Source organism: Pseudomonas sp. JC1203, from assembly GCF_056175065.1.
In genome coordinates this window covers 280,192-328,036 of sequence record NZ_JBWCAM010000005.1, presented here as the reverse complement: position 1 = coordinate 328,036, position 47,845 = coordinate 280,192, and the positions used below count along the sequence as shown (strand labels likewise).

Annotated in this window: 32 protein-coding genes (1 of these 32 cut by a window edge); 17 read left to right on the top strand and 15 right to left on the bottom strand. The window is 65.3% G+C overall.

Annotation, left to right across the window (positions count from 1 at the left end):
• The coding region (locus AC0SZ7_RS10670; RefSeq protein WP_475504378.1) for an IS3 family transposase at positions 1-98 on the top strand (98 nt) is incomplete at its 5' end.
• A 374-nt stretch (positions 99-472) separates the two neighbouring features.
• Positions 473-1,426: a GlxA family transcriptional regulator gene (locus AC0SZ7_RS10665; protein ID WP_475504369.1), complete on the top strand. Its 954-nt coding sequence runs from the start codon at positions 473-475 to the stop codon at positions 1,424-1,426.
• 2 nt (positions 1,427-1,428) lie between these two features.
• On the opposite strand, the gene AC0SZ7_RS10660 is transcribed toward AC0SZ7_RS10665, so the two are convergent.
• Entirely contained in the window at positions 1,429-2,352 is a 924-nt protein-coding gene (locus AC0SZ7_RS10660) for a LysR family transcriptional regulator (protein ID WP_475504368.1), read from the bottom strand.
• Positions 2,353-2,542: 190 nt separating this feature from the next.
• Between AC0SZ7_RS10660 and AC0SZ7_RS10655 the strand changes: the two genes are divergently transcribed.
• From AC0SZ7_RS10655 to AC0SZ7_RS10640, 4 genes are all read left to right on the top strand, one after another.
• Positions 2,543-3,979, top strand: a complete 1,437-nt coding sequence (locus tag AC0SZ7_RS10655) for an NAD-dependent succinate-semialdehyde dehydrogenase (protein WP_475504367.1) — start codon at positions 2,543-2,545, stop codon at positions 3,977-3,979.
• Between the two features lie 10 nt (positions 3,980-3,989).
• A complete protein-coding gene (locus tag AC0SZ7_RS10650; RefSeq protein ID WP_475504366.1) occupies positions 3,990-4,991 on the top strand; it encodes an NAD(P)H-quinone oxidoreductase in 1,002 nt (333 codons plus the stop codon).
• A gap of 306 nt (positions 4,992-5,297) precedes the next feature.
• Positions 5,298-6,203, top strand: a complete 906-nt coding sequence (locus AC0SZ7_RS10645; protein WP_475504365.1) for a glycosyltransferase family 2 protein — start codon at positions 5,298-5,300, stop codon at positions 6,201-6,203.
• Between the two features lie 21 nt (positions 6,204-6,224).
• Entirely contained in the window at positions 6,225-7,028 is an 804-nt protein-coding gene (locus tag AC0SZ7_RS10640) for a WbqC family protein (RefSeq protein WP_475504364.1), read from the top strand.
• Here the strand turns inward: AC0SZ7_RS10640 and AC0SZ7_RS10635 are convergent.
• From AC0SZ7_RS10635 to AC0SZ7_RS10615, 5 genes are all read right to left on the bottom strand, one after another.
• Complete coding sequence (locus tag AC0SZ7_RS10635) at positions 7,025-7,504, bottom strand: flavin reductase (RefSeq protein ID WP_475504377.1); 480 nt, start codon at positions 7,502-7,504, stop codon at positions 7,025-7,027. The two genes, AC0SZ7_RS10640 and AC0SZ7_RS10635, sit on opposite strands and share 4 nt — an antisense overlap.
• A gap of 25 nt (positions 7,505-7,529) precedes the next feature.
• The gene (locus AC0SZ7_RS10630) at positions 7,530-8,744 is read right to left on the bottom strand and encodes an MFS transporter (protein WP_475504363.1); all 1,215 of its coding nucleotides are present in this window, start codon (positions 8,742-8,744) and stop codon (positions 7,530-7,532) included.
• Positions 8,741-9,784 carry a zinc-binding dehydrogenase gene (locus tag AC0SZ7_RS10625; RefSeq protein ID WP_475504362.1) on the bottom strand — a complete coding sequence of 348 codons (1,044 nt, stop codon included), beginning with the start codon at positions 9,782-9,784 and terminating at the stop codon, positions 8,741-8,743. Before AC0SZ7_RS10625 ends, AC0SZ7_RS10630 begins: the two co-directional genes overlap by 4 nt.
• A 194-nt stretch (positions 9,785-9,978) precedes the next feature.
• Positions 9,979-11,208, bottom strand: coding sequence for an MFS transporter (locus tag AC0SZ7_RS10620; RefSeq protein ID WP_475504361.1), 1,230 nt, complete (start codon positions 11,206-11,208; stop codon positions 9,979-9,981).
• 9 nt (positions 11,209-11,217) lie between these two features.
• On the bottom strand, positions 11,218-13,242 hold the full coding sequence (locus AC0SZ7_RS10615) for a TonB-dependent receptor (RefSeq protein WP_475504360.1): 2,025 nt from the start codon (positions 13,240-13,242) through the stop codon (positions 11,218-11,220).
• Between the two features lie 157 nt (positions 13,243-13,399).
• Between AC0SZ7_RS10615 and AC0SZ7_RS10610 the strand changes: the two genes are divergently transcribed.
• On the top strand, positions 13,400-14,335 hold the full coding sequence (locus AC0SZ7_RS10610; protein WP_475504359.1) for a helix-turn-helix transcriptional regulator: 936 nt from the start codon (positions 13,400-13,402) through the stop codon (positions 14,333-14,335).
• A 337-nt stretch (positions 14,336-14,672) separates the two neighbouring features.
• Here the strand turns inward: AC0SZ7_RS10610 and dctA are convergent, their stop codons facing one another.
• Together dctA and AC0SZ7_RS10600 are read right to left on the bottom strand one after the other, a co-directional pair.
• On the bottom strand, positions 14,673-15,968 hold the full coding sequence (gene dctA, locus AC0SZ7_RS10605) for a C4-dicarboxylate transporter DctA (RefSeq protein ID WP_475504358.1): 1,296 nt from the start codon (positions 15,966-15,968) through the stop codon (positions 14,673-14,675).
• Positions 15,969-16,045: 77 nt separating this feature from the next.
• Complete coding sequence (locus tag AC0SZ7_RS10600; protein ID WP_475504357.1) at positions 16,046-17,215, bottom strand: mandelate racemase/muconate lactonizing enzyme family protein; 1,170 nt, start codon at positions 17,213-17,215, stop codon at positions 16,046-16,048.
• A gap of 123 nt (positions 17,216-17,338) precedes the next feature.
• Here AC0SZ7_RS10600 and AC0SZ7_RS10595 point away from each other — a divergent pair, with 123 nt between their 5' ends.
• Entirely contained in the window at positions 17,339-18,199 is an 861-nt protein-coding gene (locus AC0SZ7_RS10595; RefSeq protein WP_475504356.1) for a LysR family transcriptional regulator, read from the top strand.
• Positions 18,200-18,208: 9 nt separating this feature from the next.
• On the opposite strand, the gene AC0SZ7_RS10590 is transcribed toward AC0SZ7_RS10595, so the two are convergent.
• Both AC0SZ7_RS10590 and AC0SZ7_RS10585 read right to left on the bottom strand, forming a co-directional pair.
• Entirely contained in the window at positions 18,209-19,468 is a 1,260-nt protein-coding gene (locus AC0SZ7_RS10590; protein ID WP_475504355.1) for a type II toxin-antitoxin system HipA family toxin, read from the bottom strand.
• Positions 19,461-19,778 (bottom strand): helix-turn-helix domain-containing protein, encoded by a 318-nt coding sequence (locus AC0SZ7_RS10585; RefSeq protein WP_475504354.1) that lies wholly within the window; start codon positions 19,776-19,778, stop codon positions 19,461-19,463. Before AC0SZ7_RS10585 ends, AC0SZ7_RS10590 begins: the two co-directional genes overlap by 8 nt.
• A 270-nt stretch (positions 19,779-20,048) precedes the next feature.
• On the opposite strand from AC0SZ7_RS10585, the gene AC0SZ7_RS10580 reads away from it, so the two are divergent.
• From AC0SZ7_RS10580 to AC0SZ7_RS10565, 4 genes are all read left to right on the top strand, one after another.
• A complete protein-coding gene (locus AC0SZ7_RS10580) occupies positions 20,049-21,473 on the top strand; it encodes a sugar porter family MFS transporter (RefSeq protein WP_475504353.1) in 1,425 nt (474 codons plus the stop codon).
• A 438-nt stretch (positions 21,474-21,911) separates the two neighbouring features.
• A complete protein-coding gene (locus AC0SZ7_RS10575) occupies positions 21,912-22,166 on the top strand; it encodes a DUF3077 domain-containing protein (RefSeq protein ID WP_416424991.1) in 255 nt (84 codons plus the stop codon).
• Positions 22,167-22,372: 206 nt separating this feature from the next.
• Entirely contained in the window at positions 22,373-24,517 is a 2,145-nt protein-coding gene (locus tag AC0SZ7_RS10570) for a TonB-dependent siderophore receptor (protein WP_475504352.1), read from the top strand.
• Between the two features lie 800 nt (positions 24,518-25,317).
• Complete coding sequence (locus AC0SZ7_RS10565) at positions 25,318-27,516, top strand: sensor domain-containing protein (RefSeq protein ID WP_475504351.1); 2,199 nt, start codon at positions 25,318-25,320, stop codon at positions 27,514-27,516.
• 3 nt (positions 27,517-27,519) lie between these two features.
• On the opposite strand, the gene AC0SZ7_RS10560 is transcribed toward AC0SZ7_RS10565, so the two are convergent.
• From AC0SZ7_RS10560 to AC0SZ7_RS10550, 3 genes are all read right to left on the bottom strand, one after another.
• On the bottom strand, positions 27,520-31,371 hold the full coding sequence (locus tag AC0SZ7_RS10560; RefSeq protein ID WP_475504350.1) for a CheR family methyltransferase: 3,852 nt from the start codon (positions 31,369-31,371) through the stop codon (positions 27,520-27,522).
• A gap of 295 nt (positions 31,372-31,666) precedes the next feature.
• On the bottom strand, positions 31,667-34,006 hold the full coding sequence (locus AC0SZ7_RS10555) for a glycoside hydrolase family 31 protein (RefSeq protein WP_475504349.1): 2,340 nt from the start codon (positions 34,004-34,006) through the stop codon (positions 31,667-31,669).
• Complete coding sequence (locus AC0SZ7_RS10550; RefSeq protein ID WP_475504348.1) at positions 34,003-35,325, bottom strand: MFS transporter; 1,323 nt, start codon at positions 35,323-35,325, stop codon at positions 34,003-34,005. The genes AC0SZ7_RS10555 and AC0SZ7_RS10550 overlap by 4 nt, the downstream gene beginning before the upstream one ends.
• Positions 35,326-35,866: 541 nt before the next feature.
• Here AC0SZ7_RS10550 and AC0SZ7_RS10545 point away from each other — a divergent pair.
• The 5 genes from AC0SZ7_RS10545 to AC0SZ7_RS10525 all read left to right on the top strand — a co-directional run bounded on the left by AC0SZ7_RS10545 (position 35,867) and on the right by AC0SZ7_RS10525 (position 44,769).
• Positions 35,867-39,301 (top strand): Ig-like domain-containing protein, encoded by a 3,435-nt coding sequence (locus tag AC0SZ7_RS10545; protein WP_475504347.1) that lies wholly within the window; start codon positions 35,867-35,869, stop codon positions 39,299-39,301.
• A gap of 129 nt (positions 39,302-39,430) precedes the next feature.
• Positions 39,431-41,470, top strand: a complete 2,040-nt coding sequence (locus AC0SZ7_RS10540) for a TonB-dependent receptor (RefSeq protein WP_475504346.1) — start codon at positions 39,431-39,433, stop codon at positions 41,468-41,470.
• A gap of 70 nt (positions 41,471-41,540) precedes the next feature.
• Positions 41,541-42,152, top strand: coding sequence for a DUF1826 domain-containing protein (locus AC0SZ7_RS10535; protein ID WP_475504345.1), 612 nt, complete (start codon positions 41,541-41,543; stop codon positions 42,150-42,152).
• Between the two features lie 93 nt (positions 42,153-42,245).
• Positions 42,246-43,409, top strand: a complete 1,164-nt coding sequence (locus AC0SZ7_RS10530) for an acetyltransferase domain-containing protein (protein WP_475504344.1) — start codon at positions 42,246-42,248, stop codon at positions 43,407-43,409.
• A gap of 28 nt (positions 43,410-43,437) precedes the next feature.
• Positions 43,438-44,769: an OprD family porin gene (locus AC0SZ7_RS10525; RefSeq protein ID WP_475504343.1), complete on the top strand. Its 1,332-nt coding sequence runs from the start codon at positions 43,438-43,440 to the stop codon at positions 44,767-44,769.
• Between the two features lie 423 nt (positions 44,770-45,192).
• Here AC0SZ7_RS10525 and AC0SZ7_RS10520 read toward each other — a convergent pair whose 3' ends face one another.
• A complete protein-coding gene (locus tag AC0SZ7_RS10520; protein ID WP_475504342.1) occupies positions 45,193-47,637 on the bottom strand; it encodes a TonB-dependent siderophore receptor in 2,445 nt (814 codons plus the stop codon).
• Between the two features lie 101 nt (positions 47,638-47,738).
• A protein-coding gene (locus AC0SZ7_RS10515; protein ID WP_475504341.1) for a FecR domain-containing protein crosses the window boundary here: on the bottom strand, positions 47,739-47,845 show its final stretch. 862 nt of this gene lie beyond the right edge of the window; the window shows 107 of its 969 coding nt (coding positions 863-969); its start codon lies off the right edge, out of view; the stop codon is at positions 47,739-47,741.

Below are 47,845 nucleotides of genomic sequence, written 5' to 3'. Positions count from 1 at the left end.
TAGAGAGCTACATCGCCTACTACAACCAGGAACGCATAAGCCTCAGATTGAATGGCTTGAGTCCGGTACAATTTCGGACCCAAGCACGGAAACACTAACCCTTGTCCAACATTAGGGGGTCAGTTCAACGCCGACTCACTTTTTGTCAAACGCCACAAAAAGTAAGCAAAAAAGGCTTGCCCCTGCTTGGGCCCTCCGCTGCGCTACGGGTCCCCTCCTTCCGGCGCCGATCAACGGGCAGACGGCACCCGCTAACAAAGCGGGCGGGCTACCGTCTCTTCGGCCTGCGGCCTCGGCCCTTCGGGCAGCCCGTTGATCGACGCCTCCAGTCGGCCCGGGCGCTTTACGGGGCATACAATCAAGATCAAAAGCAAAATCAAAAGCCAGATCAAAAGCCAGATCAAAGGCCTCACGGAATCGAAGTCAAAAGCAGACGTGTGCGTTGGCACACTTATTTGGGACACCGCTCACCATGACCACCATCGCCCTCCTCATCTACCCCGGTTTCCAAATCCTCGGCCTCGCCGTCTCCACCGTCTTCGAAACCGCCAACGACCTCCACGGCCCGCACTACCACCTCACCCTGCTCTCCGAACACGGCGGCATCGTGCCCTCCTCCCTGGGCTTCGGCATCCAGACCGACACCTTCAAGGACACCCGCCACGACACCCTCATCGTCATCGGCAACAACCACGTCGACGACGCCCCACCCGCCCTGCTGGACTACCTGCGCACCGCGGCGCACCAGTCCCGGCGCATCACCGCCGTGTGCACCGGCGCCTTCGTGGTGGCTGCCGCCGGCCTGCTGCAGGGCCGCCGGGCCACCACTCATTGGGCCCACGCCCGGGCGTTCCGCAGTGCCTACCCCGGCGTGCAGATGGACGAGGACCGGATTTTCGTCATCGACGGCAATGTCTGGACCTCGGCTGGCATGACCGCCGGCCTCGACCTGGCCCTGGCCATTGTCGAGCAGGACCTGGGCACTGCGGTGGCCAGGCAGGTGGCGAAGAAGCTGGTGGTACACCACCGGCGCTCGGGCGGCCAGTCGCAGTTTTCCGCGCTGCTGGACATGGACCCCAAGACCGACCGTATCCAGGGCGCGCTGCTGTATGCCCGCGAACACCTGGCGACCGACCTGTCAGTCGACACCCTGGCCGACGTCGCGCACCTGAGCCCCCGGCAGTTCAGCCGGCTGTTCCGCGAAGAGACCGGCCAGTCGCCGGCCAAGGCCATCGAGCACCTGCGCGTGGAAGCCGCGCGCATCATGATGGAAGCGGGCCGCCATTCCCTCGACGTCATCGCCCGGGAATGCGGCTTTGGTGACCGCGAACGCATGCGCCGGGCGTTTCTGCGCGCCTTCGGGCAGTCGCCCCAGGCGATCAAGCGGGTGACCGAGACGCAGCTGGCGAGTTTTCCTCCGGCCTGAGGTCAGCCAAGACTGGTCGCGTGATGCTCCAGCGCCGCCCCCACCTGCTCTCTCAACACCTCGACAAAGCGCTTGATCTTGGCGTCCACGAACTGCCGCGAGGTGTACACCGCATACACCCCACGCTCATCGGTGCGGTAGCCTGGCAACACCCGCACCAGCCTTCCGGCCTGCAGGTCATCGAACGCCGCGAAGCCCGCCAGCAGGCCGATGCCGGCGCCGTCGCGCAGGGCCACGGCCATGGCTTCCATGTCATTCACGCTCAGGTGCGGGCCCATGGGGTTGAAGGTGGCGCTGCCAGCGGCACTGCGCAGCTGCCACTCATCCGGCGCGTAGTCCACGGTGCCCAGGCGTACGCAGGCGTGCTCGGCGAGGTCTTCGGGCACCTGCGGCGCGGGGTGGCGCGCCAGGTATTCGGGGGACGCAGCCAGCACGCAGTAACTGACGCCGATCTGCTGGCACACGTACGCTGAGTCCGGCAGGGTGCGGGCAATCACGATGGACAGGTCGAGCTGGTCTTCCAGCAGGTTGGGCATGCGCTGGGACAACAGCAGCTCCACGCTGGCCTCGGGGAACTGCGCGCGGTAGGCCAGCGCCGCGCGGGTCACCAGGTGGCGCGCAAGGCCCGGCACGCAATGCACGCGCAAGGTGCCGCGCGGCTCGTGAAGCCGGTCACGGGCTTCGGCTTCGGCGTTCTCCAGGTCGGCCAGGATTGCCGTGCAGCGCTCGTAGAAGCGCCGGCCGGCATCGGTCACGCTCAACCGCCGGGTGCTGCGGTGCAGCAGCTTGGTGTCCAGCGACTCTTCCAGCCCGGAAACCGCGCGCGAAACGTTGTTCACCGTGGTGTCGAGAAAGTTGGCCACCGCCGTGAAGCTGCCCATTTCCACTACTTTGCTGAACACGGCCATGTTGGCGAGCTTGTCCATTGCACCTACTCCGCTGGCTAGTGCTGCGCATCATCGGCCCGAACCGCGGCACGGGCAAGCCAGCCACGCACTTTCCCTCCGGGTGGAAGATTGATTCCCTTTTGCCCGGCTTAATCCGCCGGGCCCGCCTTCATAGACTTGCTTCCCATCAGCGCTGCACGGCGCTTTCCCAAGCGAACGAAGGTGATTCATGAACGCATCCTACCCCCCGCTCTACCTGTTCATCGACGGTCAATGGCTGAGCGCCGGCGACCGCGCCACTGCGCCAGTGGTCAACCCGGCCACCCTGGCGGAAATCGGCCGTGTGCCGCTGGCCACCGCCGCCGACCTGGACCACGCCCTGGCCGTGACCGCCAAGGCGTTCGAGGTGTGGCGGCACACCGTGCCGGCCGAACGCGCCCGGGTGCTCAAGCGCGCCGCCGAGCTGATCCGTGAGCGCGGCGAAAGCATCGCCACGCAGCTGACCCTGGAAGAAGGCAAGCCCCTGGCCGAAAGCCGCGACGAGGTGCTGCGCGCCGCCGATTACTTTGAGTGGTTCGGTGAAGGCGCCAAGCGTATCGACGGCCGCGTGGTACCGGCCAACCGCCCAGGGGTGCTGCAACTGGTGAAGCGCCAGGCCATCGGCCCGGTGGCAGCGTTCACGCCGTGGAATTTCCCCGCCATCACCCCCGCCCGCAAGCTGTCGGCGGCGCTGGCCGCAGGCTGCAGCGTGATCATCAAGCCGGGTGAGGAAAGCCCCGCCACCGCCCTGGCCCTGGCACGGGCGCTGGACGATGCAGGGTTGCCCAAGGGCGTGTTGCAGGTGGTGTTCGGGGTGCCGGACCAGGTGTCGCAACAGCTGATTGCCTCACCGCTGATTCGCAAGGTCACCTTCACCGGCTCCGTGCCCATTGGCCGGCTGCTGTCGGCGCGCGCGGCCGACGGCGTCAAGCCCATCACCCTGGAGTTGGGCGGCCACGGGCCGGTGCTGGTGTTCAACGATGCCGAGGTGGAAAAGGCTGCGGTGGAAGGCGCTGCCAATCGCTTCCGTGGCACCGGCCAGGTGTGTATTTCGTCCACCCGCTTCCTGGTTCAGCGCGAAGTGTACGAACACTTCGCTACCCACTTCGTCAACGCCACACGCGCACTGAAAGTCGGCGACGGCCTGCAGCCGGGGGTGCAGGTAGGCCCGCTGGCCAACGCCCGCCAGCTGGAAAAAATGCAGCTGTTGGTGGCCGATGCCGTGGCCTGCGGCGCACGGCTGCTTACCGGCGGAAAACGCCTGGAGGGCGACGGCTACTTCTTCGAACCCACGGTGCTGGCCGACGTGCCCATGAGCGCGCGCATCCTGCATGAAGAACCGTTCGGCCCCATCGCCGTGCTGATGCCCTTCGACACCCTGGCCGACGGCCTGGCGGAGGCCAACCGCCTGCCGTACGGGTTGTCCGCCTATGCCTTCACCAGCAACGCCCGCACCGCCATTGACGTGGCCGACGGCCTTGAGGCCGGCATGATCGGCATCAACCAGTACCGCATTGTCGCCACCGAACTGCCCTTCGGCGGCCTGAAGGAAAGCGGCCACGGTTCCGAAGGCGGCACCGAAGGCATCGAGCATTACCTGACCAACAAATTCATCAGCCAAATCTGAGGCCACATTCATGAAAGCCATCGAATTCGACGTGTTCGGCGACGCCGACGTACTCCACCTGTCCGACGTGCCTGCACCCCAGGTGCGCCCTACCGACCTGCTGGTGCGGGTGCGGGCCGCCGGCGTCAACCGGGCCGACCTTACCCACCGCAAGGGCGGCTATGGCCGGCCCAACTTCGGCGACTCTACCCTCATGGGCCTGGAAATAGCCGGCGAGGTGATCGAGACCGGCAGCCAGGTCCTCGGTTTCAAAACCGGCGACCGCGTCATGGGCGTGGTGGGGGGCGGCGCTTATGCCGAACTGGCGCGCATCGACTACCGCATGGCCATGCCAGTGCCGGCGCAGCTGGATTATGTGCACGCGGCGGCCATCCCCGAAGTGTTCGTCACCGCCCACGAAGCCCTCCTGCACCTGGGGCGCCTCAAGGCCGGCGACTCGGTGCTGGTTCATGCCGCCGCTGGTGGCGTGGGCTCGGCCGCCGTGCAACTGGCCCATGCCACCGGCGCCACCGTCTACGCCACCACCGAGGCTGGTAAACGGGCGCGGGTGGAGCAACTGGGCGCAGCAGTGGCCATTGACTACAAGGCCGAGGACTTCGCCACAGTCATCGCCAGCAAGACCGACGGGCGCGGCGTGGACGTGATCATTGACTTTATCGGCGCGCCTTATTTCACCCGCAACCTGGCGTCGCTGGCCAATGGCGGCCGGTTGGTGCAGGTGGGGATCCTGGGCGGTGGCGGTGCGGTGAGCGTCGAGCTTGAACAGATTCTGTACCGCCACCTGCAAATCATGGGCACGGTGATGAAGTCGCGCAGCCAGCCAGAGAAGCACGCCATGATCCAGCGCTTCAGCGCCCATTGGCTGGAGCGCTTCGCCGGCAGTGGCGGCCTGCAGCCGGTGGTCGACAGCACGTACCCGCTGGCCCGGGCCGCCGACGCCCACCGGCGCATGGAGTCATCGGCAAACGTTGGCAAGATCATCCTGACCCTGGCCACAAAGGACCTGATTTAAAACATTGCAGCCCCACGCCACTCACCGACCAAATAATCACGCCAATGATCGGGCGAGGTTTAAAGCGCCAGAACTTCAGCGTCGCCCGATCACGGTTTTTTTGACACTTTCCACCCACCAGCAAGTTGTAAGCATACTACCGATCGCCGCGTATCGTAAAAGTTACAAAACGCCGTTACATCCGGTTGACAGGCACACCCTCTTCGACGATACCTATACGCACACAACGCTGAACGAGGCCTGAACAATGGCAGGTCATATAATGCGAACGTCTTATCACTTCCCTGATATCCGAGCAGCCGAGCCATGAATAACAAGACCCCTGCCCCGCTCGTCAGTATTGTTTGCCCCACTTATAACCATGAAGCTTTTATTACCAGGACACTGGACAGCTTCCTCGTCCAAAACACCAACTTCCCCATTGAAGTACTGGTTCACGATGACGCCTCCACCGACGGCACTGCGCGCATACTGGCTGATTATGCCGCGCGCTACCCAGGCGTAATCCGGCCGTTCTACCAGACAGTGAACCAATTCCAGCAAGGCAAGGAATGCATCCCGGAAATATTCAAGGAAGCACGCGGCCGCTATATCGCCTACTGCGAAGGCGACGATTATTGGACCGACCCTGCGAAGCTGCAACTCCAGGCCGATTTCCTCGAAAGCCACCCCGATTACGTGCTCACCTACCACGACGCCATGGCCTTCGATAGCAACGGTGAGCGCGGCCTGCAGCTGCAGGGCAAGCTGCGTGCCGATGCCAGTGCCCTGGAACTGCAGAAGGGCCGCCAGCTCTCGACCCTCACTGTGTGCTTCCGCAATGTGTTCCATGAAATGCCGCGGGAACTGCTGGGCGCACCGCTTAGCGACATGTGCTGGTGGTCGTTGCTGGGGGCCCACGGCAAGGGCAAGTTCCTGGCGCAGATCAGGCCTGCCGCCTACCGCGTGCACCCCGGCGGCATTTTTTCCATGCGCTCGGAAAAGCGCAAGTTGCACATGAGCCTGCAAACCTGCCAGGCACTCGCCAACTATTACTTCCGCCTGGGCAACCAGGCGCTGTACGAACACTACTTGACCGAAGTCTTCACCCAGTCCCTCGCTGCCATTTCGCCGATGCAGAAACTTCAAGCATTGATGCTGCTCGGTCGCAATATTGGCATCAACCTATTCAAACGCATCTCTGCCCCCTCCACCCGCACAGCGAACATGTAACAAATTTATAAGGACTCGACAATGCTTACCACCATCGCCATGATGCAGCCTTACTTATTCCCTTATTTCGGCTACTTCCAATTAATTGCCGCAGCCGATGCATTCGTTCTGGGCGATGACTTGCAGTACATCAAGTCAGGTTGGGTCAACCGCAACAACATACTGGTCGGCGGTGAGCCGCGCTTGCTGACCTTTCCGCTGAAACGTGACAGCTTCGAACTGGCAATCAATCAGCGCCAGACGAGTGACAACTTCCCGGATGAAGCGCAACGGCTGCTGAACGTCATTCGCAGCAGTTACAGCAAGGCCCCCTGCTTCGCCCAGGTGATGCCGCTGCTGGAGGCCATGATTCGCAACCCGGAGCGCAACCTGGCGCGCTACATCGAACACACGCTCAAGGAGCTCTGTGCCTACCTGGGCATCCACACGCCGATTTTTCGCGCCTCGGACTTGCAGCTGACAGAGCCCCTGGACAAACAGGACAGGGTCATCCGCACCGCCAAGCAGTTTGGCGCCCAGCGCTGCATCAACCCCATGGGCGGCAGCGCGCTCTACGACCATCAATACTTCGCCGAGCATGGCCTGGAGTTGAAGTTCTTCAGCATGGACGCCATCACCTATCGCCAGTTCAAGGGCCCCTTCGTCGCCAACCTGTCGATCATTGATGTGCTGATGTTCAACAGCGTCGCCGAGCTGCAGGCGCTGCTGCCGCGCTACTCGCTGCACACCGCCGACCGCGCCGACCGGCGCGTGGCGGTGCTTGACTGGCAGCAGCAGGACCGGCGCACGCCTGCCCAGCTGCTGCAGGTTGCGCCTGGAGCCTAGCCTAGCCGGTGGTAGGCGCGGTTGAAGTACACCAGCCCCTGCCCCGCACCGCCTTGGCGGATACCGTGCAGGGTGCAGTAGAACACGCTGTGGGTGCCCACCTCATGCACCTGGGCAATGCGGCAGTCGAAACTCACCAGCGCTTCGTCCAACACCGGCGCACCGCTTTTCAGGGTGCTCCAGGCGGTGGCGGCGAAGCGTTGTTCCATGCTCAGGCGGCGGTCGGTAAAAGTGGCCGACAGCGCCTGGTGGGCGCCGGCCAGCACGTTCACGCACACCGCGCCGTTGGCCTTGAACGGCGCATTGGCCTGGGATGCGCGGTTCATGCACACCAGCAGCGTGGGTGGCGTGTCGGTGACGCTGCACACCGCCGACGCCGTGAAGCCATGGCGCCCCGCCGCGCCATCGGTGGTGATGACCGACACGGCGCCCCCCAGCATTGCCATTGCATCGCGAAAGCTGCTTGCATCCACCATGCTCATGCCTCCCTCGTTGGCGTGCTCAAACCTTGACGTCGCGGCCGGCCGGCAATGCCACCACCAGCTCAAGCAACAGAATGCCCGCCAGGATCAGCACCGGCAGGTTCCAGTCGCCGGTACGCTGGTAGAGCGCGCCGATCAACAACGGCCCTGCCACTGCAATCAGGTAACCCACGGTCTGCGCCATGGCGGAGATGCGCGTGGCGGTATCGATGCTGGCCGCCTTGCCGACGAACAGGAAGGTGCCCAGCGACAGCCCCGCGCCCTGGCCAAACCCCAACAGGCAGGCCCACAGCAGCACGCTGCCCACCGGCATGTACAGCAGCCCCAGGGTGCCGGCCAGGCACAGCAACACCGTGAGCACGATATGCGGCCGTTGATCCCGACTGCGCGCGGCCACCAATGGCGTGACGAAGCTCGCCACCATCAGGCAGACCTGGGACAGCGAGAACACCAGCGCTGCCTCGGCCAGCGTGGTGCCGCGGTCCTTGAGCAACGTGGGCATCCACGGCAGGAACACGAACAGGTTGAGCACCTGCAGGCCGAAGAACAAGGTGATCGCCCAGGCCGTGCGATCGCGGTAGACGTTGACCGGCGCGCTGGCGTGCACGCCATGGCCAGCAGCGGCTGCCTTGTGACGCAGCTGCGGCAGCCATACCAGCAGCGCCAGCAGCGCCGGCACTGCCCATAGCCCCAGGGATACAAAGGCCCCGGGCTGGCCTGCACCCAAGGCTTGCGACAGCGGCAGCGACACACTGGCCCCCAGCACCGCCCCGGCACCGAGCATCAGCGCATACACGCCCATGACCATGCCCATGCGCTGGGGGCCGAAGCGCTTGCGGGCCAGGGCCGGCATGATCACGTTCATTACCGCGATGCCGGCACTGCCCAGCACCGTGCCGGCGATCAGCGCCAGCTCGCCGAAACCGCGCAAGCCGCAGCCCAGCACCAACAAGGCCAGGGCGCCGAACAGGGCGCGTTCCTCGCCCAGCCAATGGCGCAGTTTGACCCCGGGTATGGAAAAAAGCCCCAGCAGCGCCAGTGGCAAGGTGGTCACCAGCAGCGTCGAGCTGAAGCCCAGCTGCAGGGTCTCCAGCAGCGGCCCGACGGTGGCGAAAATCAGCCGCAGGTTCAGCGACACCAGAATGAAGCCCGCCCACAGCAGCCATGACTGCGCCGCCGGTGCGGCAATGGCTGGCGCCGCGTTATCGGAAATACCCATGACTTTGCTGTTCATAGCGCTGCAAGCTCCACCATGACCAGCCCCTTGAGCCGCCCGGCACAGGCTTCCTGCAACGCCAGGGGGGCGTTGTCCAGGCCCTTTACCAAGGTATGCGCCAGCTGGATTCGGCCTTCGCGCTGCCACGCCTGCGCCTGCTGCAACCAGGCATCGAACAGCGTCGGCGCATGCTCGTCGGCGCTGAAACCACGCACGGTCACGCCCTTGAGAATCAGCTGGAAAGTGTCCACCTCCACCAATGCCTTCAGCGTCGCGTTGCGCGGGTTCAACTCCGCCGTCAACGCGCCCAGCAGCACGCAGCGCGCGCCGTGGCGGGTCTGTTCAATGGCCGCCGCCAGCTGCTCGCCGCCGACCATGTCGACGATCACGTCGATACCGTCCGGGGCGGCCACCGCCAGTTGCGTGCGGAAGTCGCCGCCGTCGCGGGTCACCACCGCGTCGTAGCCCAGTGCTTCGCGCATCCACTGGGCCTTCTGCTGGCCGCTGGTGGTGCCTATCACCCGGCCGGCGCCCAACAGGCGGGCAATCTGCCCGGCCATGGAGCCGATGGCGCCGGCGCCGCTGGTCACCAGCACGGTATCGCCGGGGCGCACCTGGGCGCACTCGCGCAGCGCAGCGAAGGCGGTCCAGCCGTGGCCCAGCCAGGCGGCCGGGTCGACGTCGGGGGTGTCGACCCGCTTGCACTGGCCAGCCGGCACCACGGCGTATTCACGCCAGCCCAGCGGGTGCATGACCAGGCTGCCCACGGCCAGGTCGCAGCCGGGGCCCGCCTGCACCACTTCGCCGATGGCGCCGTCGGCCAGGGTGTCACCGGGGTTGAGCGGCGGGAAGGGAATGCCCTTGACCTCCTCAGCGCCCTGCTCCGCCATCAGGCGGGTGGAAATGGACACGCGAAACCAGCGGTTGCGCACCAGCACCTCCCCGGGGCCCAGGGTGCGCGCGGTGGTCTCGACAATGGCAAAATGTTCGGCCTTGAGCTCACCGCTGGTGTGGTCTATCAAAATGACCTCGCGGGACAGGCGGGTGTGTTCAGACATCGGTAATTTCCTTGTTTCACTGGGTAAACGGCATCCGCCGCTGCGGCGCAGACCGCAACGGCAATGCGCCCGAACGCTTCGCGGCCATTATAAAATCCGCGCCCTGCCTGCTTTGGGCGCATGCTTAGGCGATTCGGATTAAGGTTTTGGCAAAACGCACAGGGGTCAGCGCGCCTCCAGGCCCAAGTCGAGGTTTATTCGGTGGGCCGGGCCTGGGGCACAGGCCGCAGTGGTTGGCCGCCGGCCAGCAGCCAGGTCAGCATCAGCGCCAGCCCGGCCAGCAGGCAGGCGAACAGGCCGGTGTAGCCCACGTGGTCGAGCAACACCCCCGCCAGCATCGGCAGCAGCGTGCGGCCAACCACGAACAGGCTGCTCTGGATGCCGTAGTCCAGGGCCGCCAGGCCAGGCCGGGCATGGTCCATCATCAGGCCGAACACCAGCCCGCCCGAGGCGCCCATCATCAGCGCCACCACCAGGGCCGCCACGGTGAGCGCCGTGGCACCCAGGGCCAGGCCGGTGACCAGGGCCATCAAGCCCAGCGCCAGCAAGTTGCAGGCGGCGAACAGCGGTAGCGCCACCTGCGTGCCGCACCGACGTGACACATAACCACCGGCCAGGCTGGCCAGCGCCGCCGCCACGCCACCGCCGACACCGACGATGCGGGCGATGTGCTCCGGTGCGAAACCCTGGTCCAGCATCAGCGGTTTGAGGAACACCCACACGGCGCCAATCAGCGGGTAATACAGCACCAGCAGCAGCGCCCACCGGCGCTGGCCCGGCATGGCGAACCACGCCAGCCACTGGCGGGCGCCAAGGTTGGAAGCCTGGGTAGCTGAGCCATCGAGGGCAGGCTCAGGCAGCCACGGCACCACCAGCACCCCCGACAGCACCACCAGCGCCAGCACTATCAACGGCCATGCCCAGCCCAGTTGGCTGTGCAGCATCAGCATCAGGCCACCGCCGACAATCGCCCCCACCGACACTGCCGCCGAGCGCACCGCGCCGGCCCGCAGGCGCTCGGCCTCTGGCAGCAGGCGGATGGCCAGGGCGTTGATAGGCAGGTCGGCGCAGGTGCCCAACAGGCTCACCAGCATGGCCAGGCCGAACAGCACGCCATAAGGCGTGCTGCCCAGGTCATTGGCCGCCAGCACCAGCAGGCTGGCGACGTAGCCCAGGCCCAGCAGCAGCGCCCAGTTGCGGTAGCTGGCGCGGCCCAGCGGCCAGCGCTCCAGCGGCGCCGCCAACTGGAACTTGGCCAGCGCCGGCAGGCCGGTAAGCTGCATCAGGCCGATCTGGGTGCCGCTCCAGCCGTGCTCGCGCATCACCAGCGGCAGGCCGATGAACAGGTAAACCAGCGGCGCGGTCAGCACCAGGTTGAGCCAGCCGAGCAGCAACTGCCGCGGCCACCACGAACGCATCTGCATGTTCACTCCTTATTTGCGCCAGGTCAGCCGCAGGCCGACTTCGCGTGGCGGGCTGTACACCGTGTAATAGCCGGCGTTGTAGCCGACCGCGTCGTAGCGTTTGTTGGCCACATTGTTGGCGTAGGTGGCCACCTCCCAGTCACCCTTGCGGTAGCCGGTCACCAGGTTTACCAGGCCGTAGCCGTTGCGCTCGTAGCGGTTGGCGGGGTCGAGGTAGATTTTGCTGGTGCCCACCACCCCGGCCTGGGCGTACCAGCCGTTGGGCGCGGTATAACGCACGTCGGCGTGACCGGTAAGCTTGGGGGCGAAGTTGTTGTAGTTGCCGGCGTAGCTGGCGGTGCCGTCCTGGAAGCTGTCGTAGGTGGTGCGGTTCCAGGCCAGGCCGCCCAGCAGCTGCCAGCCCTCGGCCAGCAGGTAGTCCAGGTCCAGCTCCACGCCCTTGGCAGTGGCACGTGCGGCGCTGGCGGTGTAGATCAAGCCCATTGCGGGCTGCACCTGCACCTGCATGTTGTCGATCTTCATCAGGTAGGTGTCGATGGTGTAGCGCAGGCGCTGGCCCAGCACCCAGCCCTTGAAGCCGGTTTCATAGCTCCAGATTTCCTCCGGCGCGTACGAGGGGTAGTCCAGGGTGGAGACGAAGACGTTGTAGCCACCCGCCCGCACGCCGCGGCCGGCGGTGATGTACCACTGGTTCTGCGGGTCGAACTGGTACTGCAGGGTGAGCTTGGGCGAGAAATACTCCCAGTCCTCGCTCTTGTGCGTGCCACCGGTGGGGCTGATGGCGGCGGTCATGCGTTCCACCCGGGCGCCGGCCGACAGCGTCCAGGCATCGGTGAGCGGCAGGTTCCAGTTGCTGAACAGCGCCACCGACGAGGTCTTCAGGTTCGCGCGGTAGTCGTAGAAGGCCGGGCTGCGCAGGGTGAAGTTGCGCAGGTCGTTGTCGCCCCGGTCGCCGTACAGCCCCACCAGCCAATCGGCGCGGCCCATCTGGCCTTCCACGCGGAACTCCTGGGACAGGGTGCGCATGTGGTTGTCGCGGCCGATGTACAGGGTCTGCGCCGGGCGGAAGTCGGTGTCCTGCAGCACGTCATCGTGGTAGTCGTTGTAGGCGGTGATAGAGCGCAGGCGCAGCCCCGAGTCCAGCTCGTGGGAGGCGTTGACCGAGAACGTCTGGCCCAGCGAATGGTTCCAGCTGGGCGTGCCCGACGCCACTTTCGCCCGGGGGTCACCGACGTTGCCCCAGCGCGTGGCGCCGTCGTCGTAGTCCTGGCGCACGTAGCGGGCGACTATGTCGGTAGCCTCCGAAGGCGTCCAGCGCAGGCCCATGTTCAGGTCCTGGTGGTCGCGGTCATCGTCCTTGCCGCCGGTGTAGGTGTTGCGGATAAAGCCATCCTGCTTCAGCACCGCGCCCGAAATGCTGCCGTACAAGGTGTCCGCCACCAGCGGCGCGCTGAGGGCGAAGCGCAGCTCGCGCTTGTCGCGGCTGCCGATGTCAGTGGACACCGTGGCGCGGCTTACCTCATCCATCGGCTGGCTGTGGATGGCGATCACCCCCGCCTCGGCGTTGCGGCCATACAGGGTGGATTGCGGGCCGCGCAGCACTTCCACACGGTCAACGTCCAGGAAGCTGTTGTCAAAACCCTGGGCCATCATGGTCGGCACATCGTCCACCAGCATCAGCATGGACGAGGCGTAGGAATGGATGCCGGCGGTGAGGCCGCGCATTACCGGGGCTTCCATGCCGGCCTGGCCGAAGGGCTGGAACGACAGGCCGGGAATGCGCCCTTCCAGTTGTTCGATGGTGGTGATACCGGACTGTTCAATGTCCTGGCCGTCGATGACCGCCACGCTGGCGGGGACTTTTTCCTGAGGCCGGTCAACCTTGTCGGCCGACACGGTCACTGCCGGCAGCACCGTCACAGGGCCGGCTGCGGCCGTGTCCTGGGTACTGCCGGCCAGCGCCGCGGCCGGGTGGGCCAACGCCGACAAGGCAAGGAAAAGGGAGCGGCGCAAGGCGCCGGAGTGGTAGTTCATGCAGTGACCCAAGGCAGTAAGGGGGGCTGATTTGTGTGGTGGCCACTATAGGAAATAAATACGAATACATCTCATTCGTTTCTTAGTCGATACGGATTCTCTGTTTGGCATTTCGGATCCGACACGCCATCATCAGCTGCATTGGAAAGGAGTCACCATGAGCTATCGCTTCACGGCCGCGGATCGGTCGGCGCCCACCCGCGTGGGCAACACCCCCTGGGTGCGCTCGCAGCTGCCCGCCGAGCTGGGCACCTGCTACACCGACCAGTTGCTGTTCGAGGACGGCCTGGCCGTGGTGTACGCCAACTACCACCCACGCCACGACCTGGTGGAAACCAGCACCCAGGAGCGCCAGCGCTCACTGACCGTGGCCGTGGCCCTGGACGGCCAGTCCAGCAGCACCGGGGCCAACGGCCAGCGCTTCGATTTCATTTCAGGGCAAAGCACCATCGCCGCCTACGGCTGCCTGCGCGGCGAGCGCCACTACCCGGCCAACCAGGCCATCCGCCAGGTGCGGCTGATTGCCCAGGAACCGCTGCTGCACAAATACGGCCTGATGGGCCTGCTGGACGGCAGCGGCCAGGGCAGAAACACCCACCACCTGTTCTGCGGCAAGCACGGCGCCGCCACCCAGCGCCTGGCCGAATCGCTGATCCACCTGCACGACCACGCCGGCAGCTTGCTGGACACGCACATCACCGCACTGGGGCTGCTGTCTGAACAGGTGCGGCCCTTCGTGCCGCAGGAAAAAGTGGCCAGCAAAGCCTGCGCGCACGACCAGGACATCATGCAGCGCGCACGCGGCATCCTCATGAGCCAGTACGACCGGCCGTTGACCGTGGGCTACCTGTGTGCGGCCGTGGGCACCAACGAGTTCAAGCTCAAGCAGGGCTTCCGAACGCTGTTCGGCACCAGCCCGCACCGCATGCTCACCGACATCCGCATGGCCAAGGCCTGGGAGTTGCTGGAGACCGGGCTGCAGGTGTCGACGGTGGCGTACAGGGTGGGGTTCGCACACCTGTCCAGCTTCAGCGCAGCGTTCGAGCGCTACTACGGCCGCACCCCAAAATCGGTGCGCCCCGCCACCCCGTAGCAGCGGCCGCAGGCCGCGTCCGGGGCCACGCGGTGCTCCGGCAAGACAGTTGCTGCTACGTCGTCGGGGTACACAGCACCTGTAGCACCAACTGTCTTTGTGGGAGCTGGCTTGCCAGCGAGTTTTTAGGGCCTCAACAGCTCGCTGGCAAGCCAGCTCCCACAACAACGTCGTAGCGGCCGAAGGCCGCGTCCTGGAGCAACCAGGACCGCCGCCGGACGCAGCCTGGCGGCAGCTGCTACGCGAGTGCGTGTACCGCTTAGACCGCGTCGATTGAGTCGCCGCCAAGGCCGGCTCCTGCCACGATGCAGGCAACCTGGTTTCAAGACAGTTGCTGCTACGGGGTTACCGGGGTCGGGACCGGTGGTTTGTTCATCTTGGCTATCTCCTGCTGTGCCTTGGCCAGGTCGAGCGCGCCTTCCCATTTGGCGATGGCCAGGGTGCCGATGCCGTTGCCCAGCAGGTTGGTGACTGCCCGCGCCTCGTTAAGGAAGCGGTCCACCCCCAACAACAGCACCAGGCCCACCAGCGGGATCTGCGGTATCACCGATAGCGTCGCGGCCAGGGTCACGAAACCTGCGCCCGCCACGCCCGCTGACCCCTTGGAGGTCAGCAGCAGCACCCCCAGCACCACCATCTGGTCCGCCAGGGTAAGCGGCGTGTTGGTAGCCTGGGCCACGAAGATCGCCGCCATAGTCAGGTAGATGCAGGTGCCATCGGAATTGAAGGTGTACCCCGTTGGCAGCACCATGCCGACCACCGATTTGCGGCAGCCCAATTTCTCCAGCTTGATCATCATGCGCGGCAGTACTGCTTCGGTAGAACAGGTGCCGAGGGTCACCAGGATTTCGTCCTTGAAGTAGCGCAAGAAGGTCAGCAGCGGTATGCCGGACCAGCGCGCAATGGCGCCCAGCACCACCACGATGAACAGCAGCGTGGTGAGGTACAGCGCCAGCATCAGGTGCCCCAGCGACAGCAACGTGCCGATGCCATATTTGCCGATGGTGAACGCCATGCCCGCCCCCGCACCGATGGGCGCCAGGCGCATGACCATGGCGACGATGCGAAACAGCCCCTGCAACAACAGGTCGATGACGTTGATCAACGGCTGGGCCGGTGCGCCAATCTGCACCAGGGCGATGCCCAGCAGCACCGAGATGAAAATCACCTGCAGCATCGCCCCCTTGGCGAACGCATCGACGAAGGTGGTTGGGATGATGTTCATGAAGAAATTGATCGCGCCGCCCTGCTCGTGGGCCGCCTGGGCATAGCCCTTGATGGCTTCGCCATTGAGCGCGCTGACGTCGATGTTCATGCCCACGCCGGGCTTCATGACGTTGACCACCACCAGGCCAATAACCAGGGCAATGGTGGACACCACCTCGAAATAAAGCAGCGCCTTGCCACCGATACGCCCCACTTCCTTGATGCTGCCCATCTTGGCGATGCCCACCACCACGGTGCCGAAAATGATCGGCGCCAGCAGCATCTTGATGAGTTTGATAAAACCGTCGGCCAGGGGTTGCAGCTTGGCGCCGAAGTCGGGGACCAGGTAACCGATCGCCCCGCCCAGCAGGATGCCGATCAGCACCTGCACGTACAACAGCTTGTACCAGCGCGTGGTCGTGTTCATGGTTGTACCTCAGTGTTGTTTTTGTAGTGAGGACAAGCACGGCCCCGTGCAGGGGCCGCCTTACGGCAAAACTCGAATCAGCCCTCGCCCAGCTCGCGCATCACCTGGTACAGCGCGGCCTTGGCCTCGAAGCCTACGCCCGGTATGTCCGGCAGGCCCACGTAGCTGTTCTCCACGCGGATGCCGTCGGCAAAGCCGCCGAAGGGCTGGAACACGTCCGGGTAGGATTCGTTGCCCCCCAGGTGCAGGCCGGCGGCGATGTTCAGCGACATCTGGTGGCCGCCGTGCGGCACCACGCGGCGCGACGACCAGCCCAACTCCTTCATCACCTCAAGAGTACGCATGTACTCCACCAGGCCATAGGACAACGCACAGTCAAACTGCAGGTAGTCGCGGTCCGGGCGCATGCCGCCGTGGCGCAGCAGGTTGCGCGCGTCCTGGTGCGAGAACAGGTTCTCGCCAGTGGCCATGGGCAACTCGTAATGGTTGGCCAGCTCGGCCTGCAGGGCGTAGTCCAGCGGGTCACCGATCTCTTCGTACCAGAACAGGTTGTACGGCTTGATCGCCTCGGCGTAGGCCAGGGCGGTGGGCAGGTCGAAGCGGCCGTTGGCGTCCACCGCCAGGCGGCGGCCGTCACCCACCACCTCCAGCACCGCCTCGATGCGGCGCAGGTCTTCGTCCAGGGGCGCGGCGCCGATTTTCATCTTCACCACGTCGTAGCCGCGGTCCAGGTAGCTCTGCATCTCGGCCTTGAGCTTGCCCTGGTCCTTGCCGGGGTAGTAGTAGCCGCCCGCGGCGTAGACCCACACCTTGTCGTCGGCCACGCCGTTGCGGTAACGGTCGGCCAGCAGGCGATAGAGCGGCTTGCCCTCGATTTTCGCCACCGCGTCCCACATGGCCATGTCCAGGGTGCCCACCGCCACCGAGCGCTCGCCGTGGCCGCCGGGCTTCTCGTTGGTCATCAGGGTTTTCCAGATGGCGAACGGGTCAAGGTTGTCGTTGGCCTGGTCCACCAGCGTGTCGGGGTCGGCCTCGGTGATGCGCGCCAGGAAGCGGTCGCGCATCAGCGCGCCCTGGCCGTAGCGGCCGTTGGAGTTGAAGCCGTAGCCGATTACCGGCTTGCCGTCGCGGATCACGTCGGTGATCACCGCGACCACCGAGCAGGTCATTTTGGAAAAGTCGATGTAGGCATTGGCAATGGGCGATGCGATGGAAACCGTCTTCTCGCGGATGTCGACGATGCGCATGGAAAGCGTCCTCTCTGATTGTTTTGCCTGGCAGGCCAGGGGGTGCGAGAGGACTCTACGGCTGGACGGGAAAAACGGGCCAATGCTATTAATGGGGAACCCTATGCGTACAAGGCATCGCTCATGGAATTGCTGTGGTTGGAAGACTTCAACGCCCTGGTTGAAAGTGAAAATTTCTCGCGGGCCGCGGAGTTGCGCCACGTCACCCAGCCGGCGTTCAGCCGCCGTATACGCGCGCTGGAAAGCTGGGTGGGGGTCGAGCTGTTCGAGCGCACGCCCCAGGGCGCGACGTTGACTGCGGCCGGGCGCAGCATGCTCGACAACGCCCGCGAGCTGACCCGGCGCCTCTACCAGATGCGCGCCGACGTGCAGCAGGTGGCCGGCAAGGCCAGCCGCACCCTGCACTTCGCGGCCACCCATTCGCTGTCGTTCACTTTCTTCCCCGCCTGGATCCGCGCCATGGAACAAGGCGCGCCGCTGGAGGGCATCAGCCTGCATTCGGACAACATGGCCGCCTGCGAACAACTGCTGCTGAGCGGCGAAGTACAGTTCCTGATTTGCCACCAGCACCCGGGCGTGCCGCCGCGGTTCGACAGCGGCCTGTTCGAGAGCAAGGTCATTGGCAGTGATGCGCTGCTGGCATTGCAGTCGCCGGAACTGGACACCACTGAGCGCCTGCCCTTCCTGGCCTACACCGCCGAGTCGGGGCTGGGCCGCATCGTCGCCTCGCACCTGCATGCCCACCCCGGCCACCCCCGGCTGGACACCGTGTTCAGCTCGCACCTGGCCGCGGTGCTGTTGTCGATGGCGTTGCAGGCCAAGGGCGTGGCGTGGCTGCCCGAGAGCCTGGCCGCCAGCGAGGTGGCGGCTGGACGATTGATTGCTACGGGCCACGGGCTGCAGGCCATCGCCACGCAGATCCGCGTGTTTCGGCCACGGATGCCGTTGGGGGAGCATGCGGAGCGGTTTTGGGCGGATGTGTAGGGGCAGGTATCAGCGAAGCAGGTCGACGTTGTCGTTGATACGACCCTGGATGGTCTGCAAGGTTTGCTCGGTAATAACCCCAGGGTACATCGTTTCGGCAATCACCCTGAAACGCCTAGCCACCTCGCAAAACCTGTCGATCAGGCGGCCAGCGGCATCGGCAGCCACCTCTGCCTCGTTCGCCAACTTGAGCAACGCCTGGCGGTCAATTTCGAGCGCCTCACCCAATACGTCCATCTGATGATAGCCACCTGGACCCTCGCAGAACGTCACGTCATAGGCGGGCGCCAAGCGCCAGTGCCCCGCCGCCGACATCACGTAGGCAAAGTTCTTGGGATGATCATCGCGGTTATTGAACGCCACATTGAACACCGCCCGTTCGAACGCCAGGGCTTTCTCGCGCACATCGTTGGTACACAGGTGCGTGGCACGAAGGAAGTTGACGTAGTCCAAAGCCCCAGGCGACCTGAAATCGGCGCCGGTGAAGGCTGCAAGGCTTTGCATGGGGACGCGCAGCCCGTCGTGGCGATCAAAGCGCTTACTGGCAAACGCCGCGAGACCATTGGGCAAACTGAAGTACCGAGTATCGGGCGTCGGTATGCCGCATAGGCGCAGGCACTCGGCATAGACCATTTCCACCGCGCACACTTCGGGATGCTCCTCCCTGGCAGGAAACTTGATCAGCCACGCCTCGAATCCCGGCTCGCCAGCGGTCGTGAACGCCCCACTCAGTGGGTCCCGGTAAACCAGCGCCTTGGGCCGAGCGCCTTGCGGGGAGCCGCCGACCAGCAACAAGCGCTGCAAAAATTCGCCACCTTCGCCACTGAGAACTTCCCGCACTTCAGCTGCCAGCAAGTCAATGGAGACAGGCGCCGTCGGCTCGCCTACCTCGGGCGCAACCGGCTCGAACGACATCGCACCCATGGCATTGCCGCCGATGTAGGCGAGGCGTTCAAGCGGGCCTATGCGTGCGGGGTTAAAACCGCGACGCTTGAACAGACGGTCCATGAGTAGCATGCCCCAGCCATCAGGCAAGGCATCATACACAGGGCCTGGCAGCCCCAGTTGATGCGGCGCGAAGCCTTTGCGCAACCTCTCCCCCGCCAGTGCCAGGGTGTAGGAGGACAACTCCAACCCCTTGCTCCTTGCCTCGTCGCTGTACTCAAACACCACTTGGGGCCGCCCAGTGACGGCTTTCGTCGAAACCAGCGTGCCCCACAACCAGTGCTCACCCCAGCCGTCGTAATAGACCTCCACTTTCTCAAGCATTGTCGGCTTTCCTTCTCGACCGTTGCCGCTGCGCGCTGTTCTCGTAGCGACGAATGTCATCGATGCTTTCCAGCTTGGGCAGGAACAGCCCCTCAAGCTCCTTGCCACGCCCAAGCACCATGGCCACGCGAACGAGCGCTTCGAACCCCACGTTGCGCCCTGCCTCCAGATTTGACACGGTATTGGTTGCAACTCCGGCGCGCGCAGCTACCTGGGCCTGGGTCATTTGCTGCGCCAGCCGTTCGGTGCGCAGGCGCTCGCAGAGCCGCTTCACAATTTCAGCAGGCTTTGTAAGGCTTAAATCCAACATTTTGGCCGCAATATCCGCATGACTCGGTTAACTCACATTTTCATGGATTTAATATTAGCGCAATCAGCCACTCTAATTCCCGTATTTTACGCGCTAAAAGCTTAAACCCAAGATAATTCACATTTAAATGGATTTATCAAGATTGAGCGTTGCACCCATAACGTTACGCCGTTCCCAGCCACGAAAAACGGAACCAACCGCTCTGGCACGCCCCTAAACACGATGTGAGCCATTTTGGCACCCCGTCGTTTCCAGAGAGGTTTGCCGCCCATGGCTACCAGCACTATTGCGTCGCACCCCGCAGGTGAAACCGCCCGCCAACACACCTCGCCCCAGCGCCTGATCCTGATATCGGTGCTGGTGGCCACCATGGGCGCCCTCGCCTTTGGCTATGACACCGGCATCATCGCCGGCGCCCTGCCCTTCATGACCTTGCCCGTGGCCCAGGGCGGGCTGGGGTTGAACCCGCTCAGCGAAGGCATGATCAGCGCGTCGCTGATCGTCGGCGCAGCGTTTGGCTCGCTGGCCAGCGGTTACCTGTCCGACCGCTTTGGCCGCCGCGTGACGCTGCGGGTGCTGGCAGTGCTGTTCATCGTCGGCGCCCTGGGCACTGCGGTGGCGCCGTCGATTGCGTTCATGGTGGCCGCGCGGTTCGTGCTGGGCATTGCCGTGGGCGGCGGGTCGGCCACGGTGCCGGTGTTCATCGCCGAAATTGCCGGGCCGTCGAAACGCGCGCGCCTGGTGAGCCGCAACGAGCTGATGATTGTCAGCGGGCAATTGCTGGCCTACGTGCTGAGCGCGGTGCTGGCGGCGCTGCTGCACGCCCCGGGTATCTGGCGCTACATGCTGGCAATTGCCACGGTGCCGGGCCTTCTGCTGCTGGTGGGCACGTTCTTTGTGCCGGCGTCGCCGCGCTGGCTGGCAGCCAAGGGCCGCTATGACGACGCCCAGGCCGTGCTCGAAACCCTGCGCGACACCCCCGCCGAAGCCAAGCGCGAGGTCGAGGCCATGAAGGCCCACGACCAACAGCACCGCAGCCATGCCTCTGCCGGCGCCCTGCTGCGCCAGCCGTGGGTGCGCAAGCTGCTGCTGATTGGCGTGGGCCTGGGCTTTACCGCGCAGTTCACAGGCGTGAACGCGTTCATGTACTACACGCCCATCATTTTGCAGCACACCGGCATGGGCACCAACGCCGCGCTCACCGCCACCATCGGCAACGGCGTGGTCTCGGTGGTTGCCACCTTGCTGGGCATCTGGGCCATCGGCCGTTATGGCCGCCGGCACCTGCTGATGACCGGCCTGGTCATCGTGGTGCTGATGCAGGCCGCGCTGGGCTGCGTGCTGCAGTTCATGCCGCAGAACCTTACGCAAAGCTACGCGGCGCTGGGCTGCATTCTGGTGTTCCTGCTGTTCATGCAAATGTGCATCGCGCCGGTGTACTGGCTGCTGATGTCCGAGCTGTTCCCGATGCAGGTGCGCGGTTTGCTCACCGGCGTGGCGGTGTCGATGCAGTGGCTGTTCAACGCCAGCGTGGCGTTCCTGTTCCCGGTGGCGGTGAGCACGCTGGGCAACCCGACGTTCTTCGTGTTCGCGGCGATCAACGTGGGCTCGCTGGCGTTTGTGTTTTTCTGTTTGCCGGAGACGAAGGGCAAGACCCTGGAGCAGATCGAGAAGCACATGAAGAAGGAGTTGTGAGACACATCGGGAAACATAGACGTAGGAATCATCCTAGGAAAACCCCTACAACGTCTGCGATAATCGAATAATTCGCTTACATTTAGCTGCTTGCGTGCTTTTCCATGGGTGACTAACCTCTGCCCGCCGCTGCTCATCAGCGGTAGGGCTTGGTCACCCACTGGTTATCAGGCGCAGTAGCGTCGCCATCTTCATGCGCGTTTCGCCAGCATGAGGTTTTATGGCAGCTATGCGCGGGGCGTCTTCGGATGCGCCGGGTCCCTGATACCCCGGTTGACCAACCCTCGCATAGCTGCCACCCCCTTGTTTGGTCACTTGAGAGTGGGAGCTCCTTCAACGTATCAGGAGTCTCTCCATGTCAAAGCCAACACCCGACCCACCCCCTTTGCACAGCATCACCCGAGCACCACGCTGTTTTAATTCAAAGGGAAGCTAGTCATGAATGATTACCTGGAAACCACCGCGCTGCCCTTCGGCATGCGCGACTCGCGCGAGCAGCCGTTTTTCAGCGTCAACCCGGGCATCAGCCTGGAAGACGCCCTGTGCCACCTGGCGCACCTGCTGCGCTGCGCCTACGACTCGGCCTATGAGCTGACCGATGCCGCTGCGCTTGAGAAAGGCTTGGTGTGGTCGACGCTGCACCACATAGAAGGCGCGAAGGGGTTGGTGGATGCGCTGATAGCGGCAAGGTAACCCACCTGCCGTAGCAGCGGCCCAAGGCCGCGTCACCAGCGCCGCGCGACACCTGGCACACCGCGCGGGCCAGACGCAGCCTTCGGCAGCTGCTACGCGACGGGGGGGGCAGGCGCCGCCCTTCTGTATCAAAACTTACAGACAACCCCATACAAACACACCGCACCCCCAGCGCACTCGCAACTTAGAATCATTATCATTCATGTATGCGAGTGCCCACCTTGACCACCCCGACCTCCAGCCTCCCCCGCCGCGCACCGTTGCTAGCCTCGGCGCTGGCCAGCGCCTTGCTGTGCGCCGGCGGCGCCCATGCCGCCGAGGAAACCACCCTGCCCGCCACGCAGATCGGCGCCCAGGCAAGCAGTGGTGATGACAGCTACACCGCAGCCAGCGCATCCACGGCCAGCAAGAGCGATGTGCCGCTCAAGGAAGAGGCGCAGACGGTAAACGTAGTCACGCACCAGACCCTCGCCGACTACAGCGTGAAGTCGCTGGACGACGTCACCAAGTTCATCAGTGGCGCCAGCCAGGGCAACACCCTGGGCAACACCAAGGACTCGGTGGTGAAGCGCGGCTTTGGCACCAACGACGATGGCTCGATTCTGCGCGATGGGGTGAAGTCGATTCTGTCGACCAACCTCGACGCCACCACCGACCACGTCGAAGTGCTCAAGGGCCCCGCCTCGCTGCTGTACGGTGCCATGGACCCGGGCGGGCTGATCAATGTGGTCAGCAAGCAGCCGCAGTATGTGCAAAGCACCACCCTCAGCGGCTCGGCCTACAGTGAAGGGGGCGGTGACCTGGGCCTGGACACCACCGGGCCGATTGGCGACACCGGCCTTGCCTACCGCCTGGTGGCCGAGCGCAAAAGCGAGGACTACTGGCGCAATTACGGCGTGGAACAGCACACGCTGGTGGCGCCGTCGCTGAGCTGGACCGGCGAGCGCGCCAGCCTCAACCTTTCGTACGAGTACAACGACTACACCAGCCCGTTCGACCGCGGCACTATGTTCGTCAACGGCCACCCGGCGGACGTGTCGTACAAGAAGCGCCTGGATGAAAAGTGGGCGAAAACCGTGGGCATTGCCCAAAGCGTGACCGCGCGCTTCGAATACCAGCTCAGCGACGACTGGAAAACCCGCGTCACCTACGGCTGGAACGAGGACCGCTACAGCCTGGCGATTGCCAACCCTACGGCGCTGTCGGCCAGCGGCGTGGTGACGCGCCAGGCCAACGGCGGCCACTACGACTACGAGACCCGCTACGCCAGTTGGGACTTCATCGGCACCCAGCAGCTGTTCGGCCAGGAGCACGATGTGCTGGTGGGCGTGGACCAGGAGGCGCAAGACCGTTACCGCGGCAAGACCTACCGCAACACCGCGCAGTCGGGCTTCGACATCTACTCGCCCAGCTACGGCAGCCTGGCCGAGCCCAGCGTGGTCAACAAGTCGACCAGCGACCTCACCAACCAGCTGAACTCCACCTCGCTGTACGTCAAGGACAACTGGCACCTCAATGACCGCTGGGTTCTGGTGTTCGGCGGGCGCTACCAGCACTACGACCAATACATCGCCCAGGGCATGGGCAGCGCGCGCGCAGTCAGCCTGGACAGCAATGGCGACGCGGCGGTGCCCATGCTGGGCCTGGTGTACAAGGCCAGCGGCGCGCTGTCGCTGTACGGCAACTACAGCCGCTCGTTCGTGCCCAACACCACGGTGGACGACAGCGGCAAGACCTTCGACCCCGAAGAAGGCCGCAGCTATGAGGTGGGCGCCAAGTACGACATCGCGCCGGGCCTGAACCTGAACCTGGCGGTGTACGACATCGTCAAGAAGAACGTGGTCACCACCTCCACCGTGGATGGCGAGAGCGTCAGCGAGGCGGCCGGCAAGGTGGGTTCGCGCGGCGTGGAACTGGACGTGACCGGGCGCATCGCCGAGCGCTGGGACATGGTCGGCACCTACGCCTACGACCACACCGAGATCCTCGACGACCCCACCGACCAGGGCAACCGCCTGAGCCAGGCGCCGGCGCACACCGCCAGCCTGTACCTCACCCACCACCTGCGGGTGCCGTCGCAGTACGGCGACTGGCACGCCGGCGCGGGCGCGCGCTACGTGGGTGAGCGGGCCGGCGACAACGACAACAGCTACTACCTGCCCAGCTACACCGTGGCCGACGCCTTCCTGCGCTGGGACGTGCCGGTGGCCGGTTACAAGACGCATCTGCAGTTGAACGTGGACAACCTGTTCAACAAAGAGTACTACCCGTCCAGCACCGGCTCGGGGCAGTTGCAGGTAAACGTCGGCGAGCCGCGCAGCGCCAGGCTGAGCGCCAGCGTGAACTTCTGAGCCACCGCCTGCGGCAGCTGCTCTGTAGCAGCGGCCGCCGCGCTGAGCCTGATGCACCGCACATGCAAGACGCAGCCTGCGGCAGCTGCTACGCAAGGCCCTGTAGCAGCGGCCGCAGGCCGCGTCACGGCCGCCGCGGTGAGCCTGATGCACCGCGCATGCAAGACGCAGCCTGCGGCAGCTGCTACGCAAGGCCCTGTAGCAGCGGCCGCAGGCCGCGTCATGGCCGCCACGCTGAGCCTGATGCACCGCGCATGCAAGACGCAGCCTGGCGGCAGCTGCTACGCAAGGCCCTGTAGCAGCGGCCGCAGGCCGCGTCATGGCCGCCGCGGTGAGCCACAGGCACCGCGCATGCAAGACGCAGCCTGCGGCAGCTGCTACGCAAAGCCCTGTAGCAGCGGCCGCAGGCCGCGTCATGGCCGCCGCGGTGAGCCTGATGCACCGCACATTCAAGACGCAGCCTGGCGGCAGCTGCTACGCAAGGCCCTGTAGCAGCGGCCGCAGGCCGCGTCATGGCCGCCGCGGTGAGCCAGAGGGACCGTGCATGCAAGACGCAGCCTGCGGCAGCTGCTACGTCACCGGGGTTTCAGGCAAACGTTCAGCTCAACCTGGGCCGCTCCTACAGGTGCCCAACAGTTCGTTGCTGCCAGGCACCAGTGCCTCACGCTGCCCGTCGACTCACCCGGACCTGGGCTATATTTCCTTCTCGGAGCTGTGCTTTAGTAGTATTTACGTTGCCCCGCGCAACTGCATTCCGGGTATCACGCCCTTTGCCATGGAACCTTGGAGGCACCTACCCCATGCAGCCGCCTGACAACCGTTCGCGCCATGCGCCTGTGGCCGATGCGCAGCAGGATGAACACCAGCGGTTAGTGCAAGAGCTGCAATTGCACCAGCTTGAACTGCAGATGCAGAACGAGGAGTTGCGCGAAGCGCACCAGGCCTTGCAGGCCTCGCGCGACCTGTATCAGGACCTTTACGAACAAGCGCCAGTGGGCTACCTGAGCCTGAGCGTGGACGGCATCGTGGAAGCCATCAACCAGACCGGCGCCAGCCTGCTGAAAGTGCCCAGCCCGCAGTTGTTGGGCCGGCGCTTCAGCAACCACGTGGCGCCCGCCGACCGCGACCATTGGCACATCGCGTTAGTGAAGGTGTGCCAGAGCCTGGAGCCCCAGGAATGCGAACTCACCCTGCTACGGCCCGGCGGCCAACCCTGGCGGGCGCGCCTCAATTGCGTCAAGCATGAGTTCGCCCCGGCCATCGTGCGCGTCACCCTCACCGACCTGACCGCCCGCCGCCAGGTGGAAAGCCGCCTTAACCTGGCCGCCAGCGTGTTTACCCACGCCCGCGAAGCCATCATGGTGACCGACCCTGCGGGCAACATCGTCGAGATCAACGACGCCTTCACCACCATCACCGGCTACTCGCGCGACGAGGCGCTGGGGCGCAACTCGCGCTTCATGGCCGCGCCGGGCAAGCAGCCCGACCCCTACCCCGCGCTGTGGCGCAGCCTGGAGCAGGACCACCACTGGCAGGGCCTGCTGTGGAACCGCCGGCGCAACGGCGACACGTTCGCCTCGCGCCAGACCATCAGTGCCATCCTGGACTCCAGCGGCGAGGTGCAGAACTACGTGGCGCTGTTCACCGACAGCACCGAGCTGCACGAATACCAGCGGCAGCTGGAGTACGTCGCCCACTACGACCCGCTGACCCGCCTGCCCAACCGCACGCTGCTGGCCGTGCGCCTGCAGCAGGCCATGGCCCACGCACAGGCGCAGGGCCGCTCGCTGGCGCTGGCCTACCTGGACCTGGACGGCTTCAAGGCCATCAACGATGCCCACGGCCACGAAGTAGGCGACAAAGTGCTGGCCATCAGCGCCCGGCGCATGAACAAGACCTTGCGCGACGGCTGCACCCTGGCGCGGCTGGGTGGCGACGAATTCGTGGCGCTGATCGTCGACCTGGAACAGGTGGGCGACAGCGCCGCCATGCTCGAACGCCTGCTGGTGGCCGCCAGCGACACCATGCAGGTCGACCAGCTGGCCCTGCGCCTGTCGGCCAGCATCGGCGTCAGCTATTACCCGCAGGCCAGCGAGGTGGGTGCCGACCAGTTGTTGCGCCAGGCCGACCAGGCCATGTACCAGGCCAAGCTGGCCGGCAAGAACCGCCTGCACGTGTTCGACGCCTGCCATGACCTCGACCTGCGCGGCCACAACGCGCGCCTGGACCGCATCGAGCAGGCCGTGCGTGGCCACGAACTGCGGCTGTTCTACCAGCCCAAGGTGAACCTGCGCAGCGGCGCGGTGGTGGGCGCCGAGGCGCTGGTGCGCTGGCAGCACCCTGAACGCGGGCTGCTGACGCCCGAGAATTTCCTGCCACTGGTGGAAAGCAACGCCCTGGCCGAACACATCGGCGACTGGGTGCTGGACGCGGTGCTGGCGCAGATGCAGGCCTGGGGGCAACAGGGGCTGCAGCTGCCGGTGAGCATCAACGTGGGTGCGCGGCAGTTGCAGCACCCCGACTTCGTCGCCAAGCTGACCCAGGGCCTGGCCGCCTACCCGCAGGTGGCACCCGAACGGCTGATGATCGAAATACTGGAAACCAGCGCGCTGGAGAACATCGAGGAGGTGTCGCGCACCATCCGCACCTGCGCCGCCCTGGGCGTGCGTTTTGCCCTGGACGACTTCGGCACCGGCTACTCATCGCTGAACTACCTCAAGCGCTTGCCGGTGACCCAGGTGAAAATCGACCAGAGCTTCATCAAGGACATGCTTGACTCCAGCAAGGACATCCCCATCCTGCAGGCCATACTGGAGCTGGCCAGCGCCTTCGGCCACGAGATTATCGCCGAGGGCGTGGACAGCCCGGCCCAGGGTGCGCGCCTGCTGCAACTGGGCTGCGAGCTGGGCCAGGGTTTCGGCATTGCCGAACCCATGCCGGCCAGCGAGATACCTGCCTGGCGCACCCGCTGGGAGCACAGCCGCGGCTGGCACGGCTGAAGGTCAGCTGTGCAACCGGCACAGGGCCTCGATGATTTCAATGAAGGCTTCGAACGCCACCGGCTTGCTCATGTGGCGGGAGAAGCCCGCCGCCTGGGCCGCCTTGACGTCGGCCGTGGTGCCGTAGCCGGTCAGGGCGATGCTGGGCACCGCCTGGTAGGCCGGCAGGCGGCGCAGCGCCGCCATCAGCTCGTGGCCGTCCATGCCCGGCATGCCGATGTCGCACACCACCAGGTCATGGCTGCCCTGCGCGGCCGCCGCCAAGGCCTGCTCTGGCACCGTGAACGCGCTGACCTTGGCCGCTTCCATTTCCAGCAGCAGGGCCAGGGCTTCCAGTACCTGCGGCGAGTCGTCCACCAGCAGCACCTTGAGGCCCACCAGGCGCCCGCCGTCGGCGCTCTCTTCAAGCACCTCCGGCGCTTCGGGCTCGTGGAAGCTCAGCGGCAGCAGCACGGTGAAGCGGCTGCCCTGCCCCAGCCCTGCCGAATGCACCTTCACCGAGCCGCCATGGGCCTCGGCCAGCTGGCGCACCAGTGACAGGCCAATGCCCAGCCCTTCGCGGTGCTGGCGCGAATGGGCGGTGTCGGCCTGGCTGAACAGCTCGAAAATGCTGTGCAACTGGTCGCGGGCAATGCCCAGGCCGTTGTCCACCACCTCAAGCCTGGCGTCATCGCCATGGCGGCTCGCGATGACCTGCACCTGGCCATCGGCCGGGGTGAATTTCAGCGCGTTCCCCAACAGGTTCCAGATGATCTGCTCGATACGCGTGGCGTCGGCGTCAATCAGCAACGGCTCGTGGGCCGGGTCAGGCAGCTCCATCAACAAGCGCGGGCCGTCGCCGGTGGTGACGGCCGCGCACACCTCGCGCACCAGCGTGCCGAGGCTGACGGTGGCACGCTTGAGCTGCAGCTTGCCAGTGCGCACCCGCGCCACGTCCAGCAGGTCGTCGATGATGCGCACCTGGCTGACCACGCCGTCATGAATGGCGTCCACCGCCTTGGCGGCAATGCTGTTGCGGGTCAACATCGGCAGGCGCCGGAGCATTTCGGCGTTGAGCTGAATCAGGTTCAGCGGGTGCTTGAGTTCGTGGGACATCACCGCGAAGAACTCATCCTTGAGCTGGCTGATGGTCTGGCACTGGGTGGCCTGGCTCGGGTCCTGGTAGATGTCGGCATGGCCGCTGAGGTCGCTGGCCATTTCCTCGTCGCCCAGGCTGTAGCGGCGGTTGTTCTGCACCAGCCGCAGGCGCTCCTCGCCCAGGCGCAGCTCTTCTTCGGCGGCACGGCGCTTGGTGATGTCGATGAAGGTCAGCACCATGCCGTCGATGTAGTTCTCGCACGAGCGGTACGGCAACAGGCGGGCGATGTACCAGCGGCCGTCGATACTGCTGACCTCGCGCTCGATGGTGCTCAGGGTTTCGAACACGGTCCTGGCGTCGCTGACCATCTCGTCGTAGGCCAGGCGGTGGGTGATATCCAGCAGCGAGCGGCCGGTGTCCACCGGCAGCATGCTGAAAATGTCGGTGGCGCGCGGGGTGAACCACTTGATGCGCATGGTGCGGTCGACGAACACCGTGGCAATGTCGGTGGAGGCGATCAGGTTGGTGAGGTAGTCATTGATCTTGTCGGTTTCCTCGACCTTGGTCTTCAGCTCGGTGTTGACCGTCAACAGCTCTTCGTTGATGGACTGCAGCTCTTCCTTGCTGGTTTCCAGCTCTTCGGTGGCCGAGCGCAGCTCTTCGTTGATGGCCTGCATTTCCTCGTTGGACGCCTTGAGCTCTTCGCTGGAAATTTCCGACTGTTCGATGGTGTCCTGCAGCTGCAGCTTGGTGCGCTGCAGGTCGCGTTCAAGGTTGGCCAGCACCTGGTTCTCGGCCAGCACCGCCACGCCTGCCTCTACTTGGGCGGCGTCCACTTCCTGCTCGGCAAACACCAGCAGCACGCACTCGCTTTCGGTCTCTTTGTCGGTGTACGGGTAGGCGGTGATGTCGACGAGAAAATGCGCGTTGTCGCGATACAGCTCCACCTGCCGCGCGCGCACTGCGGCGGCGCTCTGGTGCACCTGGAACAGCGCTGTGCGTAGCTCCAGGCGCAACTGCGGAATGGCCAGGTTGAGCAGGTTGCGCGTCACCTCGCCACCGGCATGGCGCAGGAAACGGCCGGCGCCTTCGCTCATGTGCATGATGTCGCTGTTGCTGTCGACGATCATGCTGGGCGGCATGCTGCGTTCCACGGCGCGCTGGTGGATGTCGGCGAACGACAGCTTGCGCTGCACCGGCGCGGCCGGCGCGCTGACGATGTTGCTGGGGCGTATGTAGCCGCCGCGCGGCATGCTCAGCAGGCGCCGCTCTACCGGCGCACCGGTCTTGGCGCGGAAGATGCGGTTCTTCTTGTCCAGCGGCGTGAACAGCTCGGGGCACAGGTCCACCGACTCCGACGAGCCCAGGAACAGGTAGCCGCCCGGGTTCAGGGCGAAGTGGAACATTTGCAGTATCTCGCGCTGCACGTCGCGGTCCAGGTAGATCAGCAGGTTGCGGCACACAATCAGGTCGATCTGCGAGAACGGCGGGTCCACCAGCAGGCTGTGCTTGGCGAACAGTACCTTCTCGCGGATTTCCTTGCGCACGCGGCTGGCGTTTTCCTCGCGAATGAAATACTGGCGCAGGCGCCCCGGCGGTATGTCGGCGACGATGGCGTGCGGGTAGGCGCCAGCGCGGCCCACGGCCACGGCGCGGTCGTCGATGTCGGTGGCGAACACCTGGATCTTGGCCGCCGAGCCGCAGGCAAGCTGCTGGTCGTTGAGCATCATGGCCAGGGTGTAGGCCTCCTCGCCGGTGGAGGTGCCGGCCGACCATACGCGCACCTCTTCGCGCGGCCGCTCGTGGGCGTCGACGGCGGTGAACAGCTGCGGCAGTACATCGCGCTCCAGGGCGTCGAACGCTTCGCGGTCCCGGAAGAAGTTGGTGACGCCAATGAGCATGTCGTCGAGCAGTGCCTTACTCTCGCCGGGGGTGCTCAGCAGGTACTGGTAATAGGCGCGCAGGTCGGGCTGGGCGGTGACCTGCAGGCGCCGCTCGATGCGGCGCAGCACGGTGGCGCGCTTGTAGTGCTTGAAGTCGTGGCCGGTGCCCAGGCGCAGTTGAATAAGGATCTCCTGCACCAAATGTTCGGCCAGCGCGGCCTCGCGCTCATTGGCCGGGGTCAGCGTGGCCAGGCCGCTGTCGGCCGGCAGCACGATCTGCCGGGCATTGCGCCACAGCTCCAGGATTTTGCCCGGAAGCTGCGCCACCGGCAGCACGAAGTCGACCATCTGCGTGGCGATGGCGGCGTTGGGCATGCCGTCGAATTCGGCATCGTCCGGCGCCTGCACCAGGGTGACACCGCCCTGTTCCTTGATACGCGACAACCCCACGGCGCCGTCGGAACCGGTGCCCGACAGCACCACGCAGAAGGCACGCTCGCGGTGCACGTCAGCCAGGTTGCGGAAGAACAGGTCGATGGCCACCTGGCCGCCACGCCGCGGCTGCGGCTGGCTGACGCGCAAGTGCCCGTCACCCATGGCCAGGTCGTGCGCAGGGGAAATCACATAGACGTGGTTGGGCTCGATGGGCAGCGTGTCGCTGACCTGGATCACCGGCATGGCGGTGACGTCCTGCAGCAGTTTGTCGGCGTAGCTCTGGTGGTCGGGCGAGAGGTGGAAAATGATCACGAAGGCCATGCCGCTGTCCGCGGGCATCTGCTCCAGGAAGCGCTTGACCGCCTGCAGGCCGCCGGCCGAGGCGCCAATGCCGACGATGGCAAACGGCAGCCCGGTGCCTGCGGCTGGAGAGGTGTCGCGCTCGCGGGGGTTGGCCATGAAAATCCTTGAAAATGGAAAGCACCGGCGCAGACGTTCGCGCCGCTGGCTGGACGTTTCATGATAAAGCCGGGGGATGGTGCTGGCGATTGGATTTTTCAGGCGGGGTGCACTTACATTCCGTGGGAGCTGGCTTGCCCGCGCGCGTTTGGTGGCCGGAAATCGAGCGGGCCACCCACCTCACCACCCGACAGGGCTTACTTTCCGTGGGAGCGGGCTTGCCAGCGAGCTGTTGAGGCCCTAAACGCTCGCGGGCAAGCCAGCTCCCACACGTACAGTTGCTGTAGAGGATGAGTTACAGCGCGTAGGTGTTACCGGGCTGGCCATTGATGTACAGCGCGCGCGTCTCGCCCGGGCGCAGGGTCACCGCCAGGGTATGCCACGCCGGGCGGAAGTCGCCCCGGTGGCTGATGGCAAGGTCGATGCGCTGCTCATCGCCACGCAATGTCCATTCCAGCCACAACGCCTGGCCCTGCTGCCAGCCGTGGCTTTCACCGTCGTCCTCGAACAGCACGCCACTGCCCTGCCCCGTGCCTGGGGCGGCGAACAGCAGCAGCTCGCGCTGATCGCCGTGCACCGCCAACGGCAACGCGGCGCCGGCGCGCACCAGCAGCGGCAGGCGCTCCAAAGGCGCATCCAAGGTGATGACCTGCCCGCCCGCATGCCACTCGCCGCTGTGGTAGTCGAACCAACCCTGCGCGTTGCGCGGCAGGTAAACGTCACGACTGCGCTGGCCTTGCTCCACCACGCTGGCCACCAGTACATCGCGGCCCAGCATGAAGTCGTCGGTTTCCTCGAAGGTGCGCGGGTCGTGCTCATGGTCCAGGAAGGTCGGCCGCAGCATCGGTTCGTCGTCCACGCAGGCCTGCCAGAACAGCGTGTAGAAATACGGCAGCCAGCGGTAGCGCAGGTTGATGGCGTCACGGATGGCCGGGGTCACCTGGGGGTGCATCCATGGCTCGTTGACGGTGTGGTCGTCGTTCCAGGAATGGATGGTGAAGCGCGGGTGCATCACGCCGTTCTGCACCCAGCGCACGAACAGCTCGGCGTCAGGCTTGGCGCCGCTGAAACCGCCCACGTCGTGGCCGATGTTGTACAGCCCCGACAGGCTCATGCCCAGGCCCATGCGCGTGTTGTAGCGCAGGGTTTGCCAGCTGGTGCGGTTGTCGCCGCTCCAGGTCTGCACGTAGCGCTGCATGCCGGCGCAGCCGGAGCGCGAGATCAGATAGGGGCGCTTGTGCGGGGCAAAGCGCTGCTGGGCTTCCATGGATGCGCGCATCATCAGCAGCGGCATTACCGGGCGGATGTGCTTGATGGCGATGGCCTGGCCAAAACCGTGGCAGCGGGCATTGCCGTCCCACACCTCATATTCGTTGTTGTCGTTCCAGGTGGCGTCGATGCCCATTTCCAGCAGCTGCGCGGTGACGTTGGCCTGCCACCAGGCGATGGTGCGCGGGTGGGTGAAGTCCAGGTGCGAGCCTTCGTCGTCCCAGAACACCGAGCGCTCCGGCGCCTCGCTTTCCGAATCGCGGATGAACAGCCCCTGCTCGGCCACCTGCGCGTACTGCGGGTGGTCATGCAGCAGGCACGGCTTGATGTTGGCGGCCAGCTTGAGGCCCGCCGCGTGGAAGGCCGCGGACAGCTGCAGCGGTTGCGGCACCTTGTCGTGGTTCCAGTGGAACACGTAGCGCTTGGCGCCAATGGAGGTGTAGCCCGAGGACAGCTGGAACGAGTCGCAGGGGATCTGGTGTTCGCGGCACAGCTCGATGAATTTCAGCAGCTGCTGCTGGGCGTCGGGGGCGTCGGTGTAGTGCATGGTGGAGCCGCTGTAGCCCAGGCTCCACTTGGGCCCGAACAGGGTCTTGCCGGTCAGCCGGACGAAGGCCTTGGTGACGTCCAGCACCTGCGGGCCGAGGAACAGGTAGTAGTCCAGGTCACCGGCTTCGGCCTGGTAGCGGCGGTAGGGCTGGTGGTAGTTGTCCAGCTCGTTGCCCAGGTCCAGCCAGCTGCTGCTGAGGTTGTCGTAGAACAGCCCGAAGCTTGCGCCCGGGCGGCGGGTGATGGTGAACGGGATGTGCTTGTACAGCGGGTCGGTGCTGGCGGCGTTGTAGCCCATGGCGTCGAGGTTGCGCATCTCGAAGCGGCGGCCGCTGCGCTGCAGGTCACCGGCCTTCTCACCCAGACCGTAGTACTGATCATCGGCGTGGCGACATTGGTAGTGGGCTACGCCTTCGTTGGCGCCGCCCAACAGGTAGGCGCTGGTGGGCCGGTCGGCGGCCAGCGGCTGCCAGGCGCCCTGGGCGTCGCAGTGTCCCCACTCCAGCCACAGCGGCTGGTGCACGGTGACGCGCAAGCGCTCGGTGGCCAGGGTCAGGCCGTGCTCATGCTCGGTCAGGCTGAACGCCGGCAGGCCGAAGCCGTCCAGGCTTTCGCGCGGGCGGCCTTCCCACGGCACGTCGTGGCCGGGGGCAATCGACCAGGTGCGGTCAAGCGCCAGCTCGCCCTGGCGCTTGACCAGTACGCGGAACATCGAGGTTTCCAGCACATACAGGCAGAACAGGTGGCGGTCGTCGACCTTCAGGGCCACGTGGTGAGGGCCACGGTGTTCCAGCGTCCAATGCTTCAAGGTTTTCATACGGCAGTCCGGGTGTCAGGTAATGGGGTGGCGCGCGCGGTGCGGCGCTCGGCAATGAACAGCACCATGAACAGGCAACCCAGCAGGTCGAAAAAGCCCATGGCGATGAAGATGGGGTTGAAGCCGAAGGTGTCGGTGGTCAGGCCGATCACCAGCGAGAACAGGAAACTGGCGATCCATGCGCAGGAACCGCGCATGCCGTTGACCGTGGCCATCTGGCTCTTGTCGAAGGTCTCGACCACCAGGGCGCTGAGCATGCACGAGATAATCTGGTGGCCGAAGCCGCCGATGGAGATCAGTGCGATGGCCACGTAGGGGTCGCGGGTCAGCGCCACGAACGCCAGGGACAGCATCAGCACCGCGCCGCTGGCGGAACTGGCCACCACCGAATTGACCCGCGCGCAGCCGAACAGGCGCACGTACAGGCGCGTCAGGTAACCGCTGGCGACGCTGCCAAGGTCTGCCGCCAGGAATGGCACCCAGGCGAACAGGGCGATTTGCTTGAGGTCCATGCCGCGTTCGTTGGCCAGGTACAGCGGCACCCAGAAACTCAGCACCGCCCAGGCCGGCTCGGCCATGAACGCGGGAATGGCGATGCCATAGAAGCGCCGGTTGCGCAGCACCGAGCGCAGGGTGGTCAGCAGCGGCTGCTTGGGCTGCTCGGGTTCCTGGTCTTCCAGGATCAAGGCGCGCTCGCCGGCGCTCAGCCGTGTGTGCCGCTGCGGCGCCTGGTACAGCCACGCCCACAACAGCACCCAGGCGGCGGCCAGCACCCCGGAGAACATGAACGCACCGCGCCAGCCGAACGACACGTGGGCCATGACAATGATCGGCGGCGCCAGCATGGCCCCCACCGAAAAGCCCACGCCCGCCCACCCCGCTGCCACCGGCCGTTCCTTGCGCGGAAACCATTCACCCAGGGTCTTGGCCGTGGCGGGGGTGGCGGCGGCCTCGGCACCGCCCATGAAAAAACGCAGGACCGCCAGCTGCAACCAGCTGCCCACGCCGGCGTGCATGATGCACACCGCCGCCCACACGCTGGCGCAAATCATGAAGCCGGCCTTGAGCCCCACCACGTCGATCAGCCAGCCGCACAACGGCTGGAAGAACGTGTAGGCCAACTGGAAAGCGCCCACCACGTAGGAATATTGCTGGGTGCTCATGCCCAGTTCGGTCTTGAGTTCGGGGGCCAGGATGCCCAGGGAGTTGCGGGTGATGTAGTTGACCGTCACCCCCAGCAGGAACAGCGCCAGCATCCACCAGCGCAGGTGCCGGAACGTGGCGCGCACGCCCACGGCTCCGCTTGTTTTCGTCGTCATGTGACCGCTTACCCTGATTTGTTTTTATGGGGGCCGGTGGCGGTGGCGGGATGCCACCTTTTAGACATCATACAAGCCGATAAAGCTTGGCAGAGGTCTTGTCGGTTACGGGTGGCTTGCGGCTAGGTAATGCGTGGGAAAGCCATGGACAGATCCTTTGTTTGGCGGCAGTGGTTGTCGTACAAGTTAAAGCGCAGGGGGGTGGTGCTGTCAATAGTGGCGAAATCGGACGCAGCCTTCGGCTGCTACATCCTGTGGGAGCTGGCTTGCCCGCGAGCTGTTGGGGCCCTAAAAGCTCGCGGGCAAGCCAGCTCCCACAAGACAGTTGCCGTCGCTGGCAAGCCAGCTCCCACAAGACAGTTGCCGCTACGGCCCACCAGGTATGGGGGATTACCCCCACTTCACCCGCCCATCTTTCCGGGCGTTGCACCTAACCAACTGATAAAAAAGGACATTAAGCACCTCCCCACACCTGGCGCCGCTTTTGCAATGAGCCCCTTGACCGTGCCTGCCACAGCGCCACGCAACCGGGAGCACCACCATGAGACCCACCACTGACACCACGTCACCGCTATTTTTCAGGAAGCCAGGGCTCACCGCGGCCGTGCTGCTGCATTTCAGCCTGAGCACCGCCGAGGCCAGCCAGCTGGATGACGTCAGCCCGCCACCGCCTACCGATGTCTCGGCCTACGCCAACCCGCCCGATGACCCCAAGGCGGCATTGGAGGCGCTGGAACTGCTGCCCGAGGCCAACCACGGCGCGTTGGCGCTGCCCAATGGCGCGTACGGCGACCGGGCCACCACGCGCACCGAAAACGTGTTGCCGCCCAGCGTGCAGACCTCGTTCAATTTCCCCACCAACGGCAAGCCCAGCCCGCTGTTCGGAGCGCTGCCGTTCACCCAGCAACTGCTGTTGTTCGAAGAATTCGGCACCGAAAAGCTCGACCCCACCACCCCGCCACAGACCTTGACCTTCCCGGTGCCCACCCTGGGCCCGGCCCCCGCCCAGGACCCCAACAACGTGGCGCGCAGCGGCCCTTCCGGGGCGGCGCTGGACGCGTTCCTGCGCCAGCCGGGGCTGTCGCCGTTCCCGTCGCAGTACTCCAATGTGCTGGACCGCAACCCGTGGAAGGCGCAGATCGAAATGTTCCTCAACCGCCACCCGGTGGGCTCGCCGGCCGAGGGGCGGCCGCCGGGAAAAGGCTGGTCGCACCAGCGCTGGAACGAGTTCTACCCGCAGGTCGCGTACAAGACTGCGCAGATGGGCGCCCGCATCAACACCGGCCTGCGCGACCGCCGCCAGCTGCACAACTACGCGGTGGGCGAGTTCGGCCCTGGCGGCCTGTACTACCAGACCTCGGACATCCCCGCCACCACCGGCACCACCAAGGGCATCGACACCCGCTTCCACCCCAATTTCCCGCTGCAGAACCACAACGCGCTGTGGACCTTCGACGGCACCTTCCCCGCCAAGCTGTTGATGGTGCGCTACGGCCAGCCGGTGCTGATGCGCCACTACAACGCGCTGCCCATCGACCCGTCGGCGAACATGGGCTTTGGCCTGCACACCATCACCACCCACGAACACAACGGCCATTCGCCGGCGGAAAGCGACGGCTACGCCAATGCCTTCTTCTTCCCCGGCCAGTACTACGACTACCGCTGGCCGGTGCAGCTGGCCGGCTACGACACCATCAACACCAGCGCCCAGGACCCGCGCGCGGCGTTCCCCTGCGCGCCGGGCGAAACCCTGTACGTCAACGACGCCTCGCCGGGCCTGAAGACCTGCAACAACGGCAGCATCCGCATACGCGGCGACTGGCGCGAAACCATGAGCACCCACTGGTTCCACGACCATATGCTCGATTTCACCGCGCAGAACGTCTACAAGGGCAACGCGGTGATGATGAACTACTACAGCGCCCTGGACCGCGGCAACGAAGCGCTGGAAGACGGCGTCAACCTGCGCCTGCCCAGCGGCTCGGCGCTGGCGTGGGGCAACCGCGACTACGACGTCAACCTGGTGCTGGCCGACAAGGCCTGGGATGCCAACGGCCAACTGTGGTTCAACCCGTTCAACACCGACGGTTTCCTGGGCGACCAGATGCTGGTGAACTGGCAGTACCAGCCCCGCCTGAAAGTGCGCGCGCGCAGCTACCGTTTCCGTATCCTCAACGGCTCGGTGTCGCGCTACTTCAAGCTGGCCGTGGTGCGCGAAATTGCCGGCAACGGCGGCGAGTTCCCCGGGCCATCGGGCTCGGGCGTGTCCTACGCGCGCGTGCCGTTCCACATGATCGGCAACGACGGCAATATCATGGAGCACGCCATTCCGTTCGACGGCAGCATGGACCTGGACGGCGACGGCAATAAACAGCGCCACAACGCCATTCTGCCGACCCAGGCGATTGCCGAGCGCTACGACATCATCATCAATTTCGCGAAAAACGGGATCAAGACCGGCGACAAGCTGTACTTCGTCAACCTGATGGAACACCAGACCGGCAAGGGCCCGCAGAAGGAAGAGGTGAGCCTGGCCGAGGTGCTGTCCGAGAAATACAAGGCCGTGCTCAAGCAGACCAGCAAGGGCCCGCAGTGGGACAAGGGCGACCCGGTGGTGGGCAAGTTCCTGCAACTGGTGGTGCAACCCTACAGCGGCCAGGACGTGAGCATGAACCCTGCCGACTATGAACCGGCCAAGCCCGGCAAGGCCGCAGGCAAGAAGATGATCCCGCTGACCGTGGACCGCGACGACGCCACCATGCAGGCCAAAATCAAGGCGGCGCGCCACCGCGAGTTCATCTTCGGCCGTTCGGACGGCACCGACGAAGCGCCGTGGACGGTGAAGACCGACGGCGGCTTTGGCTACGCCATGGACCCGCGGCGCATCACCGCCGCACCGCAGTTGGCCAACGGCCCCACCGATGCCGGGTTCTCCGGTGACGGCACCCTGGAGGTATGGAAAATCAAGAACGGCGGCAACGGCTGGAGCCACCCGGTGCACGTGCACTTCGAGGAAGGCGTGATTCTGAGCCGCGACGGCAAGGCCCCGCCGGACTGGGAAAAATGGGCCCGCAAGGACGTCTACCGCGTGGGCCCGGAGGTGGACAGTTCGGTGGAGGTGGAAATGGCGATTCGCTTCCGCGAGTTCGCCGGCACCTTCGTCGAGCACTGCCACAACACCCAGCACGAGGACACCTCCATGCTGCTGCGCTGGGACGTGGAAAACCCCGGCCAGTTCCAGCTGATGCCCACGCCGCTGCCCGGCTGGGACGGCGTGACCTACGTGAACTCGGTGGCGCTGCCCACCTTCCGCACCGGCGACGCTGGCGGCAGCAACAACGATGACGATGATGATGAGGAACAGCAGCCGGACGCCAACAAGAAACCCATCGCCAACGCCGACAGCGCCACCAGCACCAATGGCCAGCCGGTGAGCATCAACGTGCTGGCCAACGACAGCGACCCGGACGGCAACGTGCCGCTGCGCGTGGTGGGCCTGGAGCAACCGGACTCTGGCCTGGGCGTGGTCAGCACCGACGGTTCGCGCATCATCTACACACCGCCAACCACCAATGCCGCGGCCTTCACCGCCAGCTTCACCTACCGCGCCAGCGACGCCAAGGGTGCCGTGTCCGACCCTGCGGCCACCGTTACCGTGGCCGTGTCGCCACCGCCGGCAGCAACCAATGAAGACCTGGTGGTGACCAGCGCCTCGGTCACGGCGCGCAGCAACAACCGCTACGTCTGGGACCTGGCAGGCACTACCACGCGCGGTACCGGCAACACCCTCAGCGTGACCGCCGCCACCACCGGCGGGCCGCTGAACCTGGGCACCGCCACCCTGACCACCACCGCCACGGGCGCCCGCTGGCGGATCTCGGTGACCACTACCGGCAATGGCCCGGCGGCCAACCCGACGGCGACCATCACCTCGGCGTTTGGCAAGTCGGTGACAGTGCCAATCAACCTGCAATAAGGCCACCCAAAGCCGCTGCCCCCTGGCAGCGGCTTTGCCGTGGGCGCGGCAACCGTTCAAGGAAATGCTTAGAACGAACAAAATGTTATGATATAACATTGTGACACTATTCACTCAGAGCTCCTGTCGATGCACCGTTCCCCACGCTTCACCGCCACCCGCCTGCGCCTCACCCCACTCGCCGCCGCCCTGCTTATCGCCTCCCCCGTCAAGGCCATCGAGCTGCAATCGCAGGTCATCACCGCCAACCCGCTGGGCAGCACGCAACTGGCCGCCCCCAGCACGGTGCTTGAGGGCGACACGCTGACCCTGGCGCAAAAAGGCAGCCTGGGCGAAACCCTCAATGGCCAACCGGGCGTGTCCTCGTCGTACTTTGGCCCTGGCGCCAGCCGGCCGATCATTCGCGGCCAGGACGGCGACCGCATTCGCCTGCTGCAGAACGGCGTGGGCGCGCTGGACGCCTCGTCGCTGTCCTATGACCACGCCGTGCCCCTGGACCCGATCAACGTCGACCGCGTGGAAATCATCCGCGGCCCGGCCGCGCTGCTGTATGGCGGCAGCGCCATCGGCGGCGTGGTCAATACCTTCGACAACCGCATTCCCACCGAGGCCATCGAAGGCATCCACGGTGCGGGCGAGCTGCGCTACGGCGGTGCCGACACCACCCGCAGCAGCGCCGGCAAACTGGAAGTGGGCGACGGCACTTTCGCCCTGCATCTGGACGCTAGCGCGCGCAGCTTCAACGACCTGAGCATTCCCGGCTACGCCCACAGCGCCAGCCAGCGCGCCAGCGAAGGCGCCGACGACAACGGCGGCAAGCACCACCTGGCCAACAGCGATGGCCGCCAGGACAGCGGCGCCATCGGCGGTTCCTACACCTGGGACCATGGCTATGCGGGCGTGTCGTACAGCAACTACGACAGCAACTACGGCTCGCCGGCCGAGGAAGACGTGCGCATCCGCATGCAGCAGGAGCACTACGGCTTTGCCTCCGAAGTGCGCGACCTGGACGGGCCGTTCACCTCGGTGAAGGTCAACGCCGGCTACACCGACTACAAGCACAGCGAAATCGAGGATGGCGAGGTAGGCACCACCTTCAAGAACAAGGGGTATGAGGCGCGCATCGAAGCCCGTCACCAGCCCATCGGCCCGCTGGAAGGCGTGGTCGGCGCGCAGGTCAACCGCAGCGAATTCCAGGCGCTGGGCGAAGAAGCCTTCGTGCCGCAGACCGACACCGACGCCACTGCGCTGTTCATCCTTGAAGACTGGCAGGCCACCGACCGCCTCAAGCTGAACCTGGGCGGCCGCCTGGAGCACACCCGCGTGTCCCCCGACGCCCAGGGCAACGAACGCTTCGAGGCCGCCGACCACAGCAGCGACTTCACCGCCGGCAGCCTTTCTTCGGGCGCGGTGTACAGCCTCACGCCGATCTGGTCGTTGGCCGCGACCCTGGCCTACACCGAGCGCGCGCCCACGTTCTACGAGCTGTACGCCAACGGCGCGCACGTGGCCACCGGCACCTATGAGGTGGGCGACGCCAACCTGTCCAAGGAAAAGGCGCTGTCCAGCGACCTGGCGCTGCGCTTCGACAACGGCGTGCACAAGGGTAGCGTCGGCGTGTTCTACAGCCACTTCTCCAACTACATCGGCCTGCTGGGCACCGGCCGCACCCTCAACGACGAGGGCCAGGAAGACGCCAGCGGCATTCCCGAATACACCTACTCGGGCGTGCGCGCACGCTTTGCCGGCGTCGAGGCGCAGGACCACTGGGCGCTGGGTGAAAACGCCTATGGCAAGTGGGCGCTGGAGCTGTCGGGCGACTACACCCGCGCCACCAACCTGGACACCGGCGAGGCCCTGCCGCGCATCGCCCCGCTGCGCCTGAACAGCGGCCTGCTGTGGGAGAAGGACCGCTGGCAGGCACGCGTGGACATCCAGCACGCCAGCGCCCAGCACCGCGTGCCCGCCAACGAGACCAGCACCGACGGCTACACCACCCTGGGCGCCAGCGCCGGCTACCACTTCGACATCGGCCGCAGCCAATGGCTGGCGTTCGTGAAGGGTGAAAACCTCACCAACCAGACGGTGCGCTACGCCAGCTCTATCCTGCGCGACATTGCGCCCGCGCCTGGCCGCAGCCTTGAAGTGGGGCTGCGCACCACCTTCTGATAGCCAGGGTTGGGCAGTGAAAGCTGCCCAATCATTCTGCAACGTTATAACCTTTGATAAGGTTTTCAACATGCCTCGACAACTCAACAGCCCCGAGCTGTCCGTTCTGCCCCAAGTGCTGCAAGACGACGTCAACCTGGCCATCTGGGAACGCCAACTGCCCGTGCACATCGCCACCTTCGCCGAAAGTGTCATCGCCACCGGGCTGCCATTCGCCGCCTCCCAGGTGCTGACGGTGGACGAGGACCAGCCGCCGAAACTGACCGACCTTGCCAGCGAGCTGCGCGACATAGAAGGCCACGCCGGCTTCGTCGCCGACGTGGCCTGGCTGGCCCACGCGTTTGCCTGCCTGACCGGCGCGAAACGCGTGGGCCTGCGCCTGCGCACCTTGCACAAGGCCATGTGCCCGCGCTACCACGTGGATTGGGTAGCGCTGCGGTTGATCACCACCTACGCAGGCGTGGGCAGCCAGTGGCTGGAGGAAGGCGCCATGGCGCGCGAACACCTGGGTGACCCTGGCGCCGAACCCGGCAGCCCGCCGCGGCAGTTGCAGGCAGGCAGCGTCGCCTTGTTCAAGGGTGAGCGCTGGGATGGCAACGAAGGGCGCGGCATCATTCACCGCTCGCCGCCGGTGCCGGACAATCAAGGCCGGCTGTTGATGACCCTGGATTGGCTGGGATGAAACGGTGAGGCCAACATGACAAACGAGAACAACTTCCATTCATAAATGTTACAGGATAACATTGCACCATCACTTCTTTAGCTTGCGACTACCATGACCGACTCCCCTCCTGCCCCACGCCTGCAGCAACGCCTCGCTTCCATCGACGCCCTGCGCGGCCTGGTGATGCTGTTCATGCTGCTTGACCACGTGCGTGAAACGTTCTTCCTGCACCGCCAGGTTGCCGACCCGATGAACGTCGACGCCACCGAGCCGGCACTGTTCTTCAGCCGCACCCTCGCCCACCTGTGCGCGCCGGTGTTCGTGCTGCTGACCGGGCTTTCGGCTTACCTGTACGGCGAAAAGCACCAAGGCACGCGCGCCACCTCCGCCTTCCTGTTCAAGCGCGGGCTGTTCCTGGTGCTGCTTGAGTTCACGCTGGTGAATTTCGCCTGGACCTTCCAGCTGCCGCCCAGCGTGATCTACCTGCAGGTGATCTGGGCCATCGGCGTGAGCATGCTCTGCCTGGCGCTGCTGGTGTGGCTGCCGCGGGCAGTGGTGCTGGGCCTGGGGCTGGCGATAGTGGCCGGGCACAACCTGCTCGACAGCCTGCACTTTGCCCAGGGCGATGTGCTGCATATACCGTGGGCTATCCTGCACGACCGTGGCTGGCTGCAGGTGTCGGACAGCCTGCGGCTGCGCACCTCCTACCCGGTGCTGCCGTGGATCGGCGTCATTGCCATCGGCTACTGCCTGGGCCCGTGGTTCAGCACCGTCACCCCGGCGGCCGTGCGCCAGCGCAAGTTGCTGCTGGCCGGCGCCGGGGCGCTGCTGGGCTTTGTCGCTTTGCGCCTGGCCAATGGCTACGGTGAAGCGCATTGGGTGGCGGTGGACAGCCCCCTGCTGACCGTGATGAGTTTCTTCAACATCACCAAGTACCCGCCGTCACTGCTGTTCCTGGCATTGACCCTGGGCATCGGCCTACTGGTGCTGCTGGCCTTCGAACGGGCCCGGCCGCGTCGGTGGCTGGCCATGCTGGCGGTGATGGGCGCGGCGCCGATGTTCTTCTACCTGCTGCACCTGTATGTGCTGAAGCTGCTGTACGTGGCCTGCGTGGCAGTGCTGGGCCTGAACCAGGGCAGCTATTTCGGCTTCGAGCATGTGCAGGCGGTGTGGTTGGCGGCGGCCCTGCTGGCGGCGGCGCTGTACCTGCCAGTGCGCTGGTTCGCCGGGCTCAAGGCACGGCGCCGGGACATTGCCTGGCTGAAGTATTTCTGACCCTGCCACCCCACGAAAAGAATTCGCCATGAGTGTTTTACCCAAGCCCGCTGCCCTGCTGGTGGCCATAGGCAGCCCCTTCGCCTGCGCCGATACCACCTTGCCCCAGGCCACTGGTTTCATCGAAGACAGCCGCTGGAGCGTGCTCAACCGCAGCGTCCACGACAGCCGCGAATACCGCAACGGCGCCAGCAATAGCGGCGCGCGCAATGCCTACAAACCCCGCGCCGAGCGCAACGGTTACGCGCAGGAATGGGGCTACGGGCTGATGGGCAGCTTCCAGTCCGGTTTTACCCAAGGGCTGGTCGGCGTGGGCATGGACGCCCACCTGTACTACGCGCGCCAGCTGGACAGCGGCGGCGGCCGTGCCGGCAAGGCGCGGTTGCTGGGCCTGGACAACGACGGCCATCCCAAGGCCGAGTTCAGCCGCGGCGGCGCGGCGCTGAAGCTGCGCGTGGCGGCCACGGTGCTGGCGTACGGCGAACAACGGGTCAAGACCCCGGTGTTCAGCTCGTCCGACAGCCGCCTGCTGCCCGAGACCGCCACCGGCCTGTTCGTCACCAGCAACGACATAGAGCGCGTGAAGCTGGTGGCCGGCCACTTCACGGCAAGCACCGATCGCAACGCCAGCAGCCACGACCAGGGTTTCGTGGTGAACTACTCCAACGGCGTGCAGGGCGACACCTTCGACCTGGCAGGCGTGGTGGTCACCCCCAGCGATACGTTCAGCGCCAGCCTGTACACCTCGCGCTACCAGGACACCTGGCACCAGCATTACCTGGGCGGCACCTTCACCCAGGCCATCGATGACAACAGCAGCCTGGCGTGGAACCTCAACCTGTACCGCACCACCGACGCCGGCCAGGCATTGTCGGGGCGCATCGACAACACCACCTGGAGTTTGCAGTCGACCCTGGCCCATGGCCCGCACAGTGTCAGCCTGGGTTACCAGCAGGTGGATGGCGACACGCCGTTCGACTACGTCACCCGTGGCGCGATCTACCTGACCAACGCGGTGCAGATGTCCGACTTCAACGCCCCTAACGAGCGCTCCTGGCAGGCGCGCTATGACCTGACGCTGATGCCGGGGTTGACGCTTGCCGCTGCCTACATCCGTGGCGGCCATATCGACGACAGCCATGTCGACCCGCAGGGCGGCTACGCCTACCTGGGCTATGGCGAAGGGGGCCGGCACTGGGAACGCGACCTGGAGCTGCGCTACGTGGTGCAGGCCGGCGCGGCGAAGGGCCTGCGGCTGTCGTTGCAGCACAACCTGCACCGCGGCAACACCGCCCAGGCCGAGCTGGACGGCGACCAGGTGCGGCTGGCGGTGGAATACCCAATGGGCGGGCGTATCTGAACGGTGTACGCCTCCCATAATTGGCTGGCAGACCGCGCCGTAGCCGGACGCAGCCTTCGGCAGCTGCTACGCGAATTCGGATACCCCATGGACCGCGGCGCCTGCATCGCGGCCAAGGCCGGCTCCTACCACGTACGGCGTAGGAGCCGACTTTAGTCGCGATGCAGACGACGCCGTTTCAAAACAGTTGCTGCTACGTCCTGTGGGAGCTGGCTTGCCAGCGAGCTGTTGGGGCCATTAAGAGCTCGCTGGCACGCCAGCTCCCACAAGACAGTTGCTGCTACACGGATTCGGTGTAGCCGCAGCCTGGCGGAAGCGGCTACAGCAAGCGCCACCACCGCACCCGTAGCAGCGGCGGGGCGGCCATCCGCCGCAGGCCGCGTCCCGCTGCGCCGCGGTATGCCAGGGGCGTACGCGCTCACGTCACCATTTGTAGGTCAGGCTACCGATCACGTTGCGGCGGGTGCCGTAGAACACGCTGTCCTCGTAGAAGCCGGGGGTGAAGTAGGTCTTGTCGAACAGGTTGTTCACCGACACATCCACCGCCAGCCCCTTCAGGTCCTGGCTCAGGTGGCCCAGGTCATAACGCACGGAGGCGTCGGTGAGGCTGTAGCCGGGCACCTTGACGGTGTTCTTGGCATTGTAGGAGGAACCCACGTAACGCTGGCCGGCCCCCAGGCCCAGGCCTTCCAGCGGCCCTGACTGCAGGGTGTAGTCCAGCCACAGCGAGGCGGTGTTCCTGGCCACGGCAATAGGCACGTTGCCCTTGAGGCTGTAGGCGGTGGTGCCGGTGCCCACGGTGTTGGCCTTGGTCACCTCGGCGTCGGTGTAGGCGTAGGCCGCAATCAGGTCCAGGCCCTTGGCCAGTTCCGCCTTGCCCTCAAGCTCCAGCCCGCGGGAGCGCTGTTCGCCGGTCTGCACCTGGTAGCTGGCGTTGGTGGGGTCGGTGGTGGTGACGTTTTTCTGGGTCAGGTCGTACACCGATGCGGTAATGGAACTGTTGCTGCCGGGCGGTGCGTACTTGATGCCCAGTTCATATTGCTCACCCTCGGTGGGTTTGAAGGTGCTGCCGTCCTGGGCGGTGCCGGAGGTGGGCTGGAACGAGGTGGCGTAGCTGGCGTAGGGCGTGATGCCGTTGTCGAACAGATACGCCAGGCCCACGCGGCCGGTGAACTTGTGGTCGTATTGCGTGGTGTGGGCGTTCGCCAGGTAGTCGTACTCGCGGTCGGACAGCCAGTCATTGCGCCCGCCTACCGTCAGGCGCCAGTTGTCCAGGGCCAGCTGGTCCTGCACGTACAGGCCTTTCTGCACGATCACGCTTTTGCCGTCGGTGGATTTGGCGCTGTTCCACACCACGTTGGCGTTGTACACCGGGTCGTAGATATCCACCGTCTGGTTGTTGGAGCCGGTGCGCGACTCACGGCCCGCGTAGTGCCCGTAATCGATGCCCACCATCACGTCATGGCTGACAGGGCCGGTGCTGAAGTGGCCTTGCAGGTTGTTGTCGAGCAGGAAGGTGTCGGTCTTCTTCGGGCGCTTCTGGTAGCCGAAGGTGTAGGTGCGGCCGTCGCTGCCCAGCTGGGCGCTGTTGCGCGCGCCGTTGCTGATGTAGTCGACGTTGGCTTCCATGTAGCGGAAGTTCTGGTTGAAGGTCCAGTTCTCGCCCAGCCGGCGCTCGAACAGGTAACCGACGGAGGTGTTTTCAACCTCGTATTTGCTGACGTGGGGGTCGCCCAGGTAGGTACTCGAAGGCACATGGCCCAGCGCAGTGTTGTGCAGAGTACCGTTGACCGGGAAGCTCTGCTCGGCGCCGCCTTCGCGGGTCTTCATGTAGCTGGCGAGCACGGTGAAGGTGGTGTCATCGTCCGGCTTCCAGGTGAGCGAGGGGGCCACGTAGGTGCGGTTGTCCGGCGAGTGGTCGACCTGGGTGCCGCTGTCGCGCTTGAGGGCGACGAACCGGTAGCTCAGCTTGCCCTCGTCATCCAGGCGGCCGCCCAGGTCGACGGCGCCCTGCTTGCGGTCGTAGCTGCCGCCCTGTATTTGCACCTCGTGAATGGGCTCGTCGGTGGGGCGCTTGCTGGTCAGGTTGACCATGCCACCGGGGGCCATCTGGCCGTACAGCACCGAGGCCGGGCCCTTGATCACGTCGATGCGCTCCAGGCCGAAGGTTTCGAAGTCGGTGTCGTACTGGTTGAAGCCGGTGCGCAGGCCGTCCTTGTAAATGCCGAACAGGTTGAACGAGCGGAAGCCACGCATGTAGATATCCGGCGCGCCCTGCCCGCCCACGTAGTCGATGGCGCGGATGCCGGGCGTGTAGGCGATGGCCGAGTTGAAGTCCTGCACGCCGCGCTTGTCCATTTCATCGCGGGTGACCACCGAGATAGACTGCGGCACTTCGTTGATGGCGGTGTTGGTCTTGGTGCCGACGCTGGAGCGCGTGGCGACGATGCCCTCGATGGGCGCAGTGACGCTTTGCTCGGCCGCGCCGTTGATGGTCGAGGTGGGCAGGGTCAGTGAGCCTTCGGGGGCGTCCTGCAGGGTGTAGCTGCCGTTGCTCAGCCGCACCGCTTGCAGCCCCGAGCCCGAGAGCAGCAACGCCAACCCCTGCTCCACGCTGTAGTCACCGTGCAACCCCGGGCTTTGGCGGCCGGCGGCCTGCTGCGCGGGGTAGGACAGCAGCAGGTTGGCCTGGTGGCCGAACTGGTTCAGGGCGTCTTTCAACGCGCCGGCGGCAACGTCGAAATGCTGGCTGCCATCGGCGGCGCTGGCCAGGGCCGGTGCCAGCAGCAAGGCGCCGGTGAAAACACCGGGGGCCAGGCTGCAGACCATGGCCAGGGTCAACGAGCGAAGGCGCAGGGGGTGGCTCATGTCGTGCTCCACGAGAAAGGCGAAGGAAACGGGTTGTTTATTTCCATGTCTCGCGAGAACGCTGAACGGACCACCCTCCCGGCATTTTTTGTGAAAAAAATTCAGACTCGCCGTGTTGTCGCTTCCAGGCTGACCCAATACGGCGTGAAGCGGCGCACCTGCAGGTTCAGCGTGGCGCCCAGGGTTTGCAGGATTTTGTCGGTATCGG

What these genes read in the sequence shown, in the direction of transcription:
- AC0SZ7_RS10665 (WP_475504369.1), top strand. Translation starts at nt 473, where the DNA reads ATGACCACCATCGCCCTCCTCATCTACCCCGGTTTCCAAATCCTCGGC.
- AC0SZ7_RS10660 (WP_475504368.1), bottom strand. Translation starts at nt 2,352, where the DNA reads ATGGACAAGCTCGCCAACATGGCCGTGTTCAGCAAAGTAGTGGAAATG.
- AC0SZ7_RS10655 (WP_475504367.1), top strand. Translation starts at nt 2,543, where the DNA reads ATGAACGCATCCTACCCCCCGCTCTACCTGTTCATCGACGGTCAATGG.
- AC0SZ7_RS10650 (WP_475504366.1), top strand. Translation starts at nt 3,990, where the DNA reads ATGAAAGCCATCGAATTCGACGTGTTCGGCGACGCCGACGTACTCCAC.
- AC0SZ7_RS10645 (WP_475504365.1), top strand. Translation starts at nt 5,298, where the DNA reads ATGAATAACAAGACCCCTGCCCCGCTCGTCAGTATTGTTTGCCCCACT.
- AC0SZ7_RS10640 (WP_475504364.1), top strand. Translation starts at nt 6,225, where the DNA reads ATGCTTACCACCATCGCCATGATGCAGCCTTACTTATTCCCTTATTTC.
- AC0SZ7_RS10635 (WP_475504377.1), bottom strand. Translation starts at nt 7,504, where the DNA reads ATGGTGGATGCAAGCAGCTTTCGCGATGCAATGGCAATGCTGGGGGGC.
- AC0SZ7_RS10630 (WP_475504363.1), bottom strand. Translation starts at nt 8,744, where the DNA reads ATGAACAGCAAAGTCATGGGTATTTCCGATAACGCGGCGCCAGCCATT.
- AC0SZ7_RS10625 (WP_475504362.1), bottom strand. Translation starts at nt 9,784, where the DNA reads ATGTCTGAACACACCCGCCTGTCCCGCGAGGTCATTTTGATAGACCAC.
- AC0SZ7_RS10620 (WP_475504361.1), bottom strand. Translation starts at nt 11,208, where the DNA reads ATGCAGATGCGTTCGTGGTGGCCGCGGCAGTTGCTGCTCGGCTGGCTC.
- AC0SZ7_RS10615 (WP_475504360.1), bottom strand. Translation starts at nt 13,242, where the DNA reads ATGAACTACCACTCCGGCGCCTTGCGCCGCTCCCTTTTCCTTGCCTTG.
- AC0SZ7_RS10610 (WP_475504359.1), top strand. Translation starts at nt 13,400, where the DNA reads ATGAGCTATCGCTTCACGGCCGCGGATCGGTCGGCGCCCACCCGCGTG.
- dctA (WP_475504358.1), bottom strand. Translation starts at nt 15,968, where the DNA reads ATGAACACGACCACGCGCTGGTACAAGCTGTTGTACGTGCAGGTGCTG.
- AC0SZ7_RS10600 (WP_475504357.1), bottom strand. Translation starts at nt 17,215, where the DNA reads ATGCGCATCGTCGACATCCGCGAGAAGACGGTTTCCATCGCATCGCCC.
- AC0SZ7_RS10595 (WP_475504356.1), top strand. Translation starts at nt 17,339, where the DNA reads ATGGAATTGCTGTGGTTGGAAGACTTCAACGCCCTGGTTGAAAGTGAA.
- AC0SZ7_RS10590 (WP_475504355.1), bottom strand. Translation starts at nt 19,468, where the DNA reads ATGCTTGAGAAAGTGGAGGTCTATTACGACGGCTGGGGTGAGCACTGG.
- AC0SZ7_RS10585 (WP_475504354.1), bottom strand. Translation starts at nt 19,778, where the DNA reads ATGTTGGATTTAAGCCTTACAAAGCCTGCTGAAATTGTGAAGCGGCTC.
- AC0SZ7_RS10580 (WP_475504353.1), top strand. Translation starts at nt 20,049, where the DNA reads ATGGCTACCAGCACTATTGCGTCGCACCCCGCAGGTGAAACCGCCCGC.
- AC0SZ7_RS10575 (WP_416424991.1), top strand. Translation starts at nt 21,912, where the DNA reads ATGAATGATTACCTGGAAACCACCGCGCTGCCCTTCGGCATGCGCGAC.
- AC0SZ7_RS10570 (WP_475504352.1), top strand. Translation starts at nt 22,373, where the DNA reads ATGCGAGTGCCCACCTTGACCACCCCGACCTCCAGCCTCCCCCGCCGC.
- AC0SZ7_RS10565 (WP_475504351.1), top strand. Translation starts at nt 25,318, where the DNA reads ATGCAGCCGCCTGACAACCGTTCGCGCCATGCGCCTGTGGCCGATGCG.
- AC0SZ7_RS10560 (WP_475504350.1), bottom strand. Translation starts at nt 31,371, where the DNA reads ATGGCCAACCCCCGCGAGCGCGACACCTCTCCAGCCGCAGGCACCGGG.
- AC0SZ7_RS10555 (WP_475504349.1), bottom strand. Translation starts at nt 34,006, where the DNA reads ATGAAAACCTTGAAGCATTGGACGCTGGAACACCGTGGCCCTCACCAC.
- AC0SZ7_RS10550 (WP_475504348.1), bottom strand. Translation starts at nt 35,325, where the DNA reads ATGACGACGAAAACAAGCGGAGCCGTGGGCGTGCGCGCCACGTTCCGG.
- AC0SZ7_RS10545 (WP_475504347.1), top strand. Translation starts at nt 35,867, where the DNA reads ATGAGACCCACCACTGACACCACGTCACCGCTATTTTTCAGGAAGCCA.
- AC0SZ7_RS10540 (WP_475504346.1), top strand. Translation starts at nt 39,431, where the DNA reads ATGCACCGTTCCCCACGCTTCACCGCCACCCGCCTGCGCCTCACCCCA.
- AC0SZ7_RS10535 (WP_475504345.1), top strand. Translation starts at nt 41,541, where the DNA reads ATGCCTCGACAACTCAACAGCCCCGAGCTGTCCGTTCTGCCCCAAGTG.
- AC0SZ7_RS10530 (WP_475504344.1), top strand. Translation starts at nt 42,246, where the DNA reads ATGACCGACTCCCCTCCTGCCCCACGCCTGCAGCAACGCCTCGCTTCC.
- AC0SZ7_RS10525 (WP_475504343.1), top strand. Translation starts at nt 43,438, where the DNA reads ATGAGTGTTTTACCCAAGCCCGCTGCCCTGCTGGTGGCCATAGGCAGC.
- AC0SZ7_RS10520 (WP_475504342.1), bottom strand. Translation starts at nt 47,637, where the DNA reads ATGAGCCACCCCCTGCGCCTTCGCTCGTTGACCCTGGCCATGGTCTGC.